Source organism: Paenibacillus sp. YSY-4.3 (assembly GCF_054767475.1).
Genome location: NZ_BAABMC010000001.1, coordinates 1,323,386 through 1,381,056, shown reverse-complemented (window position 1 = coordinate 1,381,056; position 57,671 = coordinate 1,323,386). Strand labels below are relative to the sequence as shown.

The 57,671-nt window shown below is 47.7% G+C and carries 45 protein-coding genes and 1 riboswitch (2 of these 46 running past the window's edge); of the genes, 8 read left to right on the top strand and 37 right to left on the bottom strand.

The window, feature by feature from the left end; translation table 11 throughout:
• A protein-coding gene (locus ACYUJT_RS06390) for an MFS transporter (protein ID WP_460319589.1) crosses the window boundary here: on the bottom strand, positions 1-100 show its 5' end (the start). It extends 1,283 nt beyond the left edge of the window; only the first 100 of its 1,383 coding nucleotides appear in the window; the start codon lies at positions 98-100; its stop codon lies beyond the left edge, outside the window.
• 143 nt (positions 101-243) lie between these two features.
• Here ACYUJT_RS06390 and ACYUJT_RS06385 point away from each other — a divergent pair, with 143 nt between their 5' ends.
• Entirely contained in the window at positions 244-717 is a 474-nt protein-coding gene (locus tag ACYUJT_RS06385) for a MarR family winged helix-turn-helix transcriptional regulator (RefSeq protein WP_460319802.1), read from the top strand.
• Positions 718-920: 203 nt separating this feature from the next.
• On the opposite strand, the gene ACYUJT_RS06380 is transcribed toward ACYUJT_RS06385, so the two are convergent.
• The gene (locus tag ACYUJT_RS06380; RefSeq protein WP_460319801.1) at positions 921-4,367 is read right to left on the bottom strand and encodes a glycoside hydrolase family 2 TIM barrel-domain containing protein; all 3,447 of its coding nucleotides are present in this window, start codon (positions 4,365-4,367) and stop codon (positions 921-923) included.
• 1,095 nt (positions 4,368-5,462) lie between these two features.
• Here ACYUJT_RS06380 and ACYUJT_RS06375 point away from each other — a divergent pair.
• Positions 5,463-7,304, top strand: a complete 1,842-nt coding sequence (locus ACYUJT_RS06375; protein ID WP_460319587.1) for a hypothetical protein — start codon at positions 5,463-5,465, stop codon at positions 7,302-7,304.
• A 154-nt stretch (positions 7,305-7,458) separates the two neighbouring features.
• Here ACYUJT_RS06375 and treR read toward each other — a convergent pair whose 3' ends face one another.
• The 8 genes from treR to ACYUJT_RS06335 form a co-directional block, all read right to left on the bottom strand.
• Positions 7,459-8,187, bottom strand: coding sequence for a trehalose operon repressor (gene treR, locus ACYUJT_RS06370; protein ID WP_460319586.1), 729 nt, complete (start codon positions 8,185-8,187; stop codon positions 7,459-7,461).
• A 75-nt stretch (positions 8,188-8,262) separates the two neighbouring features.
• Positions 8,263-10,236, bottom strand: a complete 1,974-nt coding sequence (gene treP, locus ACYUJT_RS06365; protein ID WP_460319584.1) for a PTS system trehalose-specific EIIBC component — start codon at positions 10,234-10,236, stop codon at positions 8,263-8,265.
• 54 nt (positions 10,237-10,290) lie between these two features.
• Positions 10,291-12,009, bottom strand: a complete 1,719-nt coding sequence (gene treC, locus ACYUJT_RS06360) for an alpha,alpha-phosphotrehalase (protein ID WP_460319582.1) — start codon at positions 12,007-12,009, stop codon at positions 10,291-10,293.
• Between the two features lie 235 nt (positions 12,010-12,244).
• Positions 12,245-12,664, bottom strand: a complete 420-nt coding sequence (locus tag ACYUJT_RS06355) for a hypothetical protein (protein WP_460319580.1) — start codon at positions 12,662-12,664, stop codon at positions 12,245-12,247.
• Positions 12,665-12,786: 122 nt separating this feature from the next.
• Positions 12,787-13,902: a hypothetical protein gene (locus ACYUJT_RS06350; RefSeq protein WP_460319579.1), complete on the bottom strand. Its 1,116-nt coding sequence runs from the start codon at positions 13,900-13,902 to the stop codon at positions 12,787-12,789.
• A gap of 154 nt (positions 13,903-14,056) precedes the next feature.
• Complete coding sequence (locus tag ACYUJT_RS06345; protein ID WP_460319577.1) at positions 14,057-14,683, bottom strand: DUF1796 family putative cysteine peptidase; 627 nt, start codon at positions 14,681-14,683, stop codon at positions 14,057-14,059.
• Between the two features lie 520 nt (positions 14,684-15,203).
• The gene (locus ACYUJT_RS06340) at positions 15,204-17,042 is read right to left on the bottom strand and encodes a UbiD family decarboxylase (RefSeq protein WP_460319575.1); all 1,839 of its coding nucleotides are present in this window, start codon (positions 17,040-17,042) and stop codon (positions 15,204-15,206) included.
• Between the two features lie 215 nt (positions 17,043-17,257).
• A complete protein-coding gene (locus tag ACYUJT_RS06335) occupies positions 17,258-18,742 on the bottom strand; it encodes an MDR family MFS transporter (RefSeq protein WP_460319574.1) in 1,485 nt (494 codons plus the stop codon).
• Between the two features lie 186 nt (positions 18,743-18,928).
• On the opposite strand from ACYUJT_RS06335, the gene ACYUJT_RS06330 reads away from it, so the two are divergent.
• Positions 18,929-19,810: a TetR/AcrR family transcriptional regulator gene (locus ACYUJT_RS06330; protein WP_460319573.1), complete on the top strand. Its 882-nt coding sequence runs from the start codon at positions 18,929-18,931 to the stop codon at positions 19,808-19,810.
• An 86-nt stretch (positions 19,811-19,896) separates the two neighbouring features.
• Here ACYUJT_RS06330 and ACYUJT_RS06325 read toward each other — a convergent pair whose 3' ends face one another.
• Together ACYUJT_RS06325 and ACYUJT_RS06320 are read right to left on the bottom strand one after the other, a co-directional pair.
• On the bottom strand, positions 19,897-20,616 hold the full coding sequence (locus ACYUJT_RS06325) for a YebC/PmpR family DNA-binding transcriptional regulator (RefSeq protein ID WP_460319572.1): 720 nt from the start codon (positions 20,614-20,616) through the stop codon (positions 19,897-19,899).
• Between the two features lie 603 nt (positions 20,617-21,219).
• The gene (locus ACYUJT_RS06320; RefSeq protein ID WP_460319570.1) at positions 21,220-22,410 is read right to left on the bottom strand and encodes a cytochrome P450 family protein; all 1,191 of its coding nucleotides are present in this window, start codon (positions 22,408-22,410) and stop codon (positions 21,220-21,222) included.
• Positions 22,411-22,691: 281 nt separating this feature from the next.
• On the opposite strand from ACYUJT_RS06320, the gene ACYUJT_RS06315 reads away from it, so the two are divergent.
• The 3 genes from ACYUJT_RS06315 to ACYUJT_RS06305 all read left to right on the top strand — a co-directional run bounded on the left by ACYUJT_RS06315 (position 22,692) and on the right by ACYUJT_RS06305 (position 26,552).
• Positions 22,692-23,681 carry a Gfo/Idh/MocA family protein gene (locus ACYUJT_RS06315; protein WP_460319569.1) on the top strand — a complete coding sequence of 330 codons (990 nt, stop codon included), beginning with the start codon at positions 22,692-22,694 and terminating at the stop codon, positions 23,679-23,681.
• Between the two features lie 337 nt (positions 23,682-24,018).
• Positions 24,019-25,458: a glycosyltransferase gene (locus ACYUJT_RS06310; RefSeq protein ID WP_460319567.1), complete on the top strand. Its 1,440-nt coding sequence runs from the start codon at positions 24,019-24,021 to the stop codon at positions 25,456-25,458.
• 101 nt (positions 25,459-25,559) lie between these two features.
• Positions 25,560-26,552, top strand: a complete 993-nt coding sequence (locus ACYUJT_RS06305) for a glycosyltransferase (RefSeq protein ID WP_460319566.1) — start codon at positions 25,560-25,562, stop codon at positions 26,550-26,552.
• An 85-nt stretch (positions 26,553-26,637) separates the two neighbouring features.
• Here the strand turns inward: ACYUJT_RS06305 and ACYUJT_RS06300 are convergent, their stop codons facing one another.
• The 5 genes from ACYUJT_RS06300 to ACYUJT_RS06280 all read right to left on the bottom strand — a co-directional run bounded on the left by ACYUJT_RS06300 (position 26,638) and on the right by ACYUJT_RS06280 (position 32,414).
• On the bottom strand, positions 26,638-27,285 hold the full coding sequence (locus ACYUJT_RS06300; protein WP_460319565.1) for an acetyltransferase: 648 nt from the start codon (positions 27,283-27,285) through the stop codon (positions 26,638-26,640).
• Positions 27,278-28,387, bottom strand: a complete 1,110-nt coding sequence (locus ACYUJT_RS06295; RefSeq protein ID WP_460319564.1) for a DegT/DnrJ/EryC1/StrS family aminotransferase — start codon at positions 28,385-28,387, stop codon at positions 27,278-27,280. The genes ACYUJT_RS06300 and ACYUJT_RS06295 overlap by 8 nt, the downstream gene beginning before the upstream one ends.
• A gap of 15 nt (positions 28,388-28,402) precedes the next feature.
• Complete coding sequence (locus ACYUJT_RS06290; RefSeq protein WP_460319799.1) at positions 28,403-29,086, bottom strand: glycosyltransferase family 2 protein; 684 nt, start codon at positions 29,084-29,086, stop codon at positions 28,403-28,405.
• Positions 29,055-31,562: a glycosyltransferase gene (locus ACYUJT_RS06285; RefSeq protein WP_460319563.1), complete on the bottom strand. Its 2,508-nt coding sequence runs from the start codon at positions 31,560-31,562 to the stop codon at positions 29,055-29,057. Before ACYUJT_RS06285 ends, ACYUJT_RS06290 begins: the two co-directional genes overlap by 32 nt.
• 117 nt (positions 31,563-31,679) lie before the next feature.
• The gene (locus ACYUJT_RS06280; RefSeq protein ID WP_460319562.1) at positions 31,680-32,414 is read right to left on the bottom strand and encodes a glycosyltransferase; all 735 of its coding nucleotides are present in this window, start codon (positions 32,412-32,414) and stop codon (positions 31,680-31,682) included.
• A gap of 221 nt (positions 32,415-32,635) precedes the next feature.
• On the opposite strand from ACYUJT_RS06280, the gene ACYUJT_RS06275 reads away from it, so the two are divergent.
• Complete coding sequence (locus tag ACYUJT_RS06275) at positions 32,636-33,352, top strand: glycosyltransferase family 2 protein (RefSeq protein WP_460319561.1); 717 nt, start codon at positions 32,636-32,638, stop codon at positions 33,350-33,352.
• Positions 33,353-33,406: 54 nt separating this feature from the next.
• Here the strand turns inward: ACYUJT_RS06275 and ACYUJT_RS06270 are convergent, their stop codons facing one another.
• From ACYUJT_RS06270 to ACYUJT_RS06195, 16 genes are all read right to left on the bottom strand, one after another.
• A complete protein-coding gene (locus ACYUJT_RS06270; RefSeq protein WP_460319559.1) occupies positions 33,407-35,500 on the bottom strand; it encodes a serine hydrolase domain-containing protein in 2,094 nt (697 codons plus the stop codon).
• A gap of 270 nt (positions 35,501-35,770) precedes the next feature.
• Entirely contained in the window at positions 35,771-37,501 is a 1,731-nt protein-coding gene (locus tag ACYUJT_RS06265; protein ID WP_460319797.1) for an ABC transporter ATP-binding protein, read from the bottom strand.
• Positions 37,502-37,785: 284 nt separating this feature from the next.
• Positions 37,786-38,685 (bottom strand): alpha/beta hydrolase, encoded by a 900-nt coding sequence (locus ACYUJT_RS06260; RefSeq protein ID WP_460319795.1) that lies wholly within the window; start codon positions 38,683-38,685, stop codon positions 37,786-37,788.
• Positions 38,686-38,699: 14 nt separating this feature from the next.
• On the bottom strand, positions 38,700-39,734 hold the full coding sequence (locus ACYUJT_RS06255; RefSeq protein WP_460319558.1) for a FecCD family ABC transporter permease: 1,035 nt from the start codon (positions 39,732-39,734) through the stop codon (positions 38,700-38,702).
• Positions 39,727-40,734, bottom strand: a complete 1,008-nt coding sequence (locus tag ACYUJT_RS06250; protein ID WP_460319794.1) for a FecCD family ABC transporter permease — start codon at positions 40,732-40,734, stop codon at positions 39,727-39,729. The genes ACYUJT_RS06255 and ACYUJT_RS06250 overlap by 8 nt, the downstream gene beginning before the upstream one ends.
• Positions 40,735-40,745: 11 nt before the next feature.
• A complete protein-coding gene (locus ACYUJT_RS06245; protein WP_460319557.1) occupies positions 40,746-41,771 on the bottom strand; it encodes an ABC transporter substrate-binding protein in 1,026 nt (341 codons plus the stop codon).
• Positions 41,772-41,876: 105 nt separating this feature from the next.
• Positions 41,877-43,502 carry an ABC transporter substrate-binding protein gene (locus ACYUJT_RS06240; RefSeq protein WP_460319556.1) on the bottom strand — a complete coding sequence of 542 codons (1,626 nt, stop codon included), beginning with the start codon at positions 43,500-43,502 and terminating at the stop codon, positions 41,877-41,879.
• A gap of 161 nt (positions 43,503-43,663) precedes the next feature.
• Positions 43,664-44,659 (bottom strand): iron-hydroxamate ABC transporter substrate-binding protein, encoded by a 996-nt coding sequence (locus ACYUJT_RS06235; RefSeq protein WP_460319554.1) that lies wholly within the window; start codon positions 44,657-44,659, stop codon positions 43,664-43,666.
• A gap of 238 nt (positions 44,660-44,897) precedes the next feature.
• A complete protein-coding gene (locus ACYUJT_RS06230) occupies positions 44,898-45,809 on the bottom strand; it encodes a LysR family transcriptional regulator (RefSeq protein ID WP_460319553.1) in 912 nt (303 codons plus the stop codon).
• A 119-nt stretch (positions 45,810-45,928) separates the two neighbouring features.
• Positions 45,929-47,506 carry a sensor domain-containing diguanylate cyclase gene (locus ACYUJT_RS06225; protein WP_460319552.1) on the bottom strand — a complete coding sequence of 526 codons (1,578 nt, stop codon included), beginning with the start codon at positions 47,504-47,506 and terminating at the stop codon, positions 45,929-45,931.
• A gap of 303 nt (positions 47,507-47,809) precedes the next feature.
• Positions 47,810-48,760 carry a carbamate kinase family protein gene (locus tag ACYUJT_RS06220; protein ID WP_460319550.1) on the bottom strand — a complete coding sequence of 317 codons (951 nt, stop codon included), beginning with the start codon at positions 48,758-48,760 and terminating at the stop codon, positions 47,810-47,812.
• Between the two features lie 27 nt (positions 48,761-48,787).
• On the bottom strand, positions 48,788-49,249 hold the full coding sequence (locus ACYUJT_RS06215; protein WP_460319549.1) for a hypothetical protein: 462 nt from the start codon (positions 49,247-49,249) through the stop codon (positions 48,788-48,790).
• A 94-nt stretch (positions 49,250-49,343) separates the two neighbouring features.
• Positions 49,344-50,444, bottom strand: a complete 1,101-nt coding sequence (locus ACYUJT_RS06210; protein WP_460319548.1) for a chemotaxis protein CheA — start codon at positions 50,442-50,444, stop codon at positions 49,344-49,346.
• Positions 50,445-50,455: 11 nt separating this feature from the next.
• Positions 50,456-50,881 carry a chemotaxis protein CheW gene (locus ACYUJT_RS06205; protein WP_460319547.1) on the bottom strand — a complete coding sequence of 142 codons (426 nt, stop codon included), beginning with the start codon at positions 50,879-50,881 and terminating at the stop codon, positions 50,456-50,458.
• Positions 50,882-50,976: 95 nt separating this feature from the next.
• Positions 50,977-52,569, bottom strand: coding sequence for a methyl-accepting chemotaxis protein (locus tag ACYUJT_RS06200; RefSeq protein ID WP_460319546.1), 1,593 nt, complete (start codon positions 52,567-52,569; stop codon positions 50,977-50,979).
• A 42-nt stretch (positions 52,570-52,611) separates the two neighbouring features.
• Positions 52,612-53,064, bottom strand: a complete 453-nt coding sequence (locus ACYUJT_RS06195; protein ID WP_460319545.1) for a chemotaxis protein CheW — start codon at positions 53,062-53,064, stop codon at positions 52,612-52,614.
• 58 nt (positions 53,065-53,122) lie between these two features.
• Positions 53,123-53,218: riboswitch (cyclic di-GMP riboswitch) on the bottom strand.
• A 463-nt stretch (positions 53,219-53,681) separates the two neighbouring features.
• Here ACYUJT_RS06195 and ACYUJT_RS06190 point away from each other — a divergent pair.
• Positions 53,682-54,686, top strand: coding sequence for a tyrosine-type recombinase/integrase (locus ACYUJT_RS06190; protein ID WP_460319544.1), 1,005 nt, complete (start codon positions 53,682-53,684; stop codon positions 54,684-54,686).
• Between the two features lie 192 nt (positions 54,687-54,878).
• Here ACYUJT_RS06190 and ACYUJT_RS06185 read toward each other — a convergent pair whose 3' ends face one another.
• The 4 genes in view from ACYUJT_RS06185 to ACYUJT_RS06170 are tightly spaced (at most 38 nt apart) and all read right to left on the bottom strand, a layout consistent with a single transcriptional unit that may run on beyond the window.
• Entirely contained in the window at positions 54,879-55,352 is a 474-nt protein-coding gene (locus ACYUJT_RS06185; RefSeq protein ID WP_460319543.1) for a NanQ anomerase/TabA/YiaL family protein, read from the bottom strand.
• A gap of 38 nt (positions 55,353-55,390) precedes the next feature.
• Entirely contained in the window at positions 55,391-56,245 is an 855-nt protein-coding gene (locus tag ACYUJT_RS06180; RefSeq protein ID WP_460319542.1) for a MurR/RpiR family transcriptional regulator, read from the bottom strand.
• 11 nt (positions 56,246-56,256) lie between these two features.
• The gene (locus ACYUJT_RS06175) at positions 56,257-57,135 is read right to left on the bottom strand and encodes an ROK family protein (protein WP_460319541.1); all 879 of its coding nucleotides are present in this window, start codon (positions 57,133-57,135) and stop codon (positions 56,257-56,259) included.
• Positions 57,132-57,671 carry the 3' portion of an N-acetylmannosamine-6-phosphate 2-epimerase gene (locus ACYUJT_RS06170; RefSeq protein WP_460319540.1) on the bottom strand. 153 nt of this gene lie beyond the right edge of the window, so only the last 540 of its 693 coding nucleotides appear in the window; its start codon lies off the right edge, out of view; the stop codon is at positions 57,132-57,134. The genes ACYUJT_RS06175 and ACYUJT_RS06170 overlap by 4 nt, the downstream gene beginning before the upstream one ends.

Genomic DNA, 57,671 nt, shown 5'->3' with positions numbered 1-57,671 from the left:
AAGCGACGTTGAACATCGTTCCATTCATGACAGAGAATATCAATGTGAAAACGAGAACGCGCAGCAGTTTGTCGGCGTTTTTGTCAGATGGATTATTCATCATCGTTCCTCCTTATAATTAATTATTGCGTCACGATTCGGTTCAAGGAACCGTGACTTTGACAAGCCCTACGGGTTATAATGTATAAATCGTAAGAACGGTTGTTATAGAATTGCATGTCAAGGGAGCCGATACCGTTGTCCATTAATACAAATGATCCTGCAGCCATTGATCTCATTCATATTTTAATTAGAACGACCCAGACGATTCAAAGAGATTTCAAGACGCAAATTTCAACCGTCGATCTTCCGTTCAAAATTTCCGGTCCGCGCTTGCGTCTGCTGTCCACAGTATCGGAAGCAGGACAAATCCGGATGAGCGAGCTGGCGGTTAAGCTGGATATTCAGGCGAGAACCGTCACTGACTTTGTCGACGCACTTGAAAAGGACGGTCTTCTGCTCAGAATCCCTGATCCTACTGACCGCAGGGCAACATTGATTCAACTCACGGAGTTGGCGCATGCCCACCTTCAAGAAGCTCTTGCGCAACAAGCGATCATCGCGGAGCAACTCATTCAGAACCTGACGCCGGGACAGCGCAAAGAACTGCTGGAAATGCTGCTGCTGTTAATCAATGACAAAGATCTGTCCAGCGCTTGCGAAGACCCCCTCGACTGAACAAATAAATAATTATACCATTTACTGAGGTTACTCACTATGAGGATACTCATAATAATTGCGCATGTCAATCGCTAACGACAGAAACCATCGAAGTAAATAACAAAAAGAGGGCAGCCACCATTTCTTTCTAAGGGCTGCCCTCGCGCTGCTATAATACTTTAGATTGCTCCCGGAACAGTGTTATATTCCGTAATGTCCCCCTACTTCTCGAACCGGAACCAGCCGAAATCGAACTGGCTTCCCGGCAGGAAGATGAAGGTCACCTTGCATGTCCCGGTGATTTTCTCGATTTCAAACACCCGCTCTTCATACCCTTCGGGCTGCGTAAATTCGACAAGCTGATTGCTTTCGCCATCCTCAGAGCCAAACCGGATATGAATCGTATTCTTGTCAATCGGCGAACGGCCGTAAATGACAAGCTTAGTCGCTCCTTCGATTCCGAAATCCATCTGCTCAAACACCAGGGAAACGTTATTGCCGATGCCTTCGACGCTGTTGTCCGTTATGGTATACGTATCGCCGTAAATGCGGTCGGCATAGGCGGCAATATTTTGCTCGAATGCTCTGTTCTTCGCTTCAAAGGAGAATCCCTTGATATGCACCTTCTGCCGCAGCACGAAGCAGATCGAGGTCACGCCGCGAAGCGTCTTGGAGAGACGATATGTTCCCTCCTGATATACGTTCCACTTGCTCTCTTTCTGATAAATGACGTTGGCCAGACGCTCGCTGCCTTCCTCTCCTGGCATCCCTTCCCAAATTTCCAAGGGATATGGTTCGTTCGACAATGCGAAGATCGGAATCGTGATCGTATCCGAACCGAACGATCCGAAGTCGATTTCACGGAAGCCAACCTGCGTCTCGCCGTCCCTGCTCGTAGCTACTCCCCGTTCGTTTCCGTTGCTTACCTCACCTTTGCTGTAATCATAGAGCCCTGCAGAAATGAACTTATACGGATCTTTATAGGCCGAGCCAAGTCCGCTTGCCGTAAACTCCAATTGGGATATCAGCTTGATTTTGTCCGTACCGTTCTTGCTCATGCAGCGCAGCCTGAATTCCCCATCTCCCAGAGCGGTGATTCTCGCTTCATATCCATTCGCCTCGACTTTGGCAATATTGGACTCGATGCCCGCGTCATTTACGACAGACCATTCGACATCACGGTACGAAGTCGCTGCTGGATGAAGCTGGGCTCTAACAGTCATTTCCCGTCTGGACGGATCAAACTGTTGTCCGGCCTCACTGATCAATTCGATTTTGCGGAGTGGTATTTCATCTGCTGTTCCCATGACGCAAAGCAACTCTTCATTCTCCGTCCGGGCACATCCCCCGGAACTGGCACCGTCTGCAGCCTGTAGAGATTCGAAAACAGCTATTTGGCTGGCCAGTCCCTCCGAGGTTACTTTCATTTGAATCTCTCCAACCTCCAGGGTGGCACCGATGATCGCCATGAGCTTACCGCTGAATAGCCTGCGGCTCCGGCCTTTATACGGATCATAATCTGTGCTGTCTCCATTATCGAGGCCGATCAGCCTACCTGCGCCAGTAACCCCGATGTGCACCCGGTTATTGGCGTTTTCTACAGGATGACCCTTGTCGTCCTCCATCGTAATTTCGACGAAAATAAGATCTGTACCATCAGCCAGAAGCTGATCCTTGTCTACCTTCAAGGAAATCTTGCTTGCATCCCCGAAGGAGGTTTTGACATCGGTGGCAATGATGCGGCCCGCCTCGTCATAAGCGATGGCTTTCAATTCCCCAGGTACATAAGGAATTTGCCACCAGCCGACAATTTCTGTTCCATGCTCATGATCGATGTCATGCGTGCCGATCGTTTCGCCGTTGAACTGCAGCTCAATTCTCGGCGCGTTCGAGCAGACCCGCACATCGATCAATTGTCCCGGATTGAAATCCCAGTAAGGCAGTATATGCACCATAGGCTTCGTTCTGTAATCGGTCCATGCCGATTGGTAGATGTAATAGGAATCCTTGGGAAAAGTCGCTGTATCGATCTGCCCAAAATACGAATTCTTCGTATGATACGGCGTCGGCTCGCCGATATAGTCGAATCCGGTCCAAATGAATTGACCTAACGAGAACGGCATATCCCGCTCAGCCAGAATACAGGCCTCCGCGGATTTGGCTCCCCAGCTCGTGGAGCTATTGCCGAGTGCAGAGCACTGCTCGTCATCATCGGCAAGAATGGATTTTGCGAACGGAAAATGGTAGATGCCCCGGCTTTGCACGACAGAAGCTGTCTCGCTCCCGTATATGATCCAGTCCGGATGCTCCTTATGATGCTGCTCATAGTATTTTTCCGCATAATTATAGCCTGCGACCTTCACGATATCGGCGCATTGCTGCGCGTTCTCCCAAGGCATATAGTTCGAGCCGATCGTAATTCTGGCATTTTGCTTCGGATCAAACTCCAACACGGCATCCATCAGCATTCGGGTGATTTTTTGACCTCGTTCATCAGCATGGGTATCATAAATTTCGTTGCCGATGCTCCACATGATCAGGCTCGGATGGTTCCGGTCCCGCATGACCCAGCTGCGGACGTCCCGATGCGCCCATTCCTTGAAGAACCTCGCATAATCATAAGACGTCTTCGATCTTTCCCACATGTCAAAAGCTTCCGAGACAACAAGCATCCCCATCTCGTCCGCCAAATCCATCAATTCTTTGGCAGGCATGTTATGGGCCGTACGAATCGCGTTAGCCCCCATTTCCTTTAAAATAATGAATCTTCTTCGCAGAGCAGTCTTGTTGAACGCCGCCCCCAAAGCGCCCAAATCATGGTGCTCACATACCCCGTTCAGCTTCATCTTGATTCCGTTCAATATAAATCCCTCGCTCGGATCCAAGCGGATGGTTCGAAATCCGATATTATGGGAAACGGTTTCAATTTCCTCCACGGAATGCCTCTGCGAATTCGACTGGCTTGGTGTGGCAGGATGAAGCCGGGTTATGAGCTGGTACAAATGAGGCTCATCCGGGCTCCACAGCTTGGGTTGTTCTACCGTCAGCTTCTGTCGGTTCATCACGCCTGCTTCGTTGCTCACGCTTATTTGGTCCACAACCTCGGCGATGATCCGGCCTTGATCCAGAATTGTATGCGAAAGATAAACATTCTGGGTAAGGCTCAGCTCGGTATCGACTTCTACCTCCCAACCGTGCTCCATTTGCTTCGTCGATATGTATACGCCACCGGAAGCAATGTAATTGGCCGTTCTTTCTATCAGCCATACATTCCGGTAAATACCGGCTCCCGAGTACCACCTGCTATTGGGGCTTTGGTGTACAACCTTTACGATGATCTCATTTTCCCCTTCTACAACGGCGTTTGTGATTTCATGCTCGAAGGAAGAATATCCATACTTCCATTCGCCGACGAGTTGACCATTAACATAAACAGATGAATCCATGTAAACGCCATCAAAGCATATCAGAAGCTGCTTGCCTTCCTTGGCGCATATAAACTTTTTGCGATACCAGCCAATGCTGTTCTCATAAAGATCCAGTGTATTGTAAATCAGCCAATCATGGGGAATATCGATCGGCTTGAAGGCAAGGCCTGCATGTTCCGCTGTCTCCAGGCCGCTTTTTGCAAACTCCCATCCATCATTAAAAAGCATTTTCTTATTCATGGTCGGCATACTCGCTTTCTCCTGAGATTTGATAGTAATGAGGAAATAAAAAACCTGACTACATAAGCACATCCTTCAAGCTACTATAGCATGACGCGAAGTCCAGTGAGCATGATTAGAGATAATTCTAAGTTTTCTAAAGAATTTTCTTTAAGTGCTGCCGCTCTTTCGCTGCTAATCATTAAACTATGCGCTAGACCGAGAATACATTTATCAATTTTGCTATATGAAAACAAACCTTTGTCTTGTTGTTTTTGCCTCTTACGGATTATTAATTATTTCATAAAATATATCAATCTATTAAAGGGAGTGATATTATTGGCAAACAGAGATATACGTCTTACACTTTGGTCTGGCATCAATTTTACTGGTCGTCGAATTGTATTCAGACGTGGAGGAGTTGCGGTTCGGGATCTTGGGGCATTCCGGTTTGACAACGTTCTTTCCAGCTTCAGACTGAGAAATGTTGTTCAGAGCTCTCAAGTAACGCTTGTATTGTTCTCGCGAATTAACTTTCAGGGATCATTTCGTGTGTTCCGTGGCAGCCAAAACGTAGCGAACTTGGGCAATTTTAATTTTAACAATGTCACATCTTCGTTCATTTTGCTAGGCCGCGACATTACTAACTCCGAAATCGCTCAAATTCAAAACTCGGGTAGACCGCCTCAAGACATTCTCGTTATCAGACAATAACACCGTAAAAGGGTGCCTTATGGCACCCTTCCTTTGTATGTCTGGGTCCCTGAAATCATAGTTTCAGGAAAAACAAATAAATTAGCGAAAAATCAGTTAATTTACATTAATTGGTCGTCAGACTTAGAAACAGTGACACTGTACTAAATAAGTGCAGCAAAACGCAACTTTACTCCTGAGTAGTTAGCCTCAAAATTCTACATAATTATACAAATTGTGATTCGTTGTTAAAATACCCCAAACATGAAGTAGTTCCTTTTATACCTCTCTTCCTTTAGCTTGCCGGATTCGACATGTCCCGTAAGAACATGGGCTCATATATTTTTCTGTTATCAATGCTATAATAACCCCGTTCGCTTTTAGAGAGAGAGCAATTTCTTAGAGAGGAATGGAGGGTAAACCATGAATGTGAAAGGTTGCCATAAGCTGGTTGGTCTTCTGGTCGCCTTGCTCCTGTTGGGATTTCAATCCCCGGTTTACGCAGAAAGGTCTATGGTTAAAGCTACATGGATATGGCAGACAGATATGATTATGGATGGCGGAGACCAGGTAATTCGCTTTTCCCGGAATGAAGGCATTAACCTGATCTACCTGCAGATCAATCGTCAGATTCCGAAAGAAACGTACGAGGTTTTCGTAAAGCGAGCGCATGAGGCACAAATTGCGGTTCATGCCTTAGGTGGCGATCCCAGATGGGCCCTGGTAGAACATCGCGACGATATGCTTGGTCTTGCGGATTGGGTGATGAACTATAACGGTTCCGTAACGCCCGAAGGCCGCTTCGATGGTGTCCACCTTGATATCGAACCCTATGTCCTTAACGATTGGGAAAGCGAACCGGATAGGATCATTTCATCCTGGGAAATCAATCTCAAGGAATTTCTGGGCAAGCTGTCGGGATCTGGCTTAGAGCTCGGAATAGATATTCCCTTTTGGTTTGACCATTTCACCTTGGAGAATGGAACCGGTTTAAACGAATGGCTGATAAATGCTTTTGACCATGTGACGGTAATGGCATACCGCAACGAGCTTGATTCGGAGAACGGCATCATCAGCCTCACCCAGGATGAACTAGAGCTTGCCAGCAAGCTTGGGAAAAAGGTGCTAATTGCCGTCAATACGAAGGAGATGCCGCAGCAAGCCTACACCACCTTTCACGGCCACAGCAAAGAACAGATGGAGCAGACGCTGCAGCTATTGTCCTCTACGCTAAGTTCCCATGCATCCTTCGCTGGGCTTGCCATCCATGATATGCGCAACTGGAAGAACATCTATAGTGACTTAGACCATACGTCGCCTGGCGGAGAAGATCCTTCTTCGAAACCGGTACCTGAACCAACGCCAGATCCAGATCCAGAACCGGAACCCGATCTAGAACCAGTACCTGAGCCACAGCCGGAACCTGAACCAGTCGACGTTGTGCCCGATGCGCAGCCTGTTCCGAGGGATCAAATCGTAAGAGGCACATATATTTGGGAATCCAGCGAAGTCATCCGGAACAGCCAAGACATTCTTGAATTTGCCATCGAAAAACAACTGAACTGGTTATATGTTCGTTTGGATCTCCAGCAGCCGTTCAGCGCCTACTCTTCATTTATAAAACAAGCGGCTGCAGCCGGAATTGAAGTGCATGCCCTGGGAGGTACACCAACCTGGGCCATGGAAAAAGAACTACCCAGAATTATGAGGCTCGTTAACTACGTTAAAGACTATAACCGCACCGTAGAGCCTGATGAGCGTTTTCACGGTATTCATTTGGATATCGAGCCTTATGTACTGCCTGAATGGAGTATGGATCCGCAGCAAATTATTTCTGAATGGACCTCGAATCTGGATGCGTTTGTTACAGAGCTGAAGAAAGACTCCAACCTCGAGGCCAGCATGGATTTGGCGGTATGGCTGGACAAGTATAAGGTTACCGGCGAGGACATATCACTCAGCAAATGGATGATTGACCGCATGGACCATGTCGCACTTATGGCTTTCCGGGATACAGCGGAAGGCTCCAATGGCATTGTGGCCGTCACCAAAGAGGAAATCGCATTTGCGGATGAGCTAGGCAAACCGATCTATATCTCGGTAGAAATCAAAGCCAGTCATGAAGGCAATCATATTACCTTCTATGAGGAAGGCGCAGCCTACATGGAAGAAGAGCTTGCCAAACTCAAGGAGTTATTGAAGCATACTTCATTTAAAGGCACGCTCGTACATGCCTATACTTATTGGAAGAACGCCAAACCATAATGAAATGCTAATACCTCACTTGCCCCTGTGCTCCTTTACGAGCATGGGGTTCTTTATCTATAGTGTATTCCTCATACGTAAACGCAATAACATGTTTCAACAACAAAAAACGACCGTCTTCCTAGGAAAACGGTCGTCAAATCTTATATCTTGTTTAACCCTCTGTCATAGATATTCTTCTTGCAAAATCAACGAACTGAAACTTGTCCAGTCGGTGCCGGGACTCCGTATATTGAAAGAGCGTCGTATCCTCCAGGTGCACATACCCTCGGACGACAACCACATGCTTATCGTCGCTTAAGTCCATACAGCGATAATCCTGCTCCGTAGCCCGCTCCACGCAGATCACCTTCTCTGCGTAGCTGATCTTCAGCTGAAGCTCTTGCTCCAAATATTGATAAATCGAATCTGCCGCGATCTCCTCTGTCAGGTCCGGTACGATTTCGGCAAGCAAATAATCGATATCCAGAATGATACGCTCACCGTCGATTTCCCTGGCGCGAATTACTTTCCATACCGGCTGCTCCGGTTCGATTTGCAATTCCTTGGCGATCGTCTCCCCCGCAGGAACGCGTTCGGTTGTATAGACGAGGGTACGGCTTGACTTGCCCAAGCGATCGGACAGCTCCTTATAGCTGACCAATCCCGATATCGGGAACTTGAGCCGGCCTGTATCCAGTACAAAGGAACCCTTCCCTTTTACCTTGTTGATATACCCGTTCTGTGCCAGCAGGTTCAAGCCCTTACGAACGGTCTCTCGCGAAATTCCGAAGGTCGCGGCGAGCTCATTCTCCGAGGGAAGCTTGCTTCCTGGCGGCAGCACTCCTGTATCGATTCGTTCAGCGTAATCCTTATAGAGGCTCATAAAAATATTGTTCTTCATCACCTGATCACCTACATCATTGTATCATGATTTATGGCAATGTCATTACAGTTCATTACAGCTCAATCTTTAGAATCAAGACTCTTCTCGCAGCGTAACCCCGAGTACCGGAGTCTTGCCGTGAATCGCTGCTCCTTCATATTCCTTAACCTCACCAATAACATCCTGCCCGTCCGGCACGATCACCGGGGTAATGACCGGAAGTCCAGCCTGCTCAATCCGCTCTTTATCGAATTCAAGCAGCAGTTGCCCCTTGGTAATGGAGGCCCCGGTCTCAACATGTGCTGTGAAGCCCTCCCCTTTCAAGGAAACGGTGTTAATACCGACGTGAATCAAAATCTGAATGCCGTTCGTATCCGTAAGAATCAGCGCATGTTTGCTCTTAATCAAATGGGCAACCGTACCGTCAAACGGGGCAAATACCTTGCCTTCCGACGGAATGATAGCAATGCCTTGTCCCATTTGCTTCTCCGCGAAAGCAGGGTCAGGAACTTCGGACAAAGGCACGATTTCCCCGCTTAGCGGCGCCGCGATCTCAATTGGAAGCTTTGCCGAATTGGCTTGTACTTCGGATTGAGGGTTAACTGGCTCCTCCTTAAGTTCTTCGACGACATCATCGCTCACAACGGAATCGGCTTTGGACATGCGATATTTGCCATACAAGAGCGTTCCCGCAAAAGGAACCACAAGCACAATCGCCATTCCCAGGAAGAAAATGCCCCATTGGTTCGGGAAGATCGACAGGAAGCCAGGAATGCCCCCTACCCCGATCGAAGACGCCAGAACATTATTCATGGCTAAGATTACGCCCGCAATCCCGGAACCGATCATTCCGAAAATAAATGGATATCTGTGACGTACGTTCACGCCGAAGATTGCCGGTTCAGTAACTCCCAGGAAGGCGGATATCGATGATGTTACGGCCAGTCCTTTCGCTTTCTGCTCTCTGGCAATGAACATCATAGCGAGCGCCGCCGCACCCTGTGCGATATTCGCCAAAGCCAGCATCGGCCACAGGAAGGTTCCGCCTTGGCTGCCGATAAGCTGAATATCGACGGCCAGGAAAGTATGGTGCATTCCGGTAATGACCAGCAAGGAGTACAAGCCCCCATAAATCAAACCGCCAAGCGCGGCAAACGAATCAAAAATGCTGACCAGCCCCGACGTCAGTACGTTGCCGATCGCAAACGTGATCGGCCCTACGACGATAAACGCGAGGAACCCGGTCACCAGCAAGGCTACAGGTGCTACGACAAGCAGCTTGATCGAATCATGCACGCGCTTGTTCAGGAAGCCTTCGATTTTCGCTAAAAGATAAGCGGATACCAGTACCGGAAGCACCTGCCCCTGATAACCGATCTTTTCAACATCGAGACCAAAGAGATTCCAAACCGGCACCGTGCCTGCCAGCTTGGCATCAGCATATTGATAGGCACTCATCAAATCGGGATTGACCAGAATGAGGCCAAGCACGATTCCGAGCAGCGGGCTTCCACCGAATTGCCGCACCGCAGACCATCCGATCAATACCGGCAGGAAAGCGAAGGCCGTGCTTGCAATCAGGTTGATGATCGAAGCCACGTCCGCCCACTGCGGATGCACTTCAATGAGCGACTGGCCTGCATAGAAGATGTCCGGTCCCGTAAGAATGTTATTAACCCCGAGCAGCAAACCCGCCATAACGATCGCCGGCAATATCGGAATAAAAATATCGGCCAGCGTCTTAATCGCCCGCTGAAGTGGATTTTGCTTCTTGCTGGCGAGTGTCTTGACGTCATCCTTGCTCGCTCTTGCTCCCCCGGTAATTTCAATCATTTCATTATAGACCTGGTCAACCACCCCCGGTCCAATTACGACCTGAAATTGGCCCTGGGTTGAGAACTGCCCTTTGACGAGATCATTTTCGTCCAATGCTTTGGCATCTACCTTGCTTTCATCTACAAGGGCAAATCTTAATCGGGTCACGCAATGCGTAGCGGCTTCGATATTGTCTTTGCCGCCTACGGCTTGAATGATGCGCTCTACGTTTTTGCGATCTATGTTCGCCATCGTCATCTGCTCCTGACTTTTAAGAATAAGTGATAATTCATGATGTTAACCAAATTAATTAATGTTATTAACAATCCACATATATGAGCCATAAGGCGGCAGTTTGATGGAAGGCGTAAGCTCCGGCGCATCCTTCGTATTGCCTTGTAGAAGCTCAATAGAATGTGCCGTGGAGAAATTCGCTGTGAACCCGTCTGGCAACTCAAACTGCACCTCTTCACGGCTGAAGTTCGAAATAACCACCAGCATTTGCTCGGCGTTCTTTCTCGCATAAGCATAAACTTGCGGATGTCCTTCATCAAGGCGCTCATACGTCCCGTCCGTTAATACCGGAACGCTCTTGCGCAGCTCGATTAAATGCCGGTAGTGATGATAGATTGATTCCAGGTCTTCAACTTGCGATTTCGCGTTAATCGACGGATAACGCTCATCGATTTTAATCCACGGCGTTCCGGTCGTAAATCCGGCCTGATGGCTATCGTCCCAGAGCATAGGCAGCCGCGAATTGTCTCTAGAGCGGACCCTTACGATATGGGCAGCCTCCTCTGGAGTTTTTCCCCTTTGCATTAGTATCTCATACATATTAAGTGATTCGATGTCGCGGAATTCGGAAATGTCATTCCATTTCGGGTCAGGCATGCCGATTTCCTCGCCTTGATACACATAAGGGGTGCCTTGCAGGCCATGAAGCGTGGTCGCAAGCAGCTTGGCGCCTTCTACTCGGTATTCTCCGTCATCCGTGAATCGGGTCAACGCCCGCGGTTGGTCATGGTTGTTCCAGAACAGCGCATTCCAGCCTCCGCCCTGCTGCATGCCAACTTGCCAATCGGAGAGCAGTTGCTTAAGTTCCTCGAAATCATACGGCTTGAGCTCCCATTTCTGCCCATTCGGGTAATCTACCTTCAAATGATGGAAATTAAACGTCATAGAGAACTCGTGTTCATCCGGATTGGAGTAACGGATGCAATGCTCCATCGTCGTAGAAGACATTTCTCCCACCGTGACCAGATTGTAAGGCGCGAACACTTTGGCGTTGAGCTCCTTCACGTACTCATGAACGCGTGGCCCATCCGTATAGAATCGTCGCCCATCCCCTGGTGAAACCGATCCGTCATCCATCGGAAAGCTTTGATCCTTGGAAATGAGGTTAATGACATCCATTCGGAATCCTCTTACGCCCTTCTTCGCCCAGAAGGTGAGCAAGTCGACAACCTCCTGCCGGACTTTCTCGTTCTCCCAATTCAGATCCGCTTGCGTCTTATCGAATAGAGTCAGGAAATACTGCCCCGTCCCCTCGTCATACTGCCACGCCGAGCCGCCGAATTTGGACTGCCAATTGTTTGGAGGGCCTCCATCCGCAGCTGGGTCCTTCCAAATATAATAATCGCGGTAAGAATTGTCGCGAGAGGACTTCGCCTCCTGGAACCAACGATGCTCTGTGGATGAATGATTCACTACGATATCGATCATCAGATGCATGTCTCTACGCTTCAGTTCCCTAACAAGTTCATCAAAATCCTCCATTGTTCCAAAAGCGGGATCAATATTGTAATAATCCGCCACATCGTAACCGTTATCATTTTGCGGAGATACATACACCGGCTGCAGCCATACAATGTCGATGCCCAGCCCTTTTATATAATCCAGCTTCTCCGTAACCCCGCGGATATCGCCTGCACCGCTCCCCGTCGTGTCCTTGAAGCTCTTAGGGTATACCTGATAAACCGTTGACGTTTTCCACCAATCCCGAGGCAGGTTTCCTTTCGTTTCCATGAAACTCCCCCCTCCTTTTATCTTGTATATACAGGTTGCACGTTAATCATATTATACTTGTATATACAGGCTGTCAACCTTCTAAGTATAATTACCCTTTTCTTGCTTACTGGACTAATATTTTTGGAAAAAATCTAATAAATAAAAAACATCTGTACTTTCCCCTTAAGATGCTAGAAATCAACGCATCAAAGAGAAATGTAAGATGTTTTAGGCAAATATATAGCACTTCCAATTATTTCATTTTATATAAATACCAGTGATTATCAAGTTCTTGCAAACTTGTGAGGTAAGGACTAACGGGTTGACCGCCTTCTTTTGAAAATACCAACCCTTGTGAAAATCCAAAATTAGAATCTTTAATAAAATAAACAAACGATTTATCTGCTGAGTGAATAGAATGATACCCCATTGAAAATAACTTAGATAAATCTAAATCAGAGTTAATATTCGAATCTAATTCGTAACTAATGTCCTCATCATTTAATAGTACTTTATTTGCAATGTTATCAAAAAGAGATCGATGACTATTAAAATCATTAACAATAGAATCTTCAATCCTTGTTTTTCCATCATTATTGGTTCGCAGTAAGGAAATGAATAAAATTATAATTATTAGAGCAAATAGACTGAGCATTATAATATTTCTTTTCAAACTGAATCACCTCAGTTCTACAAGCCCTATAATTGAATTCAATACGCTGAGATTGCAGGCCAGTCTTCCTGGAGGAATCATAGCTGAGATGACTCCCCGCATTCACAGCATATGACAACCGCCTAGTTCTGGGGTACAACTTCCACAGCGGCAGATGCCACTTCTCGCCCATTAACCAGCAGAACGATGCGGTGTTCGCCAGGGTAATGGCGGCGGGTCGTCAAATCCTTCCAGCTATGCTTCCGTGATCCTGTCAGCCGGGTTCCGCCTGGCAAATCTCTATCGACTAAACGAAATAGCTTGCGCGATGTCTGTCCATTCGCCTTCACAAAATCGATGCCGTATTCCATCCGCACCCGTAGGAAATCACCTTTGCGAAAGCGAATGTCATACGCGAGCTCGCTGTTCTCGCCGATCGCAACTATGGCTTTGTCCACCGACAATGCAGCATCAGAAACTAACGGCGTCGCCTCTACATCCGCCGTATCCGTATAGCCGAATAGCTTCATAATATCAGGATCGGCTTTGCGGATTAAGTTGCGGCAGGCATGCCTGACGATCCAGTCGGTGTCCGGATGTTCGCCAAGCCATTCGCAGGCCAATCGAATTACAACGGATGGATGATCCTTCGTAATATCATTCAGGTTATTGGCCACGCTTTTTCGCACATATAATGACGGATCAGCCTTCAACTGCTCCAATAAGGGAAGCAGCGGGCCAGGGTCACGCTTAAACATCGGCAAGGCTTGTCCCCAAGGCAAACGCGGCCGGCAGCCTTCGCTGGAAAGACGGCGTACATGCTCATTATTATGCTTCGACCAAATCATCATTTGCTGCATCATCCGCTCTGGCTCCCGCAGCAGGAACGGCCGCACTGCGAATTCTGCGGATGATTTCGAGGTGAAACGTTCCAACGCTTGCATGGAAAGCTCCCAATGATCCTCCGCCTGACCATATACCTCTACAAAGTCGGGAAAAAACAAATACGGAAACCCTACGCATTCCTCATCAATTTTATACAGTACCTTGAGCGCCTCTTCATAATTGCCAGGAAGAAACCGTCCCAGCGTGGAGCTAATTTTTCGTATTCTGGCTTTTAGTTCTAGCTCGTCCCATGGCTCAGCCAGTACATCTGCGATAAATGTAGCTCCCTCAAACGGGCTATAAACTCGCTTCACCTTTTCAGCGAAGCCGCTTAGAAACTCTTCGTTATACATTAACTTTAACGGCTCAGCCATCCTATAATTCCTCCCTCTCTAAATACAAGTTCCTCCAACCATATTAAAGCAACAACTGTACAGATTGCTACTATAAAAATGGTACAAAAAAAGAGACCAGACTACGCATCTGCTCTCTTTCTCCAACATGCCTTTTGCTAGGGTAAATGCCCCGTTACTTATGAATTAATGACACCCCACGAAAGGCATCATTCCAATACGAATCACGAAAAAATTCATCATCTACATCGAGATTTACATCTACACTGCAAATACCGTCATCCATCCAATTATGCTCTAAGAGTCTACCTTCTCTCGTATAGTTTATAACTAATACATTCGTCTTGCCTTTGACTAAAGAAGCCAGGCTGTCTCTCAAACGCACCGCATCCTCATAGCTGCAGCGCTCGCGAACAAACAAAGCCGAATCTGCTTGGGCTGCCAGGCTCATGAAGCGGCTGATGCGTCTGTCTAATTTCTCTTTAAATTCAGAATAATTTGTGATTATCTCGGTCCCGCCAGAGCATGGAAAGTCGTGAAAGGAATGCGCTTTGTATTCCGTGTCTTGAACCGAAAAAAATCCATTATGGTTGCCGAGGATCTTTAAATTTTGTTCCTCCATATATCCTTGAAAACGATTGTCCAACAGACGAATTAAATCTCTTGTTTCATGGATAATCACCCAATCGACAGGTCCCGAAAAGCTTCTGAGCGATAACCTCTTTAATTGATATGCCACCATGCAGTTATAACCAAGGCTCATAACAAGATCATATGGGCGTTGCAGTTCAGACAGTCTCATCGTCATACCTCCCCCAAGGATACAGCTCTCTAATATCATATTCACGCCTCATACTAGGAAACTAGATATTAGGAGGGGGGCAAACAAATATTTTAGAAGAGTAGATTCATGACTATATTAGTTGACCCCGCTAGATTCTTTAGATGATATAGGTTCAAACTCTCGAAGCAGCTTCCTTTCTGAAAGATTTCATCTTATATAGTCCCTTATTTTCATAGGGTGGTTTTGAGGGTTAGTGGGACTGGTCATCCGCTAACGGACAGGAGATCTGCTATTTGTTGAAATAGGCTTCTTTCTCTGTGCTTACGGACGCTGGTTCCGTTATTCGACCAAATTGATTCCAATAAACAGGTTTTATAGATCAATAGCGGAACGCAGGTCCGTTAGCTCTCAAGATTCCTCGTTATTTCACAAATAGCGTCCCCTGTGTCCATTTGGGATTGCATATATCCAGTTGCCCAGCCCAGCCACCCAAGCCACACAGCCGGCGACAAACCGACGACAACCAACTACCTCAAATCTACCCTATCTTTATTCCGCCAAGACTCGCTCCTTTAACAAACAAGCGCTCGATGTTCTTCTCTACCGCCGGGTCAGGAATGAGCGGCGGTGCTTGATGAGGCTTGCTGCGGGCATCGATAATAACGTTGTCGCACGCCCAATGCTTGTTATCGTAATAGCTGTTCACTCCATAAATGTCGTGAGACGGATTGCTGCGCGTGAAGGTCACCCACAGGAAATTGCTCAGGGATGCGCTCAGAAACTCGCTGTCGTCACATAGAATAATCATCGGGCAGGATGGGAATTCTCCTCTAGCCGCGATCGCCTTGCTTAATTCTTCGATTTCCCGATTCGCGCTGACATAATCCTTGAAGGCAGGTCCTTGCATAGCGACGATGCCCGGCATGACGAAACGGACATTTTCGTAGCCGCGAATTTCCTTCAGCCCGTCAGGCAGCTCTGTGCACAGCTCCCTTTTCTTCTCCCCATATGCCGCAAAAACAACCTTGCTCCCGGTATTTAGTCCCGTGCCGGAATAATCCAATGTATCGATCGTCGTATTCGTATGAAAATGGATATCCCGGTGCAGGTCGATGCGCTCCAGGATATAGCTCAAGAATTCAACTTCCCGATACGTGCTGAGCGGCTGCTTCTCTTCCGCGGTAATAAACAAATATTTCGCCAAGCTCAGCTGATTCGTACCTAGAATATGATTGGCAATGGTCAACAGCTCGGCTGGCTGCTTAACCTCCTGATACGGCGTATAGCGCTCACTGCCGATTGCGAACAGCAGCGGGTGCACACCCGCCGCATCAACCGCCTGAACCTCCTTCACGCCTGGAACCTCCAGCTTAACGGCATCACCAGTCAGCTCATGGATCAGCTCACCAAACGCCGTATCCTCCTGCGGAGGCCGTCCGACAACCGTAAACGGCCAGATGGCATTTGGCTTGGCATACACTTTGTGTACCTTCATGACGGGGAATGGGTGAATTAAGCTGTAGTATCCCAGATGATCGCCAAAAGGTCCTTCCGGCTTCGTCTCCCCGGGATGGATTTCGCCCGTAATGACGAAATCGGCGTCATGGCTGATGCAATAGCCGTCGACATACCCGTAGCGAAAACGCCGCCCGGAGAGCATTCCGGCAATTGTCAGCTCGCTCATCCCTTCCGGCAGCGGCATGACGGCGGCTAGTGAATGCGCTGGATGCCCGCCGACAAAGCAGCTTACCTTCAACGGCATCCCCTGCTTATTAGCCTTGTCCTGATGAATGCCGATTCCGCGGTGGATTTGATAATGCATGCCGACGTCTTTGTTGATCTCATAGTCGTTGCCGCTAAGCTGCACGCGGTACATGCCCAGATTGGAATTCATGATGCCCGGCTTGTCCGGATCTTCCGTATACACCTGCGGCAGCGTAATGAACGCGCCTCCGTCCATCGGCCAGTGTTGAATTTGCGGCAAATCCGAGATTTGTATCTCCTGCATGCCGGACGGCAGGCCCCCTGGCTTCTTGAACGGCAGCGCGGTCAGCGCAGCCAGGCCTGAGCTCATGCTTTGCAGGGGCTTCTTTAATGCTTTCATCGGATCATTGCGTAAAGCAATGACGTTCTCTGCGGCCTGCCAGGTATTGCGAAAAATGAATTTGCTCCGCTCGATCGTTCCGAACAGATTAGAGACGGCCCGATACTTCGTGCCCTTAACATTCTCAAATAATAATGCCGGGCCTCCAGCTTCATAGACGCGCAAATGAATCGCGGCCATCTCTAAATAAGGGTCTACTTCCTCGCGAATACGGACCAAATGTCCGTGCCTTTCCAAGTCAACTACACATTCTTCCAAATTGCGATACTTCATATGTATACTCCATCCATTCTCCAGAGATATTCGTTCTAACGCGGCTGTTTCAGCATCATGGATGCTTTCCTCATGATAACATATCAGAAGCGGAGCGGAGTAGTTTAATAGCTGACTCACTTGTGAACAATGTCAAAATAACGCGAACCGAACATATAAAAGGCCCCCAAATCTTCTGCAAGACAGAAGTCTGAGGGCCGATAGCTCGATCCTGCTTAATGTGAAATCATTGCTTTGGCATCCGGCATCGACTCGTTCTCGGATAGCTCATCCTCCGATTTGTTCCGCGGCTTGCGCAGCAGAATGCTGAGCAGCAGTCCGGAAACCGCAATGCATGCCGTCACAAAGAAGGTTTCGCCAAAGGCTAATGTAGAGCTCGCCATGATATCTCCGGCTGTCTCCGGTGCAGTCATATGCTTCGTAATATTGGAAGTTAAATAGCCCGTCAATCCAGCGATAGCAAAGGAAGTAACGACCTGCTGCGTCGCCGAGGTCAACGGAGTGACCCGGTTCACGAGCTTGCGCGGTGCCGAATTTAATATATGCGTATTCAGCGGCATCATCGTCATGCCCATGCCTGCCCCCATGAGTATGAGCGGCACTACAACCATGATCATCGGGGTATCCACCTTGATCTGCGAGAGCAGGAACAACGCCGTGGAAATCAAAGTGAGGCCTGTCATGGCGAGCGGACGCGCTCCCCATTTATCAAACAACCTTCCGCTGATCGGCATCATGGTCATAGAAGCCAGCGCTTGGGCTAACGTCGTGAACCCGCTTTGCAGCGGCGTAAATCCCCTTACGTTCTGCAAATAGAGCGGCACCATCAGAATCGCGCCGAACAGCGCGACTTGCATGATCCAGGACAAAAGCACACCCCTAGTGAAATCAGAAGACCCGAAGACACGCAGCTCGAGCAGCGGTTCCTTCTTGTTCAATTCTACGATGATGAAAATAATGAGTGCAATGCCTCCGACAAGTAGTGCCGTTAACGTAACCGGGGAAGACCAGTCCGTTCCTCCTTCATTTACGCCAAAAGCCAGCGTTGCAAACGCGATCGGTGCCAGGATCATCCCCAGGATATCCAGTCCGGGAACCTTCTTGCTCTCAAACTTAGGCAGAAATTTAATACCGACAATGATCGCGGCGATGCCGATCGGCAGGTTAATCAGGAAAATCCAATGCCATGAAGCGACTTTAATTAACCAGCCCGACAAAATCGGTCCCGAAGCTGGCGCAAGCAGCATCGGAATGCCCAGCATCCCCATGACAGCCCCTCTCTTGTCGGGAGGAGCCAGCTTGAACACCATCGCCATGCCGATTGGGGCAACCATCCCCCCGCCTAGTCCTTGAATAACCCGAAAAATAACGAGCTGCTCGGCGGTCTGAGCCAAAGAGCACAGCACAGATCCTAGCGTAAACAACGTAATCGTAATCAAGAATACCTTCTTTGCCCCATACTTATCCGTCATCCAGCCTGCCAGCGGAATAACGGCGGATAACGCCAAGGTATACCCCGTAATCGTCCATTGGATGGCCTTTAGCGAGGTGCCGAAAAATTGCTGCAAATTCGGTATCGCTACATTTATGACCGTACTATCGAGAATAACCATGATCATTCCCAGAATAACAGCCAGCAGAGGCGCTATTAACGACTTAATAGAGAACTCTGCCGGTTCATTGATGGCGTCTTTGGACATCGGTTTGTTTTCTCTCCATTCTCTTTGTAATGGTTTCCCCAAATATATGTTAGGATATATAGTGGAAACAAAATAACTCGTCATGACTACTTGGTTTTTAAGAAAACCACCCGGTCATTGAATACAATAATTCTACTTAAATTTGAAGCAATGTCAAACATTTTTTTAGGGAAAAGAGTGAGGGTTTTGAGTGTAACTAAGCAGAAAATTCTGGATTCGGCCATGCGTTTCTTTTTGGAAAAGGGTTATCTTGCTACCTCGATCCAGAACATTGCTGACGACTGCGGCGTAGCCAAAGGCTCCTTGTATAATTTCTTCAGCTCAAAGGAAGACATCCTGATTGAAATTTTAATATCGCAGCAGGAATGCATGATTGAGCGGAAGGAACAAATCCAAAGCGATGAGACGCTCTCCTCGAAGGAGATTTTTATCCGTGAAACGGAGTGCCAATGCGAATTTTTCTTGAATAACCATTACATGATGCAGGAAATGAAGAAATTCTCGACGCCTGACGGCAAGGTTGCTCCAATACTGTATCAAATGAGAGCCAGCCTGCTCAAAAGCAACATCGAGAGCCTCATTCGGGTTTTTGGTGAAGGAATCCGCTCCAACGTCTGGGATCTTGTCTTCATTTATAATGGAATCATTCGCGAAATTATCTTCCTGATGGTATTCGAGAATAGGTTTCTGATTCTTCGCGATGTGGCTCAGTTTATCGTACATTGCATGGAAGATATGGCTACGAATACACAGGCGGCCAGCAGACTTCCGCTGCTCAAACAAGAAGATATGGAAGCCTACATGCAATCTGCCCTGCAGGGAGAGTCTATTTGTAAACGCCGCAGACTGCCCGACCTGCTTAATGATCTTATGACCACCATTCCTGAGCTGCAGATTACAAATTTCAAAAAAGCCGAGCTGCAGGAAGCCGCCGAACTGCTCCAGGAAGCACTGCAGGCGGAGCAGCACAAACCAGTATTGATCCGCTCGCTAATCGGATTCATGGAGAAGGAGCACGCTCTTCGCCAGGTGCTGAAGCAAATCGAAAAGCTCGTGTTCGAGGGCTGATATTGCTCATATAGAACAGAAAAAAGCAGCTTAAATCTCTGAAACCAGAGAATTTAAGCTGCTTTATTTTGTATGGGTAGCCAGGATTAATCCTCGAGCTCCACGTTATGATATACTTGCTGCACGTCTTCCAAATCCTCCAGCGCGTCGATCAATTTCTCGAATTGCGCCTGCACGTCCTCCGATAGACTAACATAGTTCTGAGCCAGCATCGTCAGCTCCGCCACGGTAAACTCCGAAATGCCTGCAGCGCGGAAAGCCTCCTGTACCGCGTGGAATTGATCCGGTTCTGCATAGACGATAACGTTGTCCTCTTCGTCGATGATATCCCTGACGTCCAGGTCGGCTTCCATCAAAATCTCGAAAACTTCATCAATCGTTTTGTCCGCTACGCCAATGACCGCCGTGGCATCGAACATATAGGATACCGAGCCGCTTACCCCCATGCTTCCGCCGTTTTTGTTGAAAGCCGAGCGTACTTCGGGTGCCGTCCGGTTTACGTTATTCGTCAAGGTGTCTACAATGACCATCGAACCGTTTGGCCCAAAGCCCTCATAACGCAGCTCTACATAAGTTTCTTCCGAGCTGCCTTTAGCCTTGTCCAATGCACGGTCGATAATCGCCTTAGGCACGTTATACGTTTTCGCGCGTTCAAGCACGACCTTCAATGCCCGGTTCGATTCAGGATCCGGCTCCCCTTTCTTGGCAGCCACGTAAATCTCGACGCCAAACTTCGCATATATACGACTCGTATTCGCATCCTTCGATGCTTTCTTTTCTTTAATATTATTCCATTTACGACCCATGTTGTTCCCGCTTTCTTATATTATTTTACGTTCCTATTATAACATCTTCCGCCAGTTTGAAAAATTGTGGATCGCTATGAGTAACAAAAAGGGACTGACAAATAAGTCCCAAAAATAAAAACCGGACGAAAAACGCGCGGAACGAGCGGTTGTTAAGGATGTGGCCAAATAAGCTATAGCTTCGTACTGCGTACCATCCAGAAGTATTGCTACCTTTTATGTACTAATAGCTCTGGGAGCAGCAGCAGCCCGCAGGAACATTCTACTTACCCTACACCCATTTTTAATAGTTCAACACTTATCTAAATGGATTTATAGTAGTTAGTTTCTACAACCAAGAAGACAATGTAAATTTAAATGGATTTCATGCCGTTAGAAGATGGTAATTTGCCAATCATCGAATGAATTCTTGATTATAGCTGCATAAAATCCACCTAATCTCCTTGAGCATTCGTTTAGAGCATAATTAGATAAATGAAATCCATTTAGTGTACAACAGCTAAGTATCCGGCAACTTTTATAAGAGAAACTAAAGGAAGGGGGCGCCCCTAAGTCATCTATGATCACTTGAGGGACACCCCCTTGGCACTATGCCCTTACGACCTACGCCAAATATAACGGCATTTCCTTAACCCCCCGGACGATCATTCCCGGCCGCCATTCCAGCTCGCTTACATCGGCTTTGAGTCGAATATTCGGATATCGCTTCAGCAGGGTGTTGATCGCGATCTCCCCTTCCAGCCGGGCGAGCGGCGCACCAAGACATAGATGAATTCCTTTGCCAAAGGCCAGATGTGGGCTCTTCTCCCTTGAAATATCAAAGAGATCGGGATCATTGAACTGCTCCGGGTCCCGGTTTGCCGAGCTCAGGGAAATAATTACTGATTCTCCCCTTTTCATGGATACACCCTTGAACTCAAGATCCTCTCTGACCCAACGGCCAGTACTGAATTCAACGGGACCGTTGTACCGCAGCATTTCTTCGATCGCCGTATGAATCAGCTCGGGCCGGCTCTGCAGTAAACGAAGCTGATCCGGATGCTGGAGCAGCGCAAGCATGCCGTTGCCGATCAAATTGACGGTCGTTTCGTGACCAGCAATAATGAGCAGCATAACAAGATTATACAGCTCATTCTCCGTGAGCCGATCTCCTTGTTCCTCCGCAATAATTAATTGGCTGATCAAATCATTGCCCGGCTGTTTTCTGACTTTAGAAAACCAGTCCGCCAAATACTCCCTGAACTCCATGATTAAATCACGCACGTCCTCATCAGGTTCCTGGCCAGAACGCTCGATAAGCGCATTCGACCAGACCCGAAACTTATCTCGATCCGATTCCGGCACGCCCAGCATTTCGCTGATCACGATGATCGGCAGTGGGAATGCGTATTCATCGATCAGATTGATCGTCTCCTGGCCTTCCACCGCCACCAACAGCTCATCCGCGATTTGCTGGATCCGTCCTCTCATGCCGGAAATCAGCTGCGGCGTAAACGCTTGTTGTACCAATCCTCTCAATCTCTTATGATCCGGCGGATCGGAGAACAACATATTATTATTGACAAAGAGCATATCTCTTTCAATCCCAGCATTTTTCATATCCTTCACAAAACGAGAATCTTTCAAAGCTTCAACAGCATCGCTGTACCTGGTGATGATCCAGCCATAATGCCCATCGGGAAACAGCATACGCATAATCGGCTCTTTCTCTCTCATTTGCTCATAGGTCGGAAACGGATTTTCTGTGAATGCTTCAGAAAACAGATTTTCGCTTAAAGACGGATTGGTCTGCATGACAATAGTCTCCTCTCTCCCTCATTTGAAATTGTAGAGCAGCTACAAGGAAATATTACCATGCTGTTCATTGAAATAGCAAATAAACTCAAATTATCCTATTTTTGTATAATAACCCACTCATGATAAAAGTGTCGGCCAAAATAAGCGGAATTGGAGACACAGCCAATCCGACCGCAAACGGTTAAGCCGGGGTTCAGCCTACTATTCGACTTAGCTGTTCATACGATCGATCAACTGGTATCCTTATATGGAAGCGTGCTGAAAGGAGCAAAATTAATATGAACATCGCAACGATAGGAACAGGCTTTATTGTCGATACCTTCCTGGCTGCCGCAAGACAAATCGAGAATGTCAACTGCGTGGCCATGCACTCACGTAAGGAGGAGACAGCCCGGCCGCTCGCCGATAAATACGGTATTTCCGTGATTTATACAGAGCTTGAAGCTCTCATGGGAGATCCCTTTATCGATTTCGTGTACATCGCCTCCCCGAACAGCCTGCATTATGAGCAGACCCGCATGGCGCTGGAGCATGGCAAACACGTCATCTGCGAAAAACCCTTTACCTCGACGATCGATGAGCTCAATCAGCTCATTGAGCTCGCAAAGCAGAATAACCGGATGCTGTTCGAAGCCATTACGACCCTGCATCTGCCGAATTACAAGCTGGCTAAAGAACATCTGGATAAGCTCGGAACGATCAAATTCATCCAATGCAATTACAGCCAATATTCGAGCAGATACAATCAGCTGTTAAACGGCGAGACGCCAAACGTATTCAGCACTCGGTTCTCCGGTGGCGCACTCACCGATATCAACATTTACAATCTGCACTTTGTCATGAATATGTTCGGCGAGCCTCAATCGGTAAGCTACACAGCAAATATGCACCCGAACGGCATAGATACCTCAGGTGTCCTGGTATTGAAATACCCCGAATTTATTGCGGAATGCGTAGGCTCCAAAGATACGAACGGCATGAATTTTGTGCTCATTCAAGGCGAGCAGGGCTATCTTCATGTAGAGCGCGGGGCAAATGGCTGCCGCAAGCTGATTTTGCATGCCAACGGCCAGGAAATCGAATTAAACGCACAAACGAATGATAATTTGCTTTACTATGAACTGGCTGCCTTCAAGCAAATGTATGAAACGCAAAACTTCGAGCAGTGCTATAAGCTGTTAGAGCATAGCCGTTCTGTCATCGAAACGGTTGTTCAAGCCCGTCAGGATGCGGGAATTGTTTTTGACGCCGACAATCTGGGCAGATAACTGCAGGAATGGCCGAGATCATTGCCGTTACTTCGATAGCCACATTTTTCCCTATATACATAGGACAGAATTCGTATCGTAACACAGCCTGTCCAATGGCGAACCAGGCGTTTCCGTAACGGCAATGGTCTTTCATGTATAATAATTGGCGTCCCCCCCGTATAACCCAATCCCTTCCGCCCTCTTCACCCAATCCAAAACAGCCGTCAGTTGTTCGGGCTCTATTTCATACCCATTTTTAAATGAATAGTCTAACAAATAAACACATCTGTATCATTCATCATATAAAGATATATGGAGGACTACCAAATAGGAGAGGAGAATGACGCCATAGGCCATGGATTCTCATAAAATTTGCTTCATTTATTGCGTTAGCCAACAGGAACTACTTCAAGAATCGCTTCGCCATATTTCGGCTCTTCACATCCCCGACGGATTCGAAATTGAAATCATTTCGGTTTCCGGAGCTCAGAGTATGACCTCCGGCTACAATAAGGCTATGTATAAGTCTGATGCGAAATATAAAGTTTATTTGCATCAGGATGTCTACATCATCCATGAGAATTTCATTAATGATATGATTCAAATTTTTCAGCAGCATCCAAATCTCGGACTTATGGGAGTCATCGGTTCTGCTTATATCCCGCCAAGCGGAATGTGGTGGGATGCCGCAGAGAAATACGGTCAGGTTTACGGCAGCCACTCCGGCAAGATGGAACTCCTTGCTTTCAATAACAGTGAAAAGGGTCGCTCTTATCAGCCCGCTGCTGCGGTCGATGGATTGCTGATCATGACACAGCTGGATATTCCTTGGCGCGAAGATTTATTTCAGGACTGGGATTTTTATGACTTATCACAGTGCATGGAATTTGCTAGGGCCGGTTATGAGGTTGGCATCCCTTCTCAGGACACCGCTTGGACTGTTCATGATTGCGGGGTCGCTGATTTGTCCAATTACGAGGAAAATCGCATACGGTTTATCCAGGAATATGATCAGGATATCCGCAAGAACTTTATTTTTTATTATGAGAAGAAGTTAAATGAATTCGTACTTGCGCCTGCCGCATGTAACATAGCGGACTTGTCCTTAATCGAGAAGCATTCTCAGGAATATGAGGTGAGCATCGACCCCAAAAAAGCAATTAAAAAGGAGCGCTGGAAAAGAATGAATTTTAGTGGCGAATATCAGTTTTCCGAATTGCTTGAAATCATCAAGACTACGGAAGGTTACTTAATGGAGCTCGAAATTCTAGCCCTCCTCCATTTACCTTTACTTGTAGATCATCTTGATGGTGAAATCGTTGAAATCGGTACCTTCAAAGGCAAAAGTGCGATAGCACTGGGTCTAAGCAGTCAATATCTAACAACACGCAAACGTCCCGTTCACATCATCGATCCCTTCTACCACCCTGCTTTACCTGCAAACTATGAAATTGATTTTGACGAAAACATCCGAAATGCCGGCCTGGAACCTCACATTCACAAAATAAAAAAACCTAGCCAAGAGGCTTACGACGACTGTCCTACCGAAATCGCAGCGCTCTTCGTTGACGGAGACCATAGTTACGAAGGGGTCGTTCACGATATTATCCACTATGCTTCAAGGGTGGTTCCTGGAGGAATCATTGCTTTTCATGATTACTCTTATAAACATTGCCCTGGATATGAATGGGCAGAGCTTCCTGGTGTCACGAGAGCGGTTGATGAAATGTGCGCAAGAGATGAGTATGCTTATTTATGCGACTATAACAGCATGCGGCTTGTCCGTAAGCTGTAAGGCAATGGTCGCTACTCATGCCCTCTAAGTCCCGCCTTGCTATTATTGATACCAGGTTCCCTTGGAAGCTCAGCGGATTTCGGTATTGGGAAAATGTGCAGATGCATGCCCAGCGTCCGGACACCCTATTTTTTGCTGCTGAACCTTACTTCGACGATTTCCCGGCGGTCGTGCATCCTTTTTCTCAATTCAAGGATTTAGCCGTTTCTGAACAGATTACAGACGTTTATTGCGTTTTTTTGAACCTCGTCTTAAGTTTGCTAGGAGCATGTACCCTCCCTGATGGTACTCACATGCCGGGCTCAAATCCACATTTGGATATTCGATCATTTTTGATCGAGCGGCAGATTAGGCTGCATACGACGCTGTATCCCGGGGGCGGTCTCGCGCAAGATACTAGAGCTGAATTTCTGGACATTGTTGCCGCTCATTGTTCCACTGTCTTTACTAATATTGAAGATGTTCTCTTAAAAATTAGAACGAGCGTCTATCAGCCTGTTGTCATTAATACTAAATTATATAATTACGTTGCACGATCGTGGGCATGTCCCATTCAGCTTGTTTTCTGCGCCTTTAATTATCCGAGAAAAGGATTCCCCTTGCTTGTTCAAGCTTATAATCTTCTTAATTCAGATGATTTCCACCTTCACCTTGTAGGCAATTGGGAGGATCAGCTTAATCAGTTAACGAATACACGTTTTACATTCCATGGAATTCTTCCGCCTGAACAGTTAAAGTCGCTGTACCAAAGCTGCGATGTGTTCATAAATTGCAGTACATGCGATCACATGGCTTTAGATGGTTTTCCGACTACGGCGGCTGTGGATGCCATGGCTACCGGATGTCTTCTGGTGACAACCAACCCGCGCAATGACCAGCTTATATTGCAAGAAGGAATCGACTATATAAAAATAGACGCGAACGAACAATCCATACTCTACACTCTGTACTGGATCAGGGATCATATTCATGAAGCAAAGCATATAGCGGCAAATGGGTCAAATACAATCAAATTCGGTTTTGAAATGAAGAGAGTCGTTAAATCTAAACTGGTCCATATGTTCGGTAATCGGTTAAGTAAATTCTTTCTATAAATATAACAATCCCCTTCGAAGGACTATGATTGCAACCATGAGGATATGGTTAGTCAATCAATGTTTATCGCAAGGGGATTCATCATTATGGATTTGTCCGTGTCTTTTTGAATACGGCTGGAACTCCTGCATATAGAACTTGTGGCGGCACGTCACTTTTAACAAAAGATCCGCCCCCGACCGTTGACCAAGCTCCTATGCTCACCTTCTCGCGAATAGCTGATCCGGTACCGATAAAAACGCCTTCTTCCACGGAGACATGACCGCTAATATTGACTCCCGGAGAAATCGTGCAATAATCGGAAACCGACACATCATGCGCCAGCGTTACATTCGTATTAATGATGACGAAATTACCGACCTGGACGTTAATGCTTATGATAGATCCGGCGCAAAGAATACTATTAATCCCAAGCCGGCTGTTGCGGGGTACATAAACAGATGGGTGAACCAGCGAGGGGGCTAATCGAAAGCCAGCCTCCCTCGTTTTGCACATAAATTTTCTTTTCAGCGCCGGGTCACCGACACCACTACAAATAATCTCCACTTCATTTCTGTAATTAGCGATATGTGAAATATCACCAAGCACGGGAACATCATCAACGACTTGACCTTGCATTTCTATACGCTCATCAAGGAAACCTACAACGTTTCGGCCCAACGCCTCGCATAGGGCGAGAATTTCCCGCCCCATGCCGCCGCAGCCCCAAACAATCAAATTTGCCTCAGTCATTGTTCAAGCACCTGACAATATGCTCAATTTGATCCTGTCTTATATCTTCCCAAACGGGCAAACTCAGAATCCGCCGGCTAATTTCTTCTGTAACTGCGAGCGATGTTCGCGGATGGGAATCGAACATTTTTTGCCGGTGACACGGTGGAGCGAAATAAGTTCTTACTTGTATGGACGATGCTTGCAATTTATTCACATAATGCTTATTCTCTTGGTCGAATGGACATAATATCGGGTAAAATTGATAAGCTATTTTACCTGCAACAGCTTGAACCTTCCAGCCTGATTCTGCTAACTTATATTCTTTCAACGCTTCCTTGTACCATTCTCCGATCTTCTCCCTGATCTTGATTTTCTCAGAGAACACATCCAAAGTCGCCAGTCCTACGGCAGCCGTATATTCCGAAATTTTGCCGTTCAACCCCAATTGCCCTGACACTCGCTCTTCATTAAATCCAAAATTTGTGGAGCGTTGTATACTTTGAATTAACTCGACATCTCCGCTATACACAATGCCCCCTTCTCCAACACCAAAAGATTTCGTAGCATGGAAGCTGAATACCATGGCTCCTCCAAAACTGGACAGATCCTGCTCCTCTATCGCCGTACCGAAACTTGAAGCAGCATCGATGACAACGGGAATGCCGCGCCGTATCAACGAATTATAGTAAGCTAGGTCAAGCTGCGTTCCGAACGTTGCGTATGGGACGACGACGGCTGCCTCATCCCCTAGCTCCTCTAATGCCAATTCAAGCAAGTGTTCATCCATGCACCAATGTTCAGGGTCGATATCGATATAATAGGGTTCGAGCCCGCACCACATGGCACTGAGCGGTGTCGCCGGAAAGGTAAAGCTGGGCATGAGCGCATATTTGCCTTGCCGCTTCAACTGGGAAATCGCTAATAGAAGTCCAATTGTCGCATTGCTAACGGTGACGACGGATCCCTCATTATTAAAATATTCCCGAAGCATCCGCTCTTCAAATCTTTTGTTCAAAGGACCGTTGTTCGTATATATTCTTGAAGCATCAATTTCATCCAAATAATGCTGATAGTATTGTTTGGGAACCACTTTCGGCTTTAGAAACGGAATATAATCCATAAATATCACAACTCCCTAATGCTTCATAGTCAAAGGCTCTGGATATCTTGCCGTCTTGATCCCGAGCTCCAACATGCGCCGAACTTTATTCCAATCCCCGGGCTCATTGAGCAGGTAGGATTTTGGATCCCAAGGAATGCATTTTAACCAGTGATGATAGAACATCGATGAGGTTGTAATTTTAGCGCACATGAGCGGCTCTGCATCATTCACCACCCAGTGTTCCGGAACGACATAGTAGTAAAATGGATGATAAATCAAATCGGCACGGGTTTCTTTTGCGAAGTTTACTAGCTTCTCAATTCGGTCTTCAGCAAATTCGTCATCGTCGTCCAAGTGGGTTATAAAATGACCTGTAGCCAGCTCGAGTGCACGATTCGTAGGGATGCTTCCCGCCACGAGCCAGTGCTGATAGGTCTCGGTGGGGTACTCTCCCCGGCTCGCTCTATTTTCGAATATGATTCTTGGATCATTGAATTGGCGGATGACCTCTTCGGTATGATCGGTGCAGCAATCACCGATGACGATGATTTCCAAATGGGTGTAGGATTGCTGCACAGCTGACTTCAGGCTTAAGTTCAATAATGAATCGGCACGATTATACGTAGGGATGCAAATTGTGACTAGCGGCTGCTCCAATTCGTAGACTTTCTTGTACTCATCGGTGCTAGACGCTTGTAAGTAGTCTGAGTTCGTCACCAATGAGCTCACCCCCAGGCTTGAATTCTCTAAAATCATACATAGACTTGAAATTTATTTTCTCCAGCAGCTTCTCATTATTCGTGAAATATAAGTTCGGGCCAATCTTGCGAATTCCATGAATCGGCTGGCCCAAATAGCTTCCCACGCGGGCGATGACCAGCGTCTCATCATTACAAACCTGCAGCAGCTTGCCCTGCCAGTCTTCCCTCGGGTACTTCCAATCTTCAGGACAGGAAGCAAATACCGTGGTTTGATAATTGGCCCCAACGATTTCTGCAATCTGATCCGGATCGACGATATTTATAAACAATGATAAAGGCATCCCATGCGGCGTCCACTCCCTGCCCCACTTGGCCTCAAAATAGGTTTTATTATGCTGAAACAAATTGTTCTTCTGCTCTGCATCCCATTGGTTAAATGTCGCGCTGCCTTTATGATACACAAAAGCATCCTCCGCCACGGCCAGTCTATAACCAGCTAATCGCATCCGCAGGCAAAAATCATCGTCCTCAAACATTCCAGTACCGAACTTCTTATCCAGCGGGCCTAACTTCTGGAATATTTCTTTCTTGATCGCGACGCAGAAAAAACCAAGCATTTCCGTGTATCTGGTTCTTCGGTCGTATAGCTCATAGAATTCATCGAGCCAAATTTCATTCGCACCCTGGATTTCATCCCCGATAAAGAAATCAAGCTTCTGGTCATTCCCGACAAAGTTGGACACGGGACCAACGGCTGCGATTTGTGGATCCATCTTGAATGGATGCAGCAAACGAGGCAGCCAATCTTTGGATACGATCGTATCGTTATTCAACAGCACGACATAATTCCCGGTAGCATTCAAAATTCCGATATTATTTGCTTCGGCGAAGCCGGTGTTTTCGGATAACAGAATCGTTTTGATATCAGGGTAGGTCAGTTGCAGCAAACGGGCTGCCGTCTCGTCGGTTGAGGCATTATCGACCATGATGATTTCAAACCGCGGATAAGCGGTATGCCGCAGCAAACTATTTAGGCAGCGTTCAGTGAATCCCCAATTATTGTGAGTCACGATAATGACACTAACTTTGGGATAAAGTACAGTAAGAATAATGGAATGGAATTCCTTGTACCGGTGTTTCCACGTATTCTCAGCCGCAAATTCTCGGCGTTTCTCCACTGCTCTTGCTTGCTCTTCACCATACTCTTGAAGTCCTCTAGCGATGGCGGCTTCAAACTCCTTCACATCGCTTGCAAGAGACACATATTCTTTCATTGAAGCGAGTTCAGGCAACGGGGTGGATACTACGGGTTTTCCCGCAGACAGATATTCGTATACCTTTACCGGATTAGTTGCCAAGGTCAGGGGGTTGATAAGAAACGGAATTATGCACACATCAAAAGCATGCAGGTATGCCGGAAGCTCATGATACTGCTTCTCTCCCAGTATGAATACGTTTTGCAGCTTCTTTATGTTTGAAGTATCGCTATAGTAGGTGTCGCCGACCAGTACGAAATTCCAATCCGGATTGCCTTTTGCAAGCTCATACACTAATTCCATGTCAAACCAGTCGGCAATGGCTCCGATATATCCGATGGTCGGTTTATTAACCTTCATAATATCGATAGGCGTATAGCTTGGTTTCACGGAGAAGTGCTCAAATTCTCCTGCATTTCGGATTAAATGAACGGATGGATTTAGATCCCGTGCTTTCTGGTAGAGTACGTCGGATGAAGCCACTACGGCATCGGCCCGATTCATTAGAGCAGGCTCCAGCGCGAGCAGTTCTTCGGAGGTGTTTGAGAATCCAGCATGCTCATCCATGCAATCATATATGACCTTATTGTCCTCCAGGTCGAATACAAGCATGGACCAGAACGGAAGATCGACGATCGAGGCGGTTTGGCCGATTTGAAATGTTTGCTTCAGGGCCTCAATCGACCACTGCATATATTGCTTATCCAGTGGATGATTGATTTTGTCGCGATATGCGTTCAGGCTGTTGTACGAGCATAATTTAACAAGCCAGACATTCTCCTCCGCCTCCCGAATCTGCAGCGTTGATTGTATATCCTCAAATGAGGCATCAGCACTGCCGATCGGAATCGTTTCAATCGCGAAATAAAATACCCTGTACCCGTGCCTGGCAAACTGCTGGCCAATGTGCTGCGGTCTTTGCCACCTGTAATCCCAGTCAATAATCGGAAACCGGAAAAGGGTAATATTGTTGGGATCTAATGGAGGATTCGCCGGTTTTAATTTATAATCGACCTTCGGTAGTTTCTTTAAGGGCACTTGCTGCATCCTGCTTTGCTTCTCGGTCTGTTCTTCGTTTAAGTTCGCATTCGACGTCTCGTTGCTCTCTGAGGAATGCGGCTGAACCGCGACAGCAGGCGGATGGATTGGAATTGGTGAATTTAAAGTGTTCCGATTCTGCTTGGCTCGAAGTCTTTTGTTTTTGCTCGTTTCCCAGTAATGTATTCTTCGAAGCAATGCTCTTTTTTGTAGTCTCGCCCGCCGTCTGCCTTTCTTCCATCGAATGGCTCCACTTAACATTCTTAATAACCTTCGCTGCTCTCTCGTGTACACACTGATCCACCTTTCCGCTCTCTATATACCTAAATAATTGCGAATGGTTCGGGGGTGCTGCCCCGAGAATGGCACGGTTCTGATATCATATTCGCCATGCCGGAACGACCAGTCAGGGTCGCCCGTATTATCGTATAAATTAACATCTCCACGGCGATTGTCGTTGAATTTGAATCTCTTTCCGAAAGCATAATGATAATGGTAAACCGGTACATCAATGCGTTCGGACGGCAACGACCAGATATCGCTGCTTGGTCCTTTAAGCGTACAATGATGCTTCTGGTCCTGGTAGCGAATGCCGATCCCGTTTCGCCACATGCGAATAATATCATTCGACCATCTCTCGTCATTGGGTGCATTAACGCGCACCGTCCACGGGTCCCTCCAGAAGTTTACAATCGGAAATCTCAGAACATGCGCAGTCGTTTGGGCTAATATACCGGGTAATACTGATTCAAAGGCGTCATCGAATATTTCATCGGCATCGATATTGGCGATCCACTCTCCTTGCGCTTGATCCACCAAAAAATTCCTAACCTCGGATTCATTCCATTCATCCGTATAAGCAGTTCCTTGATTATTTGTGAACAAACGAATATTATGTTTCCTCATAAATGACTTGATGATTGAAATGGAATTATCGCTGCTTCCTCCGTCTACGATAAGGACCTCGTCGGCAAAGGAGGTTACCCTTTCCAAAAACAGCCGCAAAAAAGTCTCCTCGTTCAAAACCGGTGTAATTACCGTAATGGTCATCTGTCACCACACTCCAAATATCATATAATTCACAGTCTATTCCCCCGGTTTGAAGGGGAACATCGGCATTTGCCCTTTTACTGCACAAAACAACTATTCGTCGAAATTGGTTGTCTGCCTCAATCGCTTGCCGCTCTCTGTGCATATGTTGAAGAGATATTCAACCTACATGAGATTGAATACAGAAAGGGCGATATCTTGTGCAGACAGATCTCGTGATTGTGACCTATAATTCAGTTTCTTACATTCAGCGTTGCCTCGATGCGATAAGAACATATACGCCATCTGATTATGCAATCATCGTAGTCGATAACGGAAGTACGGACGGAACCATGGAGTTCCTACAAAGCTACCCCAATATTAAGCTGATCGAAAACGGCCGAAACAAGGGCTTCGCCAGTGCGGTTAACCTCGGAATCGTAAACGGTTCTTCGGAAACGATCGTGATTATGAATCCCGACGTATTTGTAACGGAAAATTGGCTGCCGTCCCTGATTGAAGCCCTTTGGAGGGATGAACAAACAGCGATCGTCGCTCCCAAATTAATTAATAGCGCTAACCAATTAGTCGGCGTAGGGACGAACATGGATTGGACCTCTCCATATTTTTTATGTCCTAATGAACCGGGGATCTTGGAAGAAACAAGAGCATGCCTCGCGATAAATGGAGCTTGTTTTTTATTAAAAAGACACTTGCTGGAGAAACTTGGTTTATTGGATGAACAATATTTTCACTACTTTGAAGAAACGGACTATTGCTTTAACGCCATTTATTGCGGCTACAATATACTGTTCTGTCCAGACAGTACAATTTATCATGAATACTATCCCAATCCGGAACGCGATGAGGCGATCCGGCAGTATTGGGTGCACAGTGAAGCCCGGTTTAATCGCAAATGGAGCTATCAAGGCAATGGGATCGTTGCGAAAAATGCATGAAAAAAGGGAGGGCTGATCATTAATCAGCCCTCCCTCTTCACCTATCTTTTAAATTCATTGCAACTCGATCTGGAATTTTGCTCCTTTATCGCCCGCAAATACGATCGTGCCGTTTTTCGGCAGGTTAACGGTATTGCTGCCGCTGACGCGTTCAAAATTCAAACAGATTCCATGCTCATCATAGACGGCAAACGAACCATGGGATGGCACCGTTACCTTCATCGTCTGGCCGGCCGCAGCATCGGGAACAGAGAGCCATCTCGCATATCCTTCGTCTTGAATGGTCAGGAAGGACCGCGATCCGATATAAAGCGGCTTGACGGCTTCCTCGCGAACGTACAAGCTTCCGCCGATTTCTAAATACTCCAGCCCGTTTTGACTGAAAAAGTTGTATTCCATCGTATCCCTTCCGCCCATCAGCGGAATTTGCAGCTCGCTGACCGCTTTGTTCGTGTCAATCATTTTACGGTTCAGCAAATAATTCGGCGCCTCTGCGAATGTCTCTACAGTCTGCACAGGCATCATTGCCAAATACAGAACAGAGGAATATTTCTCATTGACCGCGAAATATTTCTTTCCTTCCCTTTCCTTCCAAACGGCCTGTGCCCCGGCCGGCAAGGAATGCGCCTCAAGCTTCTCGGCGGCATATTGCGATATAGCCGTCTGCCCTAATCCAGGCAGTGCGGAATAGTCTCTAAGCCATAAATAGGTGCGTCCGTTCTGTTCACGAACAAAACTCGCTTTGGCGCTGCCATCCTCTTTTACAAAAGAACCATCCGCTGTATAGACGTACTTCTCGACCGGATAATCCGGAATATTAAGTACGGATACAATCATTTCGCTATCTTCGTTGATGTCCACCTTCATTAGTGCGTTGCTCACTCCATAGATACCGGCATGCTCAGCAGCCTCTTTCGGCATGGCCGCCTTGACAGGGACTCCATACGATTTCTCTGGCTTCAATTTAGTAATGACGCCTTTTTCGTGAAGCGCGCTAAGGAGAATTTCATTGGCAAGCAATTGATCTGTCGTGCTGGCCCCGCCTGATGAAATCACGGCCGCGGCCATATTATATTCCGGAAGCACCACGAGGGAGGCATGGTACAGAATCGTATCACCGCCCTTGGACAGCGCCTGAATGCCATATTCGCTGAACGGGAACATGTTCACCGTATCCCATCCTAGCCCGAACGAAAACGCCGAGTCCGCCTCCTTAGGCCACATTCCTTTTCTATATTCTTCCTGCTGCATCGCTCTAGCCGACTTTTTGCTAATAACGGAATCGACCTGACCTGTGAATATTTGCGAGAATTTTGCTAAGTCTTCTGCAGTAGAATAAATACCGCCCGAACCGATGACATTAACGGTTTCATTCGGCAGCCGCCCCGGATATACCGGATAATATAACGGTGCTGTCTGGCTTGTTTTAACATGATCCTGCGGCGTTTTTGTGTTGTTCATCTTCAATGGCTTCGTAAAGGCCGTGTGGATATAATCGGTGAAGCTAAGCCCGCTGACACGCTCTACTAAAATTTCAGCCAGTGTAAAGCCGTCATTGCAATATACGGAAAATGCACCCGGCTCAGCTTTTAGATTTTGCTCGGCAAGCTGTGCCAATAAATGATCATGCGCGTATGTGTCGCTATCCTCGAACAAAAACGTGTTGCCAAGGGCGCCTCCCTGTAGCCCGGAGGAATGATTGAGCAGCATGCGCGGTGTGATTTGCTTATAGCGCGCGTCTTTCATTTTAAAATCCGTTATGTAGTTGACGACGGGAACGTCTAGATCGATTTTGCCCTCGTCAACTAATTTCATGACTGCAGCTGCGGCGAACATTTTGCTTGTGGATCCGATGCCGTACATCGTCTTAGCAGACACATCGGCCTTATCTTTGCTGACCACTCCGGAGATCACGATATTCCCCTGATCAATTAGCGCATACTGCACACTGTTCGTGTCATATGACTCTACCAGCAGCTTTGCCTTCTTGGAAGCTGTTTCTCTAGTAGTCTTGTATTCCCGGCTGAAATCCAGCTGAGAGCTCTCCTGCTCCGACGCGCTAACACTTTCTGCTGCCACGCTTCCTATTGGTATGAGCAGGCTCGCAGCAAGCATGATCGATACGGCGATACGTCCTTTTTTGTTCATCTCTCTCCCTCTCAATCTTTGTTATGATGGTAAATCATAGATAATACGCCGAGAGAACCTGTTTCGTTCAACGCGACAATAATAATCGTATGAAATTGCAAACCGTGACATTCCTATTCGAATTACGAAGAGCTACCAAATGAGCGATTACTCCTGAAACAAGCCTAGGCCACAAAAAAAGAATCCGCATCAAATGCGGACTCTTCATATCAATATTCAACTTAACTACAACAACGACATTATCTGCTTCCCTAGACAAGCTGAATTGAATTACAGAGCCCCGACCACGCTTTGAAACTGCGCATGGTGCAAACGGCTGTACGGGCCGCGAGCTGCGAGCAGCTCCTCGTGCGTTCCCTGCTCGGCAATGCCCTCCTCGTTTACAACGACGATGCGATCGGCATTTTTGATCGTTGCCAGCCGGTGAGCGATAACGAGCGTCGTCCGGCCTTCAGACAATTCGGCCAGCGATTGCTGAATGACCTGCTCCGTCTCCGTATCCAGCGCAGAGGTAGCTTCGTCCAGAATTAGAATAGGCGGGTTCTTGAGGAACATTCGCGCAATCGCCAGGCGCTGCTTCTGTCCGCCCGACAGCTTCACGCCCCGTTCGCCGATGACCGTCTCCATGCCATCAGGCTGGGAACGGATAAATTCGTCCAAACGGGCCCGGCGCGCCGCCTCCCAAATCTCCTCTTCCGTTGCGTTCAGCTTCCCGTATAGAATATTTTCGCGAATGGTGCCTGCAAATAAATACACGTCCTGCTGCACGATTCCGATCTGATGGCGCAGCGACTGCATCTTAATGTCCCGAATGTCCACGCCGTCCATCGTAATCGAACCTGACTCCACTTCATAGAAGCGCGGCAGCAGGCTGCACAATGTCGTCTTCCCGGCGCCAGAAGGGCCGACGAAGGCCACCGTCTCGCCTTGATGGATCGTCAGGTTGATATTGCTCAGTACAGACGATTCGCCGTCGTATCCGAAGGATACTCCCTCATAACGGATTTCCTTCCGCAGCTCGCCGATTTCCACGGCATCCGGTCTATCCGCAATATCCGGCTCGGTATCGAGCAGCTCGACGTAGCGTTTGAAGCCGGCGAAGCCTTGCGGATAGCTCTCAATGATTGCATTGATTTTCTCAATCGGCCGAAAGAAGACGTTCGTCAGCAGCAGAAAGCCGATAAACTCCCCATAAGAGAGCTGACCACGAATGACGAACCACGTGCCGCACACCATGACGAACAGCGTAACCAGGCGCATCATCATATAACTGATGGCGCTGTTCTTAGCAATTAACTTATAAGAGAACAATTTCGTCAGACGAAACCGTCCATTATTTACGGCGAATCTTTCCTTTTCATGCTCTTCGTTCGCAAACGCCTGAACGACACGAATACCGCCGACGTTATCTTCGACACGCGCGTTAAAGTCGCCGACGTCGGTAAAGAGTTGGTGAATCGCCTTGGTCATTTTGCCGTTAAAATACACTACAAGCCAAATGATGACGGGAACGACAACGAAGGTGAGTACGGCCAGCTTCCAGTTGATCGTAAGCATAAGCGTGAAAGAGCCTGCCAGCGTCATGACGGCAATGAACAAATCCTCAGGCCCATGGTGAGCCATTTCGCCAATTTGCATCATATCGTTCGTCAGTCTCGACATCAGATGTCCTGTCTTGGTGTTATCGAAAAAACGGAAGCTCAATTTCTGAATATGGTCGAACAGCTTTTTGCGCATATCCGTCTCGATATTAATCCCGAGCATATGCCCCCAGTAATTGACGATATACATCAGAACCGTATTTAACAAATATAATGCCAATAATCCTAGCGATGCCCATACGATCAAATTCCACTCTTCATTGGGCAGCAAATCGTCCACAAATCGGTTTACGACCAAAGGGAAACCAAGCTCCAGCAAGCCAGCGATCAAGGCGCAGCCGAAATCAAGCAGGAACAAGCCCTTATAGGGCCGATAGTAAGCAAAAAAACGGCGAATCATCATACTCATTGGCCTAATTTCAGCCCCTCTCTATTTTTATTCCTTTTTCACAGCAGCCAGGCTAAAGCGTTTCAGTCAACCTCATTGCTGAACCCTACTTGCTGTCCAAATAGTATGAAAAAGAAAGCTATTCAACCGGGGTTGAAAGCTCTCCACTTCTCTTTATTCTGAAGCGCATTAATGATAATCATTCTCATTTTCTTCATACCATTGTAACCCACATTGTGCCAGGCTACAATACACAATTTTCATAGATGCCAAATTCACCTGGTTGTTTGCGGCTGTTAGCCGTTTGCAGCTTGAACCAGCGCAAAACGGACCGCGCGGCTGATCAATGCGGGCAGCACCGAAATATGGCTTTCCCCGGCAATCTCACCATATTCCACACGCAGCCCTAGCCCCTGCTCAGCCAGCTTTGCCAATCGCTCAGCGAGCCCGCTCGCGTTCTCCACCATTCGGCTGGGATGCGACTGCTCCAGCTCGCCTGCAGTGATTAGCAGGCTCAGCTTCTTGAACCCGCTTGAGCTATCCGCCTGCCCATTTCCCTGCTCTATGCAGGATACGAACCTCTGCTCCGCTTCAGCCATATAGGATTTATTCCAATGAATCGAGGGGCTGCCGGCAATATAGGTCTGGAACAAATGCGAATGATCGAACAGAGCCTGCAGCACGAACAGCCCGCCGAGCGAATGCCCCAATACGGCCTGTCTGCCGGTATCAACGGAAAATTGGCGCTCTACCTCCGGCTTCAGCTCCTGTTCGATAAAGGCGATAAACTCATCGACGCCGCCTAACTCCGGCCAAGGCTTCCCCTCCGGTCCGGGAATGATCTGATCAGGCTGCGTCGGCATCGTGTAATCATAATAGCGCGCAGGATCAAATAGAGCATCGCTCGGATAGCCGATGCCGATCACAACGGCGGGAGACACGCCGGTCTTCTTCTGAACTCGCGATTGTGCGCGCACAGCATCCACCATGGTAGCAAATAATGCATTTCCGTCAAGCAAATAGATGACCGGATAGCCCTCGGGAGGCGGAGCCTCCTCCGGCTTAAAGGCAAAAATACGATAATCGCGGTTTGCTGCCGTTGAGCGCATATCCCAATAATGCGAATTTGGCAAAGTAAATGGCTGGTTATTATTTTCCAACGAAACCACTCTCCTTCTTAATTTATCTTTCGCAATCGGCAAGCCAAAACTCAGGAAATGCCCCGGCCCTTGGCTCTGTAAAGCAGAAATATGAAATAAGGCACGCCAATCAAGGCTATTACGACGCCTACCGGCAGCTCGGACGGAGCAAATGCCGTCCTGCCGATATAATCCGCCAGCATGACAAGCAGTGCTCCTACTACGCCGCATATCGGCAGCATATGCCGATGCGCCTGGCCAACAAGGCGCCTTGCAATATGCGGGGCCATTAATCCGACGAAGCCGATCCCGCCCGAGACGGATACACAGGCGCTTACAATGCCGATGCTGCCCAATAAGAGCAAAGCTTTTTCTTTTTCCGACGCAATCCCCACGCTAATTACGCTATCTTCATCCAACTGGAACAAGTCGAGTATGTAAGACTTCCACACAATGAGCGGGACGAGAAGCAATAACCAGGGAAGCATGGAAGCGATATATTTCCAGTTGGCGTTATAAATGCTGCCCATATTCCAAACCGCGGCCATTTCAAAATCGCCAGGGTTCATTTTCAAAGTCAAGTAAAGGGAAACCGCGCTTAATCCCGAGGCGATCGCAATGCCGGTAAGCAGCAGCCGCTGCGGCTCCAGCCGGCCATTCTTCCAAGAGAACATGTAAATTAGAATCGCGGCCATAAGCCCTCCTGCCAAACCAAATAGCGGCATCGCCAAAATGGACAGCCACCCGTCACCGCGAATTTGCCCTTGATAGAAGAAGAGGAAAATGACCATCGCCGCCCCTGCGCCAGAATTAATCCCCAAAATACCGGGATCGGCCAGTCCATTTCGGGTAATGCTCTGAATCACAGCTCCGGCCATGCCTAGCCCTGCCCCAACGAGCAATGCAACGACGATTCGCGGCAGCCGAAATTCAAAAATAACCAAATCATGATCTGGCTGCGGATGAATCCGCAGCAGCGTTCGAACGACATCCCGGATGCCGATATCGAAGGTGCCGTTCGTCAGACTGATATATGCTGCCGCTAAAATCAGGGCAAGCCCAATCATAAACACCCAAGCAAAACGTTGATTGTTCGGTTTATTCACGCTTCCCGTCCCCCCTGGTTCGAATCAAATATAAGAAAAAAGGAACACCAAGCAGGGACGTAACTACTCCAATCGGCATTTCATAGGGATAATTCAAAAACCGGCTAAGAATGTCACAGAGAGCCAGGAACAGCGCTCCGACGATGCCGGAACAAGGGATGATCCACTTGTAATTCACGCCGGTCAGAAAACGGACAATATGAGGCACGATCAAACCGACAAACCCGATTTTCCCCGCTAGAGCTACCGAGATCCCCGTTAGAATGACGACGGTCAGCATAGTTGCTAATTTGATCAGCTTCGTTTTTTGTCCAAGGCTGAGGGCAATTTCTTCGCCAAGGCTCAGCACGGTAATTGATTTGGACAGCCAGATGGCCAGCGCAATGCCTATAACGGCAAACGGAATTGCCAGCTTGATAAGATCCGGGTTCAATTGATGCAGCCGTGCATTGTACCAGAAGCTGATATTCTGTGAAACTTGAAAATAAGTCGCGATCGCCGCGGACAAGCTGCTCAGGAACGTACCGATGATCGTGCCCAGAATCGCCATGCGTACCGGAGATAATCCGCCAGGCAGCAGCGAGGCTAGCCCGAAGACGATCACGATGCTAAGCGCTGAGCCGATAAATGAATACAGGATCATTTCCACCGAGGTAGAATCCGGCATAAATACCATGCAGAGCGTGATAGCAAATGCCGAACCGTCCGAGACGCCCATAATAGAAGGGGATGCAAGATAATTTCTTGTCATCCCCTGCATTAATGCCCCGGATATGGCGAGAAAAGCCCCGATGAGCAGTGCCCCGACGACTCTAGGCAATCTGGAATGGATGATGATTTGATGATCCACATTCCCCGGATCGAAATGAAACAGCGCTTCGCGAATCGTGCTTAAATCGATGTTCTTCGCGCCATACAGCACAGATAGGAGAATTGTAAGCACGATCAGAAAAGGAGCGCTTCCGAGGATCAGGATAACTGAGGAACGCCTTGCCCGCATACCCGCATCCGTCACTTCGCTTCAACTAATTTACTGTTCTTCACGGCTTCCAGAAACGCGATTTTGCTGTAAGCCGTTCCGCCTTGAGCGCTAGGATCTACAATGTTAACGAAAAGATTGCCGTTCTTCACCGCAGTGATACTGCCCCAGATCGGGTTACTCTGCAATTCTTCCAGCGCCTTCGGCGTGTCTTTGTTCTCGGTTTCCGAGAATTGGACGAACAGATAATCCGGATTCATCTCGGACAGCTTCTCCAGCGAAATCATTTGCTGTGCCTTCGCCTGCTTCACTTCCTCCGGCACGCTCGCCCCCAGATCTCCGTAAAGCGATGGATTAAAGAAAACATCCTCCGGATAGATCATCATGCTGCCGGCTCGCAACCGAATCATCAATACACTTTTGTCCTGAAGGTTTGGTCCGATTTTCTCTTTCAATTCAGCGGCTTCTTGCTTGTACGATTTCAGCACATTATCCGCCTGCTCTTCCTCGCCTGCAAGTTCAGCAAGCAGCCTCAAATTTGCTTCCCAGTCCGTGGATACATGGGATACGGGAATTGTAAGGCCGACTTTACCCAGCTTCTCGAGCATTTCGGCGGGAAACTTGGTGCTAGCCAAAATAACGTCCGGCGCCAGCTTCAGGATCGTTTCGACGTTCGGCTGCGTCTTCTCTCCGATCGCAACCGCCCCTTCAGTAATTTCTGCAAATAGCGGTTCGAAAGAACCGCCCATCGTCATAGCACCAGCTGGTTTAACATGGAGTACAAGAGCATCCTCCATCGACTCTACCGAACCGGTAATCACGATTTTCTCGGCCTGGGCCGGCACCGTGTATTCCTGCCCTAAATATTTGATCACTCTCGACTCAGCCGATGCATTCCCATCCTTGACTGCGGAATTCCCGGCAGGAGTGGCGGAAATCCCCGTTTGCTGACTAGCTGTTCCTGAGTTGGCCGGCTGTGCCTCTTCCTTGGTTCCGCACGCAGATAAGCCAAGTATTACCCCCAGCGCTATAACTAAAATTGATGATTTCTTTAACATGTCTTGCTCTCCCCTCATCTTCGATCATCTTTGAGAATGTATTTTTCCATCGATAATCATTCTCAATTACAAATTATAGGCCTCCGTTTATTAGGGGAACATAGACTAAATCCGGAATGCGTTTGGACGATTTCCATGGACGTGAAGGATGAGATCGTCAATCATACGCTTACAGGCATATGCCGAGTACTCCCGCCAAGGGTCAGAGGAGATCATATATACATTGTTTCTGCGAACCGCCTTCAAGTCTCGCCACTGTCTGGACATTTGCAGGTTTTTCCAATAACTTAGCGACTCCGGCTCCTGACATACGTTCAGCAGTATTCTGTCCGCTTCAAAATCAGCGAGCTGCTCAGTGGAAATCGCTTGGGCATAACCATTAAGCTCTTCCCGTTCCGGCACCATATTCAGCTGCAAATCATCGTAGAGCACTTCACGCATCCCGCGCAGGGGGCAGACATAGCAGTGCTGCTTATGAATGCTGATCAGAAGAAATGTATCATCACCGAGTTCGCGGCCAAGCCATTCCCTCGCTTCCACGGCCTTTCGCTCATAGTTGGCCAGCCATATCTCCGCTTCTTGCGAAGCTTGAAGAACCTCTGCCGTTCGGCGAAATTGCTCCCTCCAGCTGTCCTGCCAGGATACTGTAACGACAGGCGCAATCGCCTTAAGCTGCTCCCTCTCCTCCTCTTGCAAATGATCATCGTCGCAGATGATCATTTCCGGGCTCGCTTGGCGCAGCGCCTCAACATTGGACTGCCAATCCCGGTTAAACCGGTAGGCGCTAAGATGGAGCGGAATAGCTGTTCGATGCTTACGGTAATAATACGCTGTCCATTTCGGATGGAGCGGAGCGGCGAATGGAACCATGTTCAGCGCCAGCAGCTGTCCTAAAATAGGCGGAGTATAGGCGGCAATTTTAAGACGGCGATTTCTAATATAGACGGAGGGCGGCACGCCAATCTCTTTCTTAAATTTACGGCTGAAATAAAATTCGTCGCTATACCCTACCTGATGCGCAATGTCCCGCAGCTTGGCTTCGGATTGCAGCATCATCCGCTTCGCATGGTGCATTCTTACCTCTGTAATGTAATCAATGGCGCTTAAACCATAAGTTTTCTTGAATAAATCCACGTAATATTTCGGACTTAACTCAGCTAAGCCAGCCAGCAGCTCGATATTCAAGTTTTCCTGGTAATGGCTGTTAATGAACTCCTTTGTACGTTCAAGCGCAGCTCGGGAATGGGATTCCCGAAGATGACGAATGTTGCTGAACAACCGGTAAATCAGTTCCTGAAACGCAGACTGGGCGCGCAACCGTTCCAGCGGCTGACCCTGCTCCCAGCAGCTATGCATTACTTCGCATAGCAGGATGTTTTGCATATCATGATGAACCGGTAGCTCACCTATGATCGGATAATCAACCACCAAACCTGAATCGTTCCAAACATCAAAGTGGATTAAATACAACTCGATTTCCTGGCCGGGTTCAGCCTCTAAGCCAATCGTTTGGCCCGGGCAGGCAAAATGAACGGCATCTTCTCTGAGGCGATATTCCTTCGTATCCAGCTTCAGTTGTCCCCCTCCGCGCTTGGAAATTATGAGGACAGGCGATTCAACGAGTTGATGCTCCATGCCCCCGCTGCGAACCCATGCAATGCCGCACAGCCTATGCCACAGCTCCGCGGCCAATATGTATGACGGTTCTTGCTCTATTCCGCAAAACGGCAATTCACTACACCTCTTTTTTGATGCGAATGAGAATCATTATCAGTATAACGGTAACATAATCCAGGGCCGATGGTCAAACCCAACTTGGTCAACAACAGTAATGCTAAGACAATTAAAAAGCTGCTGCCCCTAGGGCAGCAGCTATGAATATTTCTCTTTGTCTACTTCAAAATACTTGCCACTACATCATCGATAATTTTTCCATTCGCAATCACGCCGGTATACAGCCAGCTCGATTCATTATCAAATTCGTAAATCTGGCCGTTCTTCACGGCCGGAAGTCCGGCCCAGATCGGATCAGCGAGCAGTTCTTCCATCGGCACAGCGGAGCTGACAATGAAAATATAGTCCGCATCCAGCTCAGCAAGCTTCTCCGCCGAGATCTGATTCCAGTTCGCTACGGCCGAAGCCGAAATTTCCTGCACAACGGACGGCACCTTCATGCCTAAATCGCGATACAGGACATCCCCGCTGGAAAACTTATCATGAACAACGAATGTGCTCTTGCCAAGTGGCCACAGAACAGCTGCTGACTTCTCGCCAATGGCCGCTTGCAGCTTCTCCTTTGCCTCCTTCACCTTCGCATCGTAATCCGCAAGGGCTTTCTTAGCTTCTTCGGCTTTGTTCAGAACTTCTCCGACGGTAAGCAGCTCTTCCCGCCAGTCATTGTTCTGCTCTGTGCCTACAGAATATGTAGGAGCTATTTTCGAGTATTGCTCATATTTATCTCCAGTGGCCATGGCGGCATCGTCCATAATGATCAAGTCCGGCTGGAAGCTCATTACCGCTTCATAAGGAAGCTCGGATGGAATCGTCGGCACATCCTTCAGTTCATATTGCAAATAGTTCTGCACCGTCTTGCCTTCTGCCACGGACCATTGCGCTACCGGTTTGACGCCAAGAGCTACAAGGTGGTCCTCAAGATATGAACCAATAATCCGCTCGGGATTTGCCGGAACCTTCACTTCATGGCCTAATGAATCCGTAAGCACACGCTCTGCCGGCTGGGATTCTTCGATTTGATTTCCTCTGGAAGCTGGGCTTGCGTTGCCATTCGTACTAGCCGGGGCAGATCCGCCGGAACAGGCGCTTAACAATAAAGCCAAGCTTAGTATCCCCGCTGCAGCAGCATATTTAGGTGTTCTGTTTCTCTTCATTCCTGAATCTCCTCACCGTCTGACTGATAATGATAATTATTTTCAACGACAACATTATAACCTGTATATGAAGAAGATACAATCAAAATTAATTTTCTTCATATAATCTTGGACAAGAAAGGAATCATCATGCTTGTTTCGTCCAGACCCAACCTTTTGCTGATCGACTCTAGTACGGAGGATGACGAGGCGGACACATTATACACCCCCAGCCCGCCAGAAATAACTAAAAACTATATCAGGCATAATCCTTGGCCACGGATTCCTTGAGCGCCTCCACATAAGCCGCACCCAGCTTCGAAAGCGGCATGTTGCGATGCGAAATCCAGCCTACATTGATTGTCTCGTCACAGTCTAGGGGAACAGGAATAATGTCGCTTCCGTTCAAATCGGCGCTGAGCACTCCCGTAGAGATCGTATAACCGTTAAGGCCGATCAGTAAATTAAACAGCGTCGCCCTGTCATTGACCCGAATCATCTTCTTATGCGACAGCGTGCTTAGAATTTCCTCCGAGAAGTGAAACGAGTTGAATTCGCCCTGGTCAAAGCAAAGGAACGGATACTCGTCGAGCTGATCAATGGTGACGGTAGGCTGTTTCGCAAGAGGATTCCTGACACTGATAAAAATATGCGGCCTCGCCACAAACAAGCTGGTAAATTGTAGTCCCGCATCGTCCAGCAGCCGGTTAATGACCTTCGCATTGAACTCGTTCAGATACAGGATACCGATTTCACTGTACATATGCTTGACGTCCTCAATCACTTCGTAGGTTTTCGTTTCTCGCATTGCCAGCTCGTATTCGTCATGCCCGTACTCATTCACCAGCTTAACGAAAGCACTGACCGCAAAGGCGTAGTGCTGAGCCGAGACCGAGAAATGCTGCGGGGCGGGCTTCACGTTTAAATAACGGCTCTCCAGCAGCGCCGCTTGCTCGACGACCTGACGGGCATAACTAAGGAATTCCGCGCCATCCTTGGTCAGCACGATGCCTTTATTCGTCCGTTCAAAAATCGTGATCTGCAGTTCCTCCTCCAAATCCTTGATCGCATTGGACAGGCTGGGCTGTGAGATGAACAAGCGCTTCGCCGCTTCGTTCATGGACCCGCGGGTAGCTACCTCGATTACGTATTTCAACTGCTGAAGGGTCATCCTTCACGCCTCCTTTGACTGTGGTAAATATGCGCTTCTTTGCAACAAACCGACCAGTGATCCTGGTCGGCTGTCTGTTTAATATTAATCTGACTGAAACGCATGATCGATAATGATGGCTATGCTTGAATAACATCATGCAATTCGAAGGCGACAATCTGGTTTCGCCCGCGCTTCTTCGCTTCATACAAAGAGTCATCCGCCTTGGCTACAAGCGCATCGATATCGTAGGCATGATCGGGATATGCAGCTACTCCCGCCGAGATCGTCACGATGTCGCCACAGGGACTGACCGTGCTCTCCAACTTCGATCTCAGCCTCTCCGCCACCCGTACCGCGTCCTGCTGCGGCGTACCCGGCAACAGGATGATGAATTCTTCTCCGCCATATCGGCAGCAAATATGATTGGGCTCTACAGATTCCGCCATCTGTATGGCCAGAAATTGCAGTACATGATCACCGGCCGCATGGCCGTATGTATCATTCACCCGTTTGAAATGATCGATATCCAGCATTATTAGCGAGAATTGCGACTCTTCCTCCAGCCATTTCTTCATATGCTCTTCCATCCCCCGGCGATTCGTCAGCTTCGTCAGCGAATCGGTCTTCGACTCATGATTGGAATAATTAATGCGATTATGAAGAAACGCGAGGCTGTGGGCAAGCGCCTTCTTTAACTGAATGACCTCGTAATACCAAGCTGATATTTTCGCGATCTGCTTCTCTTGATTCTTCTCCGTGCTATTCTCAGTATAATAGGCCAGCTTATGCAGCGGCTGCGCTATTTTGTTGGATAGCCAGATAATGAATATGAGTGACACGAACAGGAACGGAAAGGAGGTGACGACCATCTTCTTCAGCATTTCCTTCGCAGGAGCCAGTGTTACTTCCGTATCCCGCTGCGAGACCACGCCCCAGTCGGCCATAGGAATATAACTGTATCCTGCCAGCATGTCCTTCTTCTTCGTGTTAATGACGCGCTCGGCCCCCCGCTCCCCATTCATCAGCTTCCGAACGACCGGGTTCTCGTCCACGACTTCATTGACGCGGCTTTGATCCTGATGATATATAATACGTCCGTCCTGATCTACGACGTAAACATATGAGCCGTCTTCGTAGAAATGCTCTCCCAAAATTTCATTCAGAATGTTCGTTTCCTTCAAATAAAGCGTTCCGCCAACCAAACCCAAATAATTATACTGCTCATCGAAAATCGGATAAGAGATAAAAATAATCAGGCGCCCCGTGAGTCCCGTATAAGGTTTCGAAATAATCGGCCTTCTCTTCTCAAGCGCTTCCTTGCTTGCAGACGAAGTCAGTACTTTGCCTTTAAGATCGAGCGATTGAGGGGAGGTCGCCAATATTTTGCCGCTTGGATCAGCAATCGCTACGGAATTGAAAGTATTCGTTTGCATTTTCAAGCGATCCGCTTCCTTCAGCAGTGCCACCTCGTCATCCATGATCGTCGCGATCTCCGCCGCGCTAACGCTCAGAGTCTGCAATGTCGAATAAAGGAAGCTATCCGTCGTTTGCGCCAGCTTCTCCGCATACATCCGATTCGTCTCCAGCGTGTTGGCAAGCAGCGTCTGCTTATTGGTGTCGTATCCGCTTAGCAAGCTGCTGATCAGCGTTAAGATGAAAGATAATAGAGCTACACAGACAATTAAATACCGCAGCGACAGTTTCATTCTTTTCATTCACGAGTCTCCCATTTCAACTGTTGTAGGTAAAAAGAATGCAGCTCTATTTTTATGTAAAAAAAGAGAGGTATTCTTTGTCTCGAAATATAGTTGAATAATAGTCTAATCCGTTGAATTTTATCATATTTACGAGTGCTTTTAAACAGTGATATTATCTTGGTCATTGCAGCATACAGCAAGCCTTCCCTGGAATAATAAAAAGTCCTTCCCCGCTTGGCAGAAGCAGGAAAGGACCGGGAAAATTAGGATATATGCTTTTGAATTATTTGTTCTCTTGTATGTTCATACATCCTCTTCTAATTATTTTACGATATGCGTGCCTGCCTCGTTTTTGATCGCAGCCTTCAAGCTTTCCGGATTGGTAATGATGACTCTGGAGCCGCTTTGCTCCAGGAAGCTCAGGCTGGCCTCGATTTTCGGCAGCATACTGCCTTTAGGGAAATGACCTTCGAACACATATCGCTTCGTTTCGGCCACCGTAATCTCATCCAGCGCTTTCTGGTTCGGCTTGCCGAAATGAATGAACACTTTAGGAACACTGGTCGTAATGATCAAGGTCTCTGCTTGGATTTGATCCGCCAGCAAGCTTGTTGCCAGATCCTTGTCGATTACGGCATCGATACCTTCATAAGTTTGATCCGCCGTCTTGACGACGGGAATCCCTCCGCCGCCGACGGCAATAACCACATATCCGCTATCGATCAGCGACTTGATGGCCTCTTTCTCCACAATGTCGATCGGCTGCGGTGACGGCACAACGCGTCTGTAACCGCGGCCCGAGTCTTCCACGAAGATCCAGTCCGGATGCTCCTTTTCCAGCTCCTGCACTTGCTCCATCGTAAAGAAGGAACCTACCGGCTTGCTCGGATTCTTGAAATTTGCATCGTCACTGCTCACTTCAACCTGCGTGATAACGGTCGCAACCTTTTGCTTCATTCTCCGACGAATGAATTCATTCGTCAGCGCCTGCTGAATCTGGTAGCCGATGCCGCCCTGAGTGTCCGCGACACAATTGACGAGCGGAACGCTTGGCATGCCGGCCACTTTCTCGGCGATTTCCCCGCGGCGAAGCGCAAATCCAACCTGCGGACCGTTGCCATGCGTAACGACAACTTCACAGCCCTCTTCTACCATATCTGCAATGTTGGCGGCAATTTCGCAAACCGCTTCATACTGATCCTGGATCGTATCATGATCGTTTCCCTTGACTAGTGAATTTCCGCCAATCGCTACTACTACCAGTTTCCCCACTGTAATCCTCCCAAGTTACTTAGCTGCCTACGTGTTCTCGTTTGTCTCCTTGTAGAGTAAAGTGTACAGCACAAACGAAATGATCAGCCCGCTAAAGAACGCAAAGTCTTTTAACGTTACTAATAATGGAACATTTGTGAATAATACGCCCGACATCGGGATCAGGAAGCTGATGATCAGGACGATGACCGCGATACGGTTGTAGCCGCCTTTGTAGCCGCCATCCTTACCCGATTTCAAGTAAATTTTATTCGACAGGTCAAGGCGTTTTTTGCCGAGGATTTTCATACCGGGCAGGAACAGCAATACAGTGACCGCCCATATTATGATATACGACAGCATCGCCGGGAAGTCCAGCCCTAGGTTGTTGAAGCCGTCACCCCAGGACATGTAGTCCGGAAATATTATGGTGAAAATGACGTTGAACGACTGCGCGCCAACGACCGACGTCGTGCCGAAGAAGACGAGACCCGTTATGAGCCCCGGCATAAGGCCGGACCCCAAGCGCAGAGTCACACGAAATGAACAGAAAATGAATTGAAAATCGACTAAAATGGCCTTACAGACAAAAAAAGAAGGAACCCTAAACCGATGAAGGGGTTCCTCCTTTTCCATGATAGAAATGCGACACTTCCAATATTAATGCTGCCTGACCGTCCCCGAGGATTGTAGCGCCGGAAAGGCCATGCACCTCACCAACATACGGACTGAGAGGCTTGACTACGATTTCCTGGTTGCCGATCAGTTCATCGACCATAAGAGCCATTTGCCGGTCCGTCGTTCCTACTACAACAAGCCGGAGCTGTTTCGCCAAGGCTTGACGCCTTGGGAAATTAAAATAATCATGTAATGAGAAGACCGGCAGCAGCCGATCCCGGATCGATACTAAGGACTCACCGCGGATCGTCTGCAGTGATTCGGGCGGGAGCCGGACGATTTCAACTACGCTGCTCATTGGAATCACAAAGGTTCTTCCGCTTAATTTAACTAATAAACCGGGTATGATAGACAACGTCATAGGCAGTCGGATCGATACCCGGGTGCCTTGGCCAAAGGTGGATTGCAGGTCGAATATGCCATTCAGTTTCTCGACCTGCAGCCTTACATTTTCCAAGGTCGAAGGTAAAACGGCAAGGTCGCGGATTCCTACTCCGTCATCTTCAACGACGATTACCACCTGATTTCCTTCATTTGCGGCAGCGATCTGCAGCCGTCCCTTTGCCGGTTTGCCGGCGAGCTTGCGCTGCTCAACGGATTCCACCCCGTAGAGTGCAGCATGGCGGATTAACTGCATCATCGGCTCTCCGATTTCCTCCATGACCGTCCGATCCAATTCCGTTTCCCCGCCGGAAATTAGAAGCTCGATGTTTTTATCGAAGGTTTTGCTTAAATCGCGAACAATTCGCGGAAAGCGATTCAATAGCTGATCCAGCGGAAGCATTCGCACCTGCATCACCCGATCCTGCAGTTCACTGATGACACGGGATGCATGATCCGTAATTTCGCTTAATTGAGCTATATTCTCGTTATCCTGCCGTGCTTCGATGTCGCTTTGGATGACGTCAATCCGATTTTGCACGATCACTAATTCACCGACCAAATTCATCAGCTGTTCCAAGTGCTCGACTTCTACGCGAATCGTTCGGTTCATCGTTTTTCCAGGTTCCGTTAGACCGGAATTCATCCCTTTTCCTCCTAAGGTTGCAGTAACTGCTCCAAATTCAATATATGAATAAGACCGTCCTCCGTAGTGTCGGCGCCCAAGAAGAACTCTTTTCCCAGCCGCTCCGAAGGAGGTTGAATATGCTGAAGCGTGACCACCCGGTTCACGCGATCCACAATGATGCCGACGATTTCCTCTCCGGCATTAACTACAACAATGCGCGATGCTCTCATATAGGATACTTCCCTTAGCCTGAGCCGTGCTCGCAAACTGATCACCGGAACGATACGGCTGCGTAAATTGATTACCCCTTTAACATGGACTCTAGCTAATGGTATTTCTGTAATTTCCCGCATCGTAATAATCTCGTGAATGCATTCCAATTTCAGACCATAGCGTTCATGGCCGCTGACGAGTTCAATATATTGACCCGGCGCTGCAGCTTTCAATTCGTTCACCTTCTTTAGCCATTATACTTAGACCCCAATCCTTCCGGATCGGGGCCGCATTCTCATATGTGCTGATAATTCCGAGTTAACTGGATAAATGTTGTTTACTTGACTTTGAAAATAGCTACCGAATGATTCAATTCCTCGGCCAATTCAGCCAGGGATTGCGCAGTGGAAGCTGTTTCTTCACTGCTCGCGGCCGATTCTTCTGTTGCGGCGGAGATACTCTCTATCGAAGCGAGCACATCCGAGGATTGTGCAGCCTGCTCTTCGCTGGCGGCTGCAATTTCGGCGACTTTCTGTGCCGAATCATTGACCATCGCCATAATATGCTCAAAAGCTTCGCCCGTCTGCTGTGTGGATTTCACGCCCTCTTCGACTGCGCGGACGCTGTGCTGGGTATTTTGCTGCATGCCTTTGATAATCGCAGTAATTTGTTTGGTTGCTTCGCTGCTTCGCTCGGCCAGCTTGCGGACTTCGTCCGCAACGACCGCAAATCCTCGTCCTTGGTCCCCCGCCCGAGCCGCTTCGATCGCCGCATTCAGCGCAAGCAAATTCGTCTGATCGGCAATATCATCAATCACCTCGATAATTTCTCCGATCTTGTTCGAATCTTCCTCCAGTAAAGCCATTTGCTCATTGACTTGGTTCATTCCAATGATTGACGAGCGTACTACTTCCCCGCCATTTTGAGCGATCGTCAGCGTTTGATTCGACAGTTCAGAAGCTTCCTCTGCGCTGCGGGCTACGGAGGTAATCGCAAAGGAAAGTTCGCGGAAGAGTTCATTCATCATTTGGGCATCATTCGCCTGGCTCGTGCTGCTGCTGGCGATTTCTTCCGTGCTTGCGGAAATTTGCTCTGCGGCGGCGGAGACGTTCTCTGCCGAATCCAGAATGCTGCTTACCGTTCCGCGAAGGCTAAGCACCATATCATTGATCGAGGCAGCCACTTGCCCTACCTCATCCTTGGTATCGATATTTCCCGTCTCTGTTAAATCGCCATGAGCTACCTTCTGTACCAGCCCAACTACTCGATTTAACGGACGCGCGATGACCTGGGATATCAAGTATCCAAACGCAATGCTTAGCAGAATCGCGGCAATAACAATGATAATTGTAATCATTCGTGACGAAGCATAGAGCACATCTGTATCAACATTGGCTTGCTCCGCCTGCTTAATGTTAAATAAAATTAAGTTTTCAAGATTCGTATTGAACTCATCGCGACTTACCTTATATTCGCCATGAAGGTAGTCCAAAAACTGTTCATTGCTGCCTGTCATCGAGATTTGGACCGCCTGATCAACAGCTTCCTCGAATCGCAACCATGATGGCTGTACTTTCTTAAACAAATCTTCATGTTCAACTGTATTAAACGTTCTTTTTCCGTACTCTGTAATTCTTGCATCGATTTCCTTTTTGAATTCTTCTATTTGGGCTATATTTTCATTTTTCTCCTGCTGAGCCGTCGCCAAATGAAGATTCAATACATAGTTTCGTAACCTTTGATACGTTATTTGCGAATCCATCACGTTTGTAATCGGAACTAAACGAATGTCATACATATCACTTACACTTCTATTTAGCTTATCCATATTGCTTAAACCATAGAAGCCTACAAAGGCAACGATAATAGCTAAGACAATAAATGAACTAATCAGTTTAACTGATGTCTTTAAATTATAAAACCACTTCATTTGGGCCACCTCATTCGATATTTTCCTGTAGTAATAAGCATTTTATATAAAAGCATAGCTATCGTTAACATCCCTGAGCAGAGCTTGTATATCCAGCAGCACAATCAGCGAGTCCTGCTGCTGAAACATTCCTCTGAGCCAAGCCTGCTGAGACATGTGCGGTGGAGAACTGATTCCTTCCTCGGGGAGGAACATAACCTGGTTCACTTCGTCAACGACAATACCGATCTCCTGACTGTCTTCCTTACCAGTATGTATAATAATGATACGAGTTTTGGAATCCAGCTCCTTTTCCGTTTCCGAGAACATGGTATGGAGGCTTAGTATAGGGATCAATTTTTCTCTCAGTTGGATCATGCCTAGAAATTCCCGGCGCGAATTAGGAATCCAATTCACCGTCTGCATCCGGATAATTTCCGAAACCTCTAATACAGGAATCCCGTAATAATTATCGTTGATGGCAAAAACAACGTATTGTTCGCTCGTTTGGCTCATTTCATCCCCCCTTCCTACAACAAAAAATCCTCCCGAAATAACGGAGGATCCCCTCGATTTCGGCAACTGGCTGGCATAATGTCCCTAATTCGGCGACAAAGTAGCCCCTGTAGCTTTGCGTCCTTGCCTTTCGGCAAGTTTGCCCTTCTATTCTGATATCCCTCCGAAGCTTCGAACAATGCATGTTGTTCGACATACTTTAGATCTATCTACCTCCATGTTTAGTAGGTGATTGGAATCATTTATCCCTGCATTTATAAGGCTTATTACCTGTAAAATAGGGTTATCTCAGCTATGTTAATGCAGCCACTATTGTTAAATAAGTACTTATGAACTATAATCAAGGGGTGGTAATTAGTCGAATATAGTTGAAATTTGTAGTAAAATGTCGAACAACATGCATTGTTCGACATTTTTTAAAAGCGACATCTTTCTCTATTTTTGAAAGCGATTACATTTATTTTCACTTACGTTCCAAATAGCTCCAATGCTTGAATTTAAGCCCTCTTGAGAAGCGAATGTTAACAAAAGGACTTATTCCTCTTTGACTTCAACGGTAGGACTAGTACAATGAAGGTCGTATTGCAAGTTGTTCATATTATGGGAGGGAAAATAGAATGATGCAGCTAGAATGGATTGAACACCAGCTTTCGCATCCTGTGGAGAAGAGTGAACATCACTCGGATGAACAAATTGTCGGCATGTTTTTAACATCCTTTGAAGGCTCGAAATATACGCTAAGAAATTATGAGAAAGCTATTAACCAGTTTCGCCGCTTCCTTGGCACGAAATCATTACAGGAGGCCACCTGGAAGGAGGTCGAGGTGTACAAGCTCGGCTTGGTGCAGGGATATTACAGCAAGAACAAGAAACCTCACGCCCCTGCTACTGTTGCAAGTTTAATCGCGCCTTTGCGTTCTTTATATAAATGGGGAAGTGATCCCAATATCGCCCTTTTTGACCGGAATCCGACGACCTCTGTCCGTACCCCGAAAATTACTGTGAATAGCAAAAATCATTATTTAACGAGAAATGAAGTCATTCAATTGCTTGGACAGCTGAATAAGCAAAGTCCCCGTGATTATTTAATTGGGTTAACATTAATCATGCTTGGTCTCCGAGTGTCGGAACTAACCTCCATTCGGTGGGAAGACTTCCATACCGACCCTTCTGAAACATCCATGTGGCTTACGGTAGTGGACGGCAAAGGCGGAAAACAGCGGGAAGTCAAAGTACCTGCAACTCTGTGGAAAATGCTGCATGCTTACCACGATTCCCCTCTTCATTTGAAGCGCCGCACCTCGGCAGGCCGACTGTTTCCTTTAACGGCTAGGCAGGTAGAGCGAATCATCCAAGAGGCGCGCGAACAATGTCAAATCAGCAAAAAAGTAACACCACACTGGCTAAGGCATACCAACGCCACTCTCGCCTTACTGCATGGCGCCTCATTGCAGCAGGTCCAGGAAACCCTCGGACACTCGCAAATCAACACCACTCAGCGTTACTTACATACGGTGGAGCAAATGCAGAAGGCAGCCCCCGACTTCGTTGAAGAATGCCTGAAGGAAGTCATTCTACAAGGAGAGCTATCAGCTGCGGTTCAAATCCGCCAGTATGAATAAATATAAAAAGCAAAAGTCCTGCATTCAGGACTTTTGCAAGCATTAGATTAGCCGACCGCGCATGTTTACATGAATTTTTAATTCACATCATTAATTACATGGTTTTCCCATAATAAAAAGACCGTTCTCCCCTACATTCCTTAGGATAACGGCCTTATTCCGTTAAATTAAGCTAACCTTGTCCTGTCCCTTTCACGATTTAAACAAATCGACATGAATCTTAACCACAAGTTTCCGGATTGTTGCCGGCTGCTCGGCCATCCCTGGTCGATGAATATCATGAGGGAAAAATACGGCGAACATTCCGGGCTTCATCGCCAATCTCACTTCATCGCTTGAAGGTTGATAAAGCGCATAATCTGCATCCCGATCATAAGCCTTCACTGGTTGTTCTCCCTCGCGCACAGGCGACCATCCGATAATCTCCTCGCCTTCGATCAGGTAGTGCACATCGATATAGGCTTCATGCTTCTCCGCTACCTGTTCTTCTAGCGGCTTGACTTCCAGTTCCATGACCGAGACGTACATCTCATCGCCACGAATCTCAACGCGCCCAGGGGATGGCGGATCGCAGACAATGTCTTGGATCGCTTCAATCGCCTCGGCGATTGCTTTATGCTCAAATCTTTGATCGTCTTTCCAGGTTGCCAGTGAGCCTAAAATCATATTCGCATCTCCCCGTATTAATAGATGTATTAATTAGCCTACAACAGCTTCTCGCTGACTGCTGCAGCGGTATTCTCCTTGTTGACGACCGATTGTTCCTTCGATCTTTTGAAATATTCGGTATATAATACGTCCAGCAAATAGAGCTGGGAAATTTTCGCTGATAAGGACCCACCCTGCAGCGGGCCTTCATTAGCTCCGCACAGCAGCGTGAGATCCGAATACGAAGTCAGCGGAGATTTGACGAACCGTGTGATCGATATTACCGTTGCCCCGCGCTCCTTGGCCTTCTTGGCCACTTCAATATTGTCCTTGGTCGAGCCTGAATAGGAAATGATTACAGCCACGTCCTTCTCGGACATCAGAGCCGCCGCCATCATTTGCAGATGCGAATCGAAGGTGCATTCCGCCTTATTCGTTATCCGCATGAACTTGACCTTGGCCTCCATCGCCGTCATGAGAGACGAGCCAACGCCGAAGAACAATATCCGTTCAGCTCCGATCAAATAATCGATGGCCTGATTGATCTTCTCGATGTTAAGCAAATTAAAAGTCTCATTCAAAGCACTAATATTTGAAGACAGCACCTTGGACGCGACCTGGTCGATCGTATCATCCATAAGCACCTGATCGGTCAGCTGCGGAATTTCATTGTCAACCGTAATGCTATGGGCCAGGGCGATTTTAAACTCCTGATACCCTTTATAGCTAAGCGATCTGCAGAAGCGGAATATGCTGGATTCTCCTACATTACAGGCATCGGCCAAATCCGTGATCGACATGTAAACCACGCTCGCGGCATTCTCCAGTACATAGTCCGCTACCTTCTTTTCCGTGTTCGTTAAATTGTTATACTTGGAATGAATCGAAGTAAAAATACTTAATGGCCGCAAATTCTCTCCCCCTATCGACAAAATAGTGATGCCGCTCCAAGAACGCCCGCTTTATTCCCTAGGGAGGCTTTCAGAATTTTCACATCACGATAGCTTTCCATAACCAATGCATTAGTTCGAGCTTCCACAAGCCGAACCAAATCATCCTGCTCCATTACGCCACCCCCAACTATAACGGCAGAGGGATTAAAGATATGAATGATTGAGGTTAAACCGTAGGCGACTTCATCCACCCATGCCCGCAAGACTTGCTCCAGCTCACGGTTCCCCTGTTTGATCTTCTCGAACAGTATTCTGCCATTCGTACAGCCTGGGTCAACCTCCCGGGCCATTTGCACCAAAGCCGTCGTCGAGGCATATTTCTCGTAAAAAAAGGGATTCACCCCGTTGCCTTTATCCGCTCCAGCATGCGTCACGATATGGCCAAACTCGGCAGCCACGCCGTTCGCCCCTTTATAAACCCGGCGATCGATCACGATAGCTCCTCCGATCCCCGTGCCATAAGTCAAACATAAAAAATCGTTCAGATGCCGGGCAGCGCCGAAAAATGCTTCACCCAATGCGGCCGCATTTACATCATTTTCGACCTTCACGGGCTTATGAAACTTCTCCTCAAGCATGTCCTTTATTCTCATACCGGTGTAATCAGGTATATTTTCGTTAGCGAAGACGATAAATCCTGCTTCCGCATCAACTTGTCCGGCCGTACTGACAGCAATAGCGTCAAAATCGTCATATTCCGCGATCTTATCCATCAATCGCGCCATCACATGGAGGCCGCCTTGGCGGCTCTCTGTGGTGTATTCCTGAAACTGCTCCAGCTTACCCTGTTCATCACAGATGCACAACTTTGTATTCGTTCCGCCAATATCCGCGGCTAATATTCTCATTCTCTCACAGCCTTCACGAACCGCTGGGTAATTTCCATCGGCCGGGTGATGGCAGAGCCGACCACCGCCGAATAGACGCCAAGGTCGTACATTTTCTTCAACTGTTCCGGCGTGGAAATGCCGCCTTCCGAAATAACGGGAACCGATAGACGGCTTACGAGCCGCTCCACTAATTCAAAATCAGGCAAAGCTCTGTCTTTCGTAGCTTCCGTGTATCCGCTCAAAGTCGTTCCTACCAGATCAAATCCTAGTTCCTCGGCCATGACCCCTTCCTCGTACGTGGAGCAGTCCGCCATGAATAACTGATCCCTGTACATCTCCCGCATCCGTGGAAACAACTCGGAAATGGTCGTGCCGTCAGGCCGGACCCGGTCAGTCGCATCCAACGCAATAATATCTACGCCTTCATTGTACAAAGCTTCAATTTCCTTTAATGTCGGTGTAATAAACACATCTGAACCTTTATACACCTGCTTGATGATTCCGATGATCGGCAAATTAACGGTCTTCTTAATCTCTTTAATATCTTCCACACT

Bases quoted from the DNA above. Each gene is read 5' to 3' on its own strand.
- ACYUJT_RS06310 (WP_460319567.1), top strand. From the start codon at position 24,019: ATGGATTCTCATAAAATTTGCTTCATTTATTGCGTTAGCCAACAGGAA.
- ACYUJT_RS06230 (WP_460319553.1), bottom strand. From the start codon at position 45,809: ATGACCCTTCAGCAGTTGAAATACGTAATCGAGGTAGCTACCCGCGGG.
- ACYUJT_RS06335 (WP_460319574.1), bottom strand. From the start codon at position 18,742: ATGTCCAAAGACGCCATCAATGAACCGGCAGAGTTCTCTATTAAGTCG.
- ACYUJT_RS06245 (WP_460319557.1), bottom strand. From the start codon at position 41,771: ATGTTAAAGAAATCATCAATTTTAGTTATAGCGCTGGGGGTAATACTT.
- ACYUJT_RS06270 (WP_460319559.1), bottom strand. From the start codon at position 35,500: ATGAACAAAAAAGGACGTATCGCCGTATCGATCATGCTTGCTGCGAGC.
- ACYUJT_RS06250 (WP_460319794.1), bottom strand. From the start codon at position 40,734: ATGCGGGCAAGGCGTTCCTCAGTTATCCTGATCCTCGGAAGCGCTCCT.
- treP (WP_460319584.1), bottom strand. From the start codon at position 10,236: ATGGCGAACATAGATCGCAAAAACGTAGAGCGCATCATTCAAGCCGTA.
- ACYUJT_RS06265 (WP_460319797.1), bottom strand. From the start codon at position 37,501: ATGATTCGCCGTTTTTTTGCTTACTATCGGCCCTATAAGGGCTTGTTC.
- ACYUJT_RS06295 (WP_460319564.1), bottom strand. From the start codon at position 28,387: ATGGATTATATTCCGTTTCTAAAGCCGAAAGTGGTTCCCAAACAATAC.
- treC (WP_460319582.1), bottom strand. From the start codon at position 12,009: ATGGAAACGAAAGGAAACCTGCCTCGGGATTGGTGGAAAACGTCAACG.
- ACYUJT_RS06280 (WP_460319562.1), bottom strand. From the start codon at position 32,414: ATGACCATTACGGTAATTACACCGGTTTTGAACGAGGAGACTTTTTTG.
- ACYUJT_RS06380 (WP_460319801.1), bottom strand. From the start codon at position 4,367: ATGAATAAGAAAATGCTTTTTAATGATGGATGGGAGTTTGCAAAAAGC.
- ACYUJT_RS06340 (WP_460319575.1), bottom strand. From the start codon at position 17,042: ATGAAGTATCGCAATTTGGAAGAATGTGTAGTTGACTTGGAAAGGCAC.
- ACYUJT_RS06320 (WP_460319570.1), bottom strand. From the start codon at position 22,410: ATGCAGACCAATCCGTCTTTAAGCGAAAATCTGTTTTCTGAAGCATTC.
- ACYUJT_RS06175 (WP_460319541.1), bottom strand. From the start codon at position 57,135: ATGAGAATATTAGCCGCGGATATTGGCGGAACGAATACAAAGTTGTGC.
- treR (WP_460319586.1), bottom strand. From the start codon at position 8,187: ATGAAGAACAATATTTTTATGAGCCTCTATAAGGATTACGCTGAACGA.
- ACYUJT_RS06225 (WP_460319552.1), bottom strand. From the start codon at position 47,506: ATGAAAAGAATGAAACTGTCGCTGCGGTATTTAATTGTCTGTGTAGCT.
- ACYUJT_RS06315 (WP_460319569.1), top strand. From the start codon at position 22,692: ATGAACATCGCAACGATAGGAACAGGCTTTATTGTCGATACCTTCCTG.
- ACYUJT_RS06375 (WP_460319587.1), top strand. From the start codon at position 5,463: ATGAATGTGAAAGGTTGCCATAAGCTGGTTGGTCTTCTGGTCGCCTTG.
- ACYUJT_RS06185 (WP_460319543.1), bottom strand. From the start codon at position 55,352: ATGATTTTAGGCTCACTGGCAACCTGGAAAGACGATCAAAGATTTGAG.
- ACYUJT_RS06190 (WP_460319544.1), top strand. From the start codon at position 53,682: ATGATGCAGCTAGAATGGATTGAACACCAGCTTTCGCATCCTGTGGAG.
- ACYUJT_RS06200 (WP_460319546.1), bottom strand. From the start codon at position 52,569: ATGAAGTGGTTTTATAATTTAAAGACATCAGTTAAACTGATTAGTTCA.
- ACYUJT_RS06345 (WP_460319577.1), bottom strand. From the start codon at position 14,683: ATGAGACTGTCTGAACTGCAACGCCCATATGATCTTGTTATGAGCCTT.
- ACYUJT_RS06325 (WP_460319572.1), bottom strand. From the start codon at position 20,616: ATGGGTCGTAAATGGAATAATATTAAAGAAAAGAAAGCATCGAAGGAT.
- ACYUJT_RS06350 (WP_460319579.1), bottom strand. From the start codon at position 13,902: ATGGCTGAGCCGTTAAAGTTAATGTATAACGAAGAGTTTCTAAGCGGC.
- ACYUJT_RS06305 (WP_460319566.1), top strand. From the start codon at position 25,560: ATGCATGCCCAGCGTCCGGACACCCTATTTTTTGCTGCTGAACCTTAC.
- ACYUJT_RS06235 (WP_460319554.1), bottom strand. From the start codon at position 44,659: ATGAAGAGAAACAGAACACCTAAATATGCTGCTGCAGCGGGGATACTA.
- ACYUJT_RS06215 (WP_460319549.1), bottom strand. From the start codon at position 49,249: ATGCCGGGGCTCATAACGGGTCTCGTCTTCTTCGGCACGACGTCGGTC.
- ACYUJT_RS06195 (WP_460319545.1), bottom strand. From the start codon at position 53,064: ATGAGCCAAACGAGCGAACAATACGTTGTTTTTGCCATCAACGATAAT.
- ACYUJT_RS06300 (WP_460319565.1), bottom strand. From the start codon at position 27,285: ATGACTGAGGCAAATTTGATTGTTTGGGGCTGCGGCGGCATGGGGCGG.
- ACYUJT_RS06210 (WP_460319548.1), bottom strand. From the start codon at position 50,444: ATGAATTCCGGTCTAACGGAACCTGGAAAAACGATGAACCGAACGATT.